The sequence below is a fragment of the Acidipropionibacterium thoenii DSM 20276 genome, assembly GCF_000423445.1.
GTDB classification, from domain to species: Bacteria; Actinomycetota; Actinomycetes; order Propionibacteriales; family Propionibacteriaceae; genus Acidipropionibacterium; species Acidipropionibacterium thoenii.
Genome location: NZ_AUHZ01000017.1, coordinates 1 through 57,208, shown reverse-complemented (window position 1 = coordinate 57,208; position 57,208 = coordinate 1). Strand labels below are relative to the sequence as shown.

46 protein-coding genes and 3 pseudogenes are annotated in these 57,208 nt (G+C 68.2%); 29 read left to right on the top strand and 20 right to left on the bottom strand.

The window, feature by feature from the left end:
• Positions 1-362 (top strand): annotated as a pseudogene (locus G554_RS17810) (hypothetical protein); the annotation flags it as partial.
• Positions 363-430: 68 nt separating this feature from the next.
• Here G554_RS17810 and G554_RS0107365 read toward each other — a convergent pair.
• From G554_RS0107365 to G554_RS0107335, 7 genes are all read right to left on the bottom strand, one after another.
• Positions 431-2,401 carry a hypothetical protein gene (locus G554_RS0107365; protein ID WP_127843621.1) on the bottom strand — a complete coding sequence of 657 codons (1,971 nt, stop codon included), beginning with the start codon at positions 2,399-2,401 and terminating at the stop codon, positions 431-433.
• Positions 2,402-2,844: 443 nt separating this feature from the next.
• A complete protein-coding gene (locus G554_RS0107360) occupies positions 2,845-3,534 on the bottom strand; it encodes an ABC transporter ATP-binding protein (RefSeq protein ID WP_211220423.1) in 690 nt (229 codons plus the stop codon).
• A 536-nt stretch (positions 3,535-4,070) separates the two neighbouring features.
• Complete coding sequence (locus tag G554_RS0107355) at positions 4,071-5,324, bottom strand: anaerobic glycerol-3-phosphate dehydrogenase subunit C (protein ID WP_027587401.1); 1,254 nt, start codon at positions 5,322-5,324, stop codon at positions 4,071-4,073.
• Between the two features lies 1 nt (position 5,325).
• Complete coding sequence (glpB, locus tag G554_RS0107350; RefSeq protein ID WP_027587400.1) at positions 5,326-6,696, bottom strand: glycerol-3-phosphate dehydrogenase subunit GlpB; 1,371 nt, start codon at positions 6,694-6,696, stop codon at positions 5,326-5,328.
• On the bottom strand, positions 6,693-8,351 hold the full coding sequence (gene glpA, locus G554_RS0107345) for an anaerobic glycerol-3-phosphate dehydrogenase subunit GlpA (RefSeq protein ID WP_027587399.1): 1,659 nt from the start codon (positions 8,349-8,351) through the stop codon (positions 6,693-6,695). The genes glpB and glpA overlap by 4 nt, the downstream gene beginning before the upstream one ends.
• A 317-nt stretch (positions 8,352-8,668) precedes the next feature.
• Positions 8,669-9,571 (bottom strand): hypothetical protein, encoded by a 903-nt coding sequence (locus G554_RS0107340; RefSeq protein ID WP_027587398.1) that lies wholly within the window; start codon positions 9,569-9,571, stop codon positions 8,669-8,671.
• A gap of 22 nt (positions 9,572-9,593) precedes the next feature.
• Complete coding sequence (locus tag G554_RS0107335; RefSeq protein WP_027587397.1) at positions 9,594-10,556, bottom strand: 2-hydroxyacid dehydrogenase; 963 nt, start codon at positions 10,554-10,556, stop codon at positions 9,594-9,596.
• 198 nt (positions 10,557-10,754) lie between these two features.
• On the opposite strand from G554_RS0107335, the gene G554_RS0107330 reads away from it, so the two are divergent.
• The 3 genes and pseudogenes from G554_RS0107330 to G554_RS0107320 all read left to right on the top strand — a co-directional run bounded on the left by G554_RS0107330 (position 10,755) and on the right by G554_RS0107320 (position 13,985).
• The gene (locus G554_RS0107330; RefSeq protein WP_154654212.1) at positions 10,755-11,195 is read left to right on the top strand and encodes a MarR family winged helix-turn-helix transcriptional regulator; all 441 of its coding nucleotides are present in this window, start codon (positions 10,755-10,757) and stop codon (positions 11,193-11,195) included.
• Positions 11,192-12,657 (top strand): annotated as a pseudogene (locus tag G554_RS15285) (chloride channel protein). Before G554_RS0107330 ends, G554_RS15285 begins: the two are co-directional and overlap by 4 nt.
• A 92-nt stretch (positions 12,658-12,749) precedes the next feature.
• Positions 12,750-13,985, top strand: coding sequence for an ATP-binding protein (locus tag G554_RS0107320; RefSeq protein WP_027587395.1), 1,236 nt, complete (start codon positions 12,750-12,752; stop codon positions 13,983-13,985).
• A 49-nt stretch (positions 13,986-14,034) separates the two neighbouring features.
• Here G554_RS0107320 and G554_RS15280 read toward each other — a convergent pair whose 3' ends face one another.
• Both G554_RS15280 and G554_RS0107310 read right to left on the bottom strand, forming a co-directional pair.
• Positions 14,035-15,432: an amino acid permease gene (locus G554_RS15280; RefSeq protein ID WP_084648394.1), complete on the bottom strand. Its 1,398-nt coding sequence runs from the start codon at positions 15,430-15,432 to the stop codon at positions 14,035-14,037.
• A gap of 159 nt (positions 15,433-15,591) precedes the next feature.
• Positions 15,592-16,071: a MarR family winged helix-turn-helix transcriptional regulator gene (locus G554_RS0107310; RefSeq protein ID WP_036925004.1), complete on the bottom strand. Its 480-nt coding sequence runs from the start codon at positions 16,069-16,071 to the stop codon at positions 15,592-15,594.
• Between the two features lie 170 nt (positions 16,072-16,241).
• Between G554_RS0107310 and G554_RS0107305 the strand changes: the two genes are divergently transcribed.
• The 3 genes from G554_RS0107305 (at position 16,242) to G554_RS15270 (ending at position 20,905) form a co-directional block, all read left to right on the top strand.
• A complete protein-coding gene (locus G554_RS0107305) occupies positions 16,242-16,784 on the top strand; it encodes a YceI family protein (protein ID WP_027587393.1) in 543 nt (180 codons plus the stop codon).
• A 66-nt stretch (positions 16,785-16,850) separates the two neighbouring features.
• Entirely contained in the window at positions 16,851-18,149 is a 1,299-nt protein-coding gene (locus G554_RS15275; RefSeq protein WP_036925003.1) for a metallophosphoesterase family protein, read from the top strand.
• Entirely contained in the window at positions 18,146-20,905 is a 2,760-nt protein-coding gene (locus tag G554_RS15270; protein ID WP_036925002.1) for an AAA family ATPase, read from the top strand. The genes G554_RS15275 and G554_RS15270 overlap by 4 nt, the downstream gene beginning before the upstream one ends.
• Positions 20,906-21,233: 328 nt before the next feature.
• Here the strand turns inward: G554_RS15270 and G554_RS15265 are convergent, their stop codons facing one another.
• From G554_RS15265 to G554_RS0107280, 3 genes are all read right to left on the bottom strand, one after another.
• Positions 21,234-21,815 carry a GNAT family N-acetyltransferase gene (locus tag G554_RS15265; RefSeq protein ID WP_245569991.1) on the bottom strand — a complete coding sequence of 194 codons (582 nt, stop codon included), beginning with the start codon at positions 21,813-21,815 and terminating at the stop codon, positions 21,234-21,236.
• A 143-nt stretch (positions 21,816-21,958) separates the two neighbouring features.
• The gene (locus G554_RS0107285; protein ID WP_027587392.1) at positions 21,959-23,275 is read right to left on the bottom strand and encodes an MATE family efflux transporter; all 1,317 of its coding nucleotides are present in this window, start codon (positions 23,273-23,275) and stop codon (positions 21,959-21,961) included.
• Complete coding sequence (locus G554_RS0107280; protein WP_027587391.1) at positions 23,272-24,006, bottom strand: TetR/AcrR family transcriptional regulator; 735 nt, start codon at positions 24,004-24,006, stop codon at positions 23,272-23,274. Before G554_RS0107280 ends, G554_RS0107285 begins: the two co-directional genes overlap by 4 nt.
• A gap of 146 nt (positions 24,007-24,152) precedes the next feature.
• Here G554_RS0107280 and ybaK point away from each other — a divergent pair, with 146 nt between their 5' ends.
• From ybaK to G554_RS0107255, 5 genes are all read left to right on the top strand, one after another.
• Entirely contained in the window at positions 24,153-24,650 is a 498-nt protein-coding gene (gene ybaK / locus G554_RS0107275; protein ID WP_027587390.1) for a Cys-tRNA(Pro) deacylase, read from the top strand.
• A gap of 200 nt (positions 24,651-24,850) precedes the next feature.
• Positions 24,851-26,230 carry an extracellular solute-binding protein gene (locus G554_RS0107270; RefSeq protein ID WP_027587389.1) on the top strand — a complete coding sequence of 460 codons (1,380 nt, stop codon included), beginning with the start codon at positions 24,851-24,853 and terminating at the stop codon, positions 26,228-26,230.
• 5 nt (positions 26,231-26,235) lie between these two features.
• Entirely contained in the window at positions 26,236-27,192 is a 957-nt protein-coding gene (locus G554_RS0107265) for a carbohydrate ABC transporter permease (RefSeq protein ID WP_084648391.1), read from the top strand.
• Positions 27,193-27,200: 8 nt separating this feature from the next.
• Positions 27,201-28,040 (top strand): carbohydrate ABC transporter permease, encoded by an 840-nt coding sequence (locus G554_RS0107260; RefSeq protein ID WP_051232669.1) that lies wholly within the window; start codon positions 27,201-27,203, stop codon positions 28,038-28,040.
• On the top strand, positions 28,037-29,275 hold the full coding sequence (locus G554_RS0107255; protein ID WP_027587386.1) for a glycoside hydrolase family 32 protein: 1,239 nt from the start codon (positions 28,037-28,039) through the stop codon (positions 29,273-29,275). Before G554_RS0107260 ends, G554_RS0107255 begins: the two co-directional genes overlap by 4 nt.
• Before the next feature lie 9 nt (positions 29,276-29,284).
• Here the strand turns inward: G554_RS0107255 and G554_RS0107250 are convergent, their stop codons facing one another.
• From G554_RS0107250 to G554_RS0107230, 5 genes are all read right to left on the bottom strand, one after another.
• On the bottom strand, positions 29,285-30,292 hold the full coding sequence (locus G554_RS0107250; RefSeq protein ID WP_027587385.1) for a LacI family DNA-binding transcriptional regulator: 1,008 nt from the start codon (positions 30,290-30,292) through the stop codon (positions 29,285-29,287).
• A gap of 65 nt (positions 30,293-30,357) precedes the next feature.
• Positions 30,358-30,783, bottom strand: coding sequence for a hypothetical protein (locus tag G554_RS0107245; protein ID WP_051232667.1), 426 nt, complete (start codon positions 30,781-30,783; stop codon positions 30,358-30,360).
• Positions 30,784-30,858: 75 nt separating this feature from the next.
• The gene (locus G554_RS15260) at positions 30,859-31,335 is read right to left on the bottom strand and encodes a hypothetical protein (protein ID WP_051232664.1); all 477 of its coding nucleotides are present in this window, start codon (positions 31,333-31,335) and stop codon (positions 30,859-30,861) included.
• Positions 31,332-32,264: a PIG-L deacetylase family protein gene (locus G554_RS15255; protein WP_084648389.1), complete on the bottom strand. Its 933-nt coding sequence runs from the start codon at positions 32,262-32,264 to the stop codon at positions 31,332-31,334. The genes G554_RS15260 and G554_RS15255 overlap by 4 nt, the downstream gene beginning before the upstream one ends.
• 107 nt (positions 32,265-32,371) lie before the next feature.
• Positions 32,372-33,880 (bottom strand): glycoside hydrolase family 32 protein, encoded by a 1,509-nt coding sequence (locus G554_RS0107230; protein ID WP_051232663.1) that lies wholly within the window; start codon positions 33,878-33,880, stop codon positions 32,372-32,374.
• A 161-nt stretch (positions 33,881-34,041) separates the two neighbouring features.
• On the opposite strand from G554_RS0107230, the gene G554_RS0107225 reads away from it, so the two are divergent.
• The 16 genes from G554_RS0107225 to G554_RS0107150 all read left to right on the top strand — a co-directional run bounded on the left by G554_RS0107225 (position 34,042) and on the right by G554_RS0107150 (position 55,172).
• Positions 34,042-34,977 carry a carbohydrate kinase family protein gene (locus tag G554_RS0107225; protein WP_027587382.1) on the top strand — a complete coding sequence of 312 codons (936 nt, stop codon included), beginning with the start codon at positions 34,042-34,044 and terminating at the stop codon, positions 34,975-34,977.
• A 13-nt stretch (positions 34,978-34,990) separates the two neighbouring features.
• Positions 34,991-37,624: a sensor histidine kinase gene (locus G554_RS0107220; RefSeq protein WP_154654210.1), complete on the top strand. Its 2,634-nt coding sequence runs from the start codon at positions 34,991-34,993 to the stop codon at positions 37,622-37,624.
• 50 nt (positions 37,625-37,674) lie between these two features.
• Entirely contained in the window at positions 37,675-39,747 is a 2,073-nt protein-coding gene (locus tag G554_RS0107215; protein WP_027587380.1) for an NAD(+) synthase, read from the top strand.
• A 121-nt stretch (positions 39,748-39,868) separates the two neighbouring features.
• Entirely contained in the window at positions 39,869-40,687 is an 819-nt protein-coding gene (locus G554_RS0107210; protein ID WP_027587379.1) for a hypothetical protein, read from the top strand.
• A 169-nt stretch (positions 40,688-40,856) separates the two neighbouring features.
• Positions 40,857-41,381, top strand: a complete 525-nt coding sequence (locus G554_RS0107205; protein ID WP_027587378.1) for a hypothetical protein — start codon at positions 40,857-40,859, stop codon at positions 41,379-41,381.
• Between the two features lie 604 nt (positions 41,382-41,985).
• Positions 41,986-43,071, top strand: a complete 1,086-nt coding sequence (locus G554_RS15250) for a YeeE/YedE family protein (protein ID WP_071162168.1) — start codon at positions 41,986-41,988, stop codon at positions 43,069-43,071.
• Positions 43,072-43,179: 108 nt separating this feature from the next.
• Positions 43,180-43,410 (top strand): sulfurtransferase TusA family protein, encoded by a 231-nt coding sequence (locus tag G554_RS18060; protein WP_027587377.1) that lies wholly within the window; start codon positions 43,180-43,182, stop codon positions 43,408-43,410.
• Between the two features lie 180 nt (positions 43,411-43,590).
• Entirely contained in the window at positions 43,591-45,828 is a 2,238-nt protein-coding gene (locus G554_RS0107190; protein ID WP_027587376.1) for a 6-phosphofructokinase, read from the top strand.
• Positions 45,829-46,128: 300 nt separating this feature from the next.
• Complete coding sequence (locus tag G554_RS0107185; RefSeq protein WP_027587375.1) at positions 46,129-47,067, top strand: alpha/beta fold hydrolase; 939 nt, start codon at positions 46,129-46,131, stop codon at positions 47,065-47,067.
• Between the two features lie 36 nt (positions 47,068-47,103).
• The gene (locus G554_RS0107180; protein ID WP_027587374.1) at positions 47,104-47,934 is read left to right on the top strand and encodes a sensor histidine kinase; all 831 of its coding nucleotides are present in this window, start codon (positions 47,104-47,106) and stop codon (positions 47,932-47,934) included.
• Positions 47,931-48,632 (top strand): response regulator, encoded by a 702-nt coding sequence (locus G554_RS0107175; protein ID WP_027587373.1) that lies wholly within the window; start codon positions 47,931-47,933, stop codon positions 48,630-48,632. Before G554_RS0107180 ends, G554_RS0107175 begins: the two co-directional genes overlap by 4 nt.
• A 149-nt stretch (positions 48,633-48,781) precedes the next feature.
• The gene (locus G554_RS15245; RefSeq protein WP_051232659.1) at positions 48,782-49,795 is read left to right on the top strand and encodes an ABC transporter substrate-binding protein; all 1,014 of its coding nucleotides are present in this window, start codon (positions 48,782-48,784) and stop codon (positions 49,793-49,795) included.
• Complete coding sequence (locus G554_RS0107165; protein ID WP_084648387.1) at positions 49,792-51,480, top strand: ABC transporter permease; 1,689 nt, start codon at positions 49,792-49,794, stop codon at positions 51,478-51,480. Before G554_RS15245 ends, G554_RS0107165 begins: the two co-directional genes overlap by 4 nt.
• Positions 51,473-52,690 carry an ABC transporter ATP-binding protein gene (locus tag G554_RS0107160; protein WP_051232657.1) on the top strand — a complete coding sequence of 406 codons (1,218 nt, stop codon included), beginning with the start codon at positions 51,473-51,475 and terminating at the stop codon, positions 52,688-52,690. Before G554_RS0107165 ends, G554_RS0107160 begins: the two co-directional genes overlap by 8 nt.
• 185 nt (positions 52,691-52,875) lie before the next feature.
• Positions 52,876-54,279 carry an MFS transporter gene (locus G554_RS0107155; RefSeq protein ID WP_036925000.1) on the top strand — a complete coding sequence of 468 codons (1,404 nt, stop codon included), beginning with the start codon at positions 52,876-52,878 and terminating at the stop codon, positions 54,277-54,279.
• Positions 54,280-54,428: 149 nt separating this feature from the next.
• Positions 54,429-55,172, top strand: a complete 744-nt coding sequence (locus tag G554_RS0107150; RefSeq protein ID WP_027587369.1) for an SOS response-associated peptidase — start codon at positions 54,429-54,431, stop codon at positions 55,170-55,172.
• Between the two features lie 33 nt (positions 55,173-55,205).
• Here the strand turns inward: G554_RS0107150 and G554_RS17605 are convergent, their stop codons facing one another.
• From G554_RS17605 to G554_RS18055, 3 genes are all read right to left on the bottom strand, one after another.
• A complete protein-coding gene (locus G554_RS17605) occupies positions 55,206-55,373 on the bottom strand; it encodes a hypothetical protein (RefSeq protein WP_154654209.1) in 168 nt (55 codons plus the stop codon).
• A 55-nt stretch (positions 55,374-55,428) separates the two neighbouring features.
• Entirely contained in the window at positions 55,429-55,575 is a 147-nt protein-coding gene (locus G554_RS17600; RefSeq protein ID WP_154654208.1) for a hypothetical protein, read from the bottom strand.
• A gap of 108 nt (positions 55,576-55,683) precedes the next feature.
• Positions 55,684-56,190 carry a hypothetical protein gene (locus G554_RS18055; protein WP_211220421.1) on the bottom strand — a complete coding sequence of 169 codons (507 nt, stop codon included), beginning with the start codon at positions 56,188-56,190 and terminating at the stop codon, positions 55,684-55,686.
• A 273-nt stretch (positions 56,191-56,463) separates the two neighbouring features.
• Between G554_RS18055 and G554_RS0107125 the strand changes: the two are divergent.
• Positions 56,464-57,208 (top strand): annotated as a pseudogene (locus tag G554_RS0107125) (ISL3-like element ISPfr1 family transposase); the annotation flags it as partial.

Sequence of the window (57,208 nt, the reverse complement as noted above, 5' to 3'; positions counted from 1 at the left end):
CCGCACCCGACAAGGGATACCTGCCGGCTGCCGTCACCACCGTCTCGCAGATCTACGACCAGTCCGCCCACCCCGAGGCACTACCCCGGCTGATACACCTGACCACCACAGGCACCATGGGCGGCGGCATGCACCCCATGGGCCTGGAGCACCCGCCGGACCTCGGGGCCGCTCCGGGACGCGGTCTCACCCCGCCCACAGCTCTGGGGTCGGCGGCAGGCGACTCGCTCACCTACTCCACCCAGGCCTGGTGCGCCGGCACCGACCTGCTGGACCTGCAGAAACTCTTCGGGGTCTACCAGTACGTCCAGACGCCGACCATGGGCAAGACCCTGGCAGCGCTGCAGAAGTGCCGCGGCTGAGCCTCCCCCGTCATCACCACTCGATGGCGCGGATCGGGCATCGGCCACCCTGTCGATCAACGGCTCCCTCACACCAGCGCGTCCACCGTCCTCTCCTTGGCCGTCACCCCAACCATCGCGCCAGCTCCTGAGATCGCAACCGCACCGACGAGCACACCAGCAGCCAGCGCCATGACACCGGTCGGCACGCTCAACTCCAAACCCTTGTTCACCGCCGCCACCAACGCCGTGGGAAGAATCCCGACAGCGATCGTCAGCGGAACAACAGTGAAGGTGAGCACCCCGAGCTGACTGGCGAGCACCCACCGACCGGTGGCAGGAGGAAGCCCGATGGCGAGGAACTGCGCAGAATGCTGGCGCAGGTCGGCCCCCAGGGCGCGGGTGGAGACGAAGGTCGCGAGCAGGGCGATGACCGACAGTGCCCCGACTGCGAGCCACCACTCCCACGGGATCGGCGGCGGCTCGGGGTCGACGTGATAGTTCACGACGCGTGGATCACCCCCGGCCGAGAACACCGCGCTCTTGGTGAGGGTGATCTGGCGATCCGTGACACCGGTGTAGACGTAGGCATCCTTGGCAGCAGTCACGTTCATGGCCTCAGCGGTGGACCTCAGCATGACTGCGGCATACTTCTGCGCCCATGCCGGTTGGAACTCTGTGTGAGCCGTCGGAAGTGTTCTCGACCTGCCGTTGTCGGGGACAAACGTGAGATCCGTCCTCGCACCACTGATGTCCAGAAGACCGCCCGCATCAAGCGTCTTCACGACGGCCGCATCCAAGGGGGCGTCATTCAGGCGTGCCAGGTCGTCAGTGCTGGAGACCACCATGACGCCGAAGCAGTTGCTCGCGGATCCCTCCACCGCGCCGGCAGCGCTCCCCACCGCCACAGGGTCGCGCACACCTGACGTGCGCTCAACAGCTCGCACAATGGCAGGAGAAGGAGCCTCACCCATCGGATCCTGAAGGACGAGCTGGCCTCTCGGCACCAGCGCCTGGGCGGCGTTCGACACCTGGATCGAGGTCACCAGCACCGTCAGCGAACACGGCAGGGCCAAGCATCCGCACAGCAGGACGGCAACGGTCGTCACCCTCCCGGCCTGCGTCTGGGCGAGGCGGTGCGCGATTCTCCCATTCACGCTGGGTGGAAGGGGCATCCGCACAGCCAGATGCACCGCATCGGGGAGGATCAGCAGCGCAGCGACTGTCATGACAATGCCCAGGACAAGCGCATCCTCGATCGAGCGCACCACCGCCAGCTGGTACAGGCACCAGGCCACCGCACCGGCAGCCACCCCACGCCTCGCAACCCTCGTCCACCTCCTGATACGGCCCGATGTGCGATATCCACGCCGGGGAATGGAGACGACAACCGCGGATACCAGCGCCGACGTGAGCGAGACCACGCTCAGGCGCACCAACAACCCTCCCAACGGCGGGAACGGGGACATGGGTTGAGTCAGCAACCGCGGTATCACCCACAGGCGAGCCAGCCACCCCAGCAGCACGCCTGCCAGGGAACCAACCACTGCTGCCGATATCACAAGCGAGGCAATCGCCAGAAGAACCCCGGTGATGACGGGCCGCCCAGGCACGCCGAGTCTCGTGATCGCATCCGCCTCATCCCGGAGCCTGGGCATGAGCATGCCCACCATGACGATTCCTGCCAGAGCCATCAACCCCAAGGACGGGAAGGTGAACAGACCTGGAGTTCTCTGGGTGAGCGAGCGCTGCGACGACGTCAGATAGAACGACCTGCTGTTCGAGCCATTCATCAGAGAGTCCACGGGAATACCCGAGATCCTCGAGAGGACAGCTGCACCCTCGGAAATCGGCAACGAGTCCCAGGACACGACAAGACTGGACGAGCTCTGAGGAAATGATCCTCTTATCGACGCGGGCAGAGACTGCCACAGGTTCGAACCGCCATACACCTCCAAGATATCGGTCGCATATGGATCCACGAACACTCCGACAACAGCAATCTGCTTCACCCCGGAGAATACTGATATCTGGCCCGGATGCCCCAGCTTCTCATCCAAGGAGCGTGACAGTGCCACTTCTGAACTACTCTTGGGCATGCGACCAGATCGCAACACTATGCGCCTGTCCGATCCTCCATTCGAAACCTCACTGAACTCGACAACTGTTTGCAATCCCGTAGCAAGCCCCGTTGTTCGAGCCCCATCAACAGTCAGATCTGACGATTGTACCTGTGTCGCCACATGATGAGCACCCGCCGTTTCAAGGTCATGTCTAACCCGAGACTCGACGGTTGACGCCACCCCCGGGGCCGTGCTCGGAATCCCGATCTGATAATCATGGCTCGACATCACTTTGTCTGCGATCTGAGCTCCACTCAGGGCAAACGAGTTAAGGACGATGTAAAGCATCACAAGACACGCCATCGAAGCGGCAATGAGTATGGAGCTGACCCTGCGCCTCTTGTTCCCGATCCATAGGATCGCCAATCGAATGGGGACCCTCATTCCAGGATCCTGCCATCATTCACATTCACGATCCTGTCGGCGTACTCGGTGCACAGCAGGTCATGGGTAGCGACGAGAACGCACACCCCATGATCATGAGCAAGTCCTCCCAACCGCTCGAACAGCGCACGGGACGCCTTGCTGTCCAACGCCCCGGTAGGCTCATCGGCGAGCAGAACGGACTGTTCGCCGGCCAAGGCCCGTGCGATCCCGACTCGCTGGCGCTGTCCACCGGACATGTCCGCCGGAGGACGGTCACCGAGGTCACCGATTCCCAGCTCCTGGAGAGCGTCATCCGCGCGTTGATCCGCCTCGCGGAAGGTCATCCCCCTGGCCAAGAGCGGAATTGCGATGTTCTCCCGCGCAGTGAACTCCGCGATGAGATTGTCGTCCTGGAATACGACGGCGACATTCTCCAGGCGAATCCGGGCACGTTCCTTCTCCGAGAGTCCATTGAGGGCGACACCTCGCACCATCACTGATCCAGAGTCAGGAACATCCAATCCTGCGATGATATTGAGCAGGGTGGTTTTTCCGGACCCGCTCGCCCCGAGCATCGCGCACATCTCGCCGGCCATGAGTGAGACACTGGCGCAATCAACAGCGCACACCCGCCCGGCCTGGCTGACGTATGTCCGGGTCACTGATTCCACCCGTACCACTTCTGGACGCGAACTTTCGACCATCCCGGTGGACCGTCCCTGTGGGGACGGTCCACCGGGGGCGGTCAGCATGAACCGTTCGTGGCCCATGAGGTGAGCGTGTTGTCGTCGATGGTGTTGATGTCGGAGTAGACACACACTCTGCTTACTGGGCAGAGCGAGCTACCCGCATGCGCACTTGGTATCGCGAGCCCCCCAAGGAGCAGGGCTGCTGCTCCGACTCCAATAAACGCCTTCTTGATTCTCATAACGAGCCTCCCTGATCGATTGGTGGAGCTCGCATCCGCGAACATGGTTGTCACATTAGACCCGTCGAATCCTCTCGTACAGAGAAGGACCAGAAGTCTGCCCGATCGGGCAATTGTCGACAGACCGATCAGCACCCTGACATCCACCGCCCCAGACCACGGATGCAGGGAAATGGCACGGATGCAGTGGAGCTCCACTACATCCGTGCCATTTCCCTGCATCCGTGCCGAAAGGCTGGCCGGACCCTGGCCGGACCCCGCCCGGCCAGAGCCGATCTCAGCCCAGCCAGCCGAACCAGCCGACCCGCGGACTCACTTCAGCAGATTGTCCGACAGTCCCAGGGCATGGTGCAGCAGCCACACCGGGTGCACGATCTTGACCCCCGAGGACTTGGCGATCTGCCAGCGGCAGGTCTCGGTGTCGCAGACACCGACGCCCTCGTTGTAGTTCTGCATGTGCTCGAAGACGCCCTTGCCGATCTTCTGGGCGGTGTCGTAGCGCTCGGCCTTCAGGCCGTAGGTGCCGGCGATTCCGCAGCACGGCTCGTTGGACTCGATCACCTTGACCCCGGGGATCAGCTCCATCAGCTGAACGGCCGGGAAGCCCATTCCCTGGCTCTTCACCTGGCAGGGCTGGTGGTACGGCACCGTGAGATCGATCTCCTTGAACTCCGAGGCGTCCAGGCGACCGGCCCGGTACTCCTCCATGAGGAACTCGCAGAAGTCGCGCGAGCGCACCGACACATTGGCCAGCCGCGGGTCGTCGACCCCGATGACCTCGTGGGCCTCGTGCTTGACCATCCCGATGCACGAACCCGAGGAGGACACCACCGGGAGCTCGTTGCCGAACTTCAGGAGGTTGTCGCACAGGTTGAGGATGTCCTTGGTGGCTCCCTTGAACAGCCCGTTGGACTGCTTGGCCAGTCCGCAGCAGGACTGCTTGGGGACGAAGACCTCGTAGCCCAGGTGCTCCAGCACCTCGATGGACTTCTTGGAGGTCTCGGTCTCGAAGTAGCCGCCGGCGCAGCCCTGGAAGAAGACCACCGGCCCCTTGGTCGGCTTGATGTCGGTCTTGGTGCGGTGCTTGAGCCACTTGGCCAGGGTCTCGGTGTGAGCAGTCGGCATCGGCGCGTCGCGATGGATCTTGATGACCTTCTCGATCACCACGCGCAGCGGCCGCAGCCCCAGTGCCCAGTTGGCCACCGGTGCCACCGGGGACAGGAACATGCCCTCGAGATTGGTCTCGGGGATGATCCGGTCCCGCAGCGGGAAGCCGTTCTGCTCCTTCATCCTGGTCGCCGCCTGCTCGTTGAGCTCGGCGATCTTGACCCCCTGCGGGCAGTTCAGCGTGCAGATGCCGCAGAAATCGCACCACTGCAGGGAGTGATCCACCGAGGCCCCGTCGCGGAAGCGCTCGGCCTGGGGGCCGTTGTACTTCGGCCCGGTGAACAGCGGATTGGCCTTGGCGACCGGGCACACCGTCTCGCAGATGGTGCACTTGACGCAGTTGTCGAGGGAGGCGCGGGCCACCTCGTGACCGGCGAAGGTCTCCTCAATGACTCCCATTTCAGTTCCTTTCCGCGCTTGCTGCGAGGGGGGAGGACGCCGCAAGACCAGTGGCCGCAACCACCGGCAGCGAGGCCAGGATGGCGTCGGCCGCCTTGACAGCCGATCCGAGAGCGATCCCCTCACCGCTCTTCTCCTGCCACCGGGTGGCTCCGGCGATGACGCCACCAGCGGCATAGACGTTGTCGTAGACCGGCGATCCGCCGTCCACCACCTTCATCGACTCGTCGACGTCGACCCCCACCTTGAACAGCGGCTGAGCGACACCCCAGTACTTGTCGGTGACCAGGTGCTCCTCGTCGACCCCGTCGGGCAGCTTCACCGGAAGCCCGAGCACGGTGTCCAGCGGATGGCCGTGGGAGTCCAGCTTGAGGGCCCCGGACTCGAAACCACCGGCGGCCAGCAGGAAGGCATCGGCGGCGATCTCACGCTTGTGACCGGCGGTGGACGCCGTCACCGAGACCAGGTGCCCATCGGCAGCGGTGAACCCGGTGACCTTGGTACCCAGGATGAACTCGACCCGGGCATCCTTGACAGCCTTGACCAGGGCCTCATTGAGGCGCATCCCCGGCACGCACGGCGGCAGCGAGGGGATCTCGAAGACCGGGGCGCCGATGATCTGGCAGATCTCGGCGAATGCGGCCTTGTGGTCCTCCCCGCCGAGGACCGCCGGCAGACCGACGGTCTCGCCCTCGTTGACCAGGGCCTTGATCCCCTCGGCGAAGGTCCGCCGGGTCTTCGGGTCATCCAGCGCCCGGGCGAAGGTGAGCCCGGTGGCGTCGAACTCGTTGGGACGCGGCTCGAAGTCGGTCATCACCGCGCGGGCGGTGACGTGGCCACCGTCCGGCAGGGTGGTGCGCGACAGGTTCTGGGCGACCAGCATCGGGTGGAAGTCCTTGAGCTGGGCGATCCCGATGATGACGAGCTTGAGCCCGTCGTGGAGCTCCCCGGCGACCATCGTCGGGGGCACCAGGGCGGTGGGCCGAATCGCGCCGACGGCGGTCGGCAGGTTGACGTTGTGCTCGGCATCGCCGACCAGAAGATCCGGTCCGGCGACCTGCTGGAGGTACTCGACGCCGGTCCGAACGGCGTCCACCCCGATTCGGGAGTAGGGATGGGCGGGATGGGCGGCGGCGAAGGCGGCCACCGCCTCGAGCGGCGCGGAGACCCGATCAGGGGTGTAGCCGAGGATGTCGATCGATCCCTGGCCGAGCTGGATGCCGCCCAGACCCTTGGTGATCTGGGTGACTCTGGCACCGGCGGCGCGCAGCCGAAGGGATGCGATCAGACCGGCGATCCCGGCGCCGATGACGACGACGTGGGGGGTGGCACCGGCCCAGGTGGGGGTGGTGGGAATAGCTGTAGCGGTCACAGTTCGACCTCGCTCTCAGGAACAGGAAGATGCTCGACGTCGAAGGTGCCCTGGAAGATCCAGTCGTCGAGGGCGGTTTGGCGGACCTGCTCCCCGTAGAGGATGGGCCACAGGCCGATCCAGCGGTTCTTGAGGAACAGCCGCAGCAGGCCGGTGGCCCGCTCGATGTCGATCCCGCCGTCCTCGAGGGCGACGCCGGTGGCGCGCATCGAGCAGAACCCGCCCTGACAGGGGCCCATCCCCAGCCGCAGCTGGCGACGAAGGTCGTCGAGGGTGGCGTCGGGCTGCTCGGCGAGCAGGTCGGTGAGCATCTTGCGGCTCATCAGCTCGCACTCGCAGATGATCTGGTCATCGATCGCGGCGTGCGACGGCGTCCTGCCCGCCTTGGCCGCGACCGCCACATCGGTGGCCTTCGGCTTGACCTCCAGGTGCGTGGCCCGGGCCTTCTCGTTCTCACGCAGGCGGTGGGTGATGACGTAGGTGTGGCCGTCCGCGGAGCCGGGAACCGCCTCGTCGGCGGTGGTGCAGGGGCGGCTCTCGCCGAGCTGGTCACACATCACGTCGACGACGTTCTTGGCCATCAGGCGGTAGGTGGTGAGCTTGCCGCCGATGATCGAGACGATCCCCTGGACGCCGTCGCGGGTGCCGTGGTCGAGGATGCTCATGCCGCGCGACATGTGACGGGTGTCGGTGGCGGCGACCCGCTTGTCCTTGAACAGCGGCCGGGCGCCGGCCCAGGCGTGCACCGCACGGGCCTCGCGGAAGCCCGGGATGAGGGCCTCGCCGGAGTCGAACATCTGCTGGACCTCGTTGCGAGGAATGGCCAGACGCTGCGGATCATCGGCCTTGACGTCGGTGGTGCCGATGATAGACACCGTGTGCACCGGCACCAGGATGTCGCCGTCCGCGGGATAGATGCAGCGGTTGACGACGGTGTTCACCAGCCGGTGATTCATGGCGATCATGATGCCGCGGCCGGGGACCACCTCGACGTCGTGGCAACCGACCAGGTCGGCGATCCGTCCTGCCCAGGGGCCGGCGGTGTTGATGACGAAGCGGGTGGTGATGGTGACCTGCTCATCGTTCTTGAGGTCGTGAGCGATCACCGCGGTGACCTGATCACCCTCCCGGATGATCTCGGTGACGGCGGTGTAGGTGAGCACCTTGGCGCCGTGATCCTCGGCGGAGTGGGCGGCTCCCCAGACCATCTGCCAGCCGTCGACGGTGCCGTCGTGGACGGCGAAGGCCCGCTTGATACCAGGGTTGAGACGGGGCTCGCGGCGCAGCGCCTCGGCGGTGCTGATCTCGGTCCACGGCACCTTCGACTTGGTGGCACCCTCGGTCCACTGGTCGGAGAACTCCATCGGGTCGTCGGGGGTGACGACGAACAGGCCCCCGGTCTTCTCGACGGCGTCCGCGTGGATCCGGGTGACGATCTCGTTCTCCTCGGCGCACTCGGTGGCCGACTCGGGATCGGAGACGACGTAACGTCCGCCGGAGTGCAGCAGGCCGTGATAGCGGCCGGTGGTGCCCTGGCCGAGGTCGGCCTTGTCCAGCAGGACGGCGGAGAATCCGCGCATCGCAACGTCCCGCACGACGCCTGCACCGGTGGCACCGCCACCGATGACGACGACGTCTGCGTCCATGGTCCTCATGTGTGAAGCTCCTTCCGGGGCGCCGGTCCGGCTGATCGGTACCTGCCTGTGCGCCATTGCCAAGTCCACTACAGACAGTAGTTAAACATGTGGGAGTCGCCTATTGCGTACTTCCGATGTGCACATATCCGGGTGCGATGAGCACGGACGTGCACCTCGTCGCCACAGTTGTGCAGGACCGGCATCCTCGTAGCCCGGAGTCTGCTTTACGTGAGCATTTCGTTTCGTAAATGGAGTCCCCGACGATTACTCTCGCGAGGCGCGTTTTCGCGCGGATCTGCCCGGAAATGGGCCTAGAGGGGGTGATCGTCGGCAGGTCAACTCCGCGGAACGACCCACCCGACCGCTTCAGCGAGTTCAGCGGCAAGGACCTCCGGGGCCGTGGCCCAGATCAGGGCGTCCCACGGCTTGGCGGCCAAGGGCCGCCCGGGTGCCCGCCGCCGCAGTGCGGAGACCAGCGGATGGTGCTCGACCGGAAGCCACACCGTGATGTCGAGATCCGCCTCCTGCCAGGCGTGCATCCAGTCGACCGCCTCGACGACGTCGGGCTCGGGTTGCAGCGGCAGCGTCTCGTCGTTGGGCTGGCGAGGCCGGTCGGCCCGGCTCCAGATGGAGGCCACACGGCTCCACAGCGCCGGATCACCGGTCAGGCGCGCCCCGTACCACTGTGCGACGAAGTCGGTGTAGAACTCCATCGGGTAAGGCCCGGCGGTGCCGTGAGCGCCGATGAGTTCCCCGATGTCGCGCACCGAATCTGGCAGATCCCAGGCCCCCGAGCACTCCTTGCGGATCCTCCTGACCTCCCGGGCCAGGAACTCCGGCGGCTCGATGACCGCCGAAGGCTCGAGTTCGAGACCAAAGCCGATCAGCTCCTCGATGCAGGGAGCCTCGGCGGGCGGTTCCCCGTGGGTCGCCATCTCCAGCCAGGCGAGGCCGAAGTCGTTGTGGGCGAACATGGGCGGCGGGTCGATGAGCACCGCCCGCCCCACGGCCCCGTCGCGCACCAGTGCCGCGGCCGGACCGCACCCGTACCCCAGGCCGACCACCGCGTCCCAGCTCCGCCCGTCGGCCCTCACGTCCGCAAGCACCTGGGCCGCCTCCATGACGGCCACGATCGTCGGCACAGTGCTCGCCGGCCAGGCCACGGCATCGCCCATCCGCCGGGCGACCTCGCCCAGGGACCCCGGCCCCAGTTGGATGTCGATGAGCAGCGTCGTCATGGCGGGGCTCCGTCCACCGATCTCAGTTCACCGGGGTCTCGGCGGGCCTCCCGTCGAGCACCGCGAGGATGTTGCGGGCCGACAGGGCGCTCATCACCGCGCGGGTCGGGCGGGCCGCCGATCCGATGTGCGGCAGCAGGACGACGTTCTCCATCTCGAGCAGCCCGGGGGTGATCGAGGGCTCGTGCTCGTAGACGTCGAGCCCGGCCCCGGCGATCGTCCCGGCCCGCAGGGCTGCGACCAGGGCGTTCTCGTCGATGCAGGCGCCGCGCGCGGTGTTGACGACGAAGGCGGTCGGCTTCATCTTCTCCAGGGCCGCCGAGTCGATGATGTGGGTGGTCTCGGGGGTCAGCGGGCAGTGCAGGGAGACGACGTCGGAGACCCTCAGCAGTTCGTCGAGATCGACCCGGCGGGTTGCGGCGGTGGCCGGGTTGGTGGCGTCGACGGCGGAGGTGTCGTGGTCGTGGTGGGCGGTGTAGACGACGTCCATGCCGAAGGCTGCGCCGCGGCGGGCCATCGCCTCGCCGATCTGCCCCAGGCCGATGATGCCCAGGGTGGCGCCCTGGAGGCCGGCGCCCAGCATGAAGGTGTGGTCGTAGCGCCACGGTGTGCCGGCGCTCACCAGCCGCTCGGCCTCGCCGAGGCGGCGGGTGGCCATCAGCATGAGCCCGAAGGCCAGGTCCGCGGTCGCCTCGTGGAGCACCCCGGGGGTGGTGGTGACGACGATCCCCTGCTTGGTGGCGGCCTCGATGTCGACGTTGTTGAACCCGGCGGCGCACTGGCCGACGACCTTGAGCCTCGGGGCGCGGGCGAGCATCGCGGCGTCCAGGGGGTCGGAGAGGGAGCTGAGGACGGCGTCGGCGTCGACGATGGCCTCCTCCAGTTCCTCGCGGGTCATGAAGTGGTCCCCTCCCACGACGTCGTGGTCGCAGAGGAGTTCGAGCGCATCGGGCATCTGGGGGGCTGTGACGATGATCCTGGCCATGGGGCCACGCTATCGCCGACGCCGGGGCCGCGGCGGCACGGTCTTCTTCACCCTGGGCGAGACCCAATTACTGCCTGGTGCAACAATTGCGCCATGCAGATACCCGAGCGAGACATCGTCGCGACGTCGACGGGCGGTACCGCCCCGGCGAACCGGCCCGCCCCGGCGATCGATGCCGATGCCGTCGTCGACCAGGCCATGGACGTCTCGCGCGCCCTGGTGGACATCGCCGCGCGGTCGCTCATCGGCATCGGCGACGACATCACGCTTCCCCAGTACCGCGTCCTGGTTCTGGTCGACGGCGGGACGTCGCGCGGCGTCGACCTCGCACGGCTCCTGGGGGTGCACAGCTCCACCAGCAGCCGGCTCATCGACAAGCTCGTCGCCAAAGGGCTCCTCGACAGGCGCCCCGACCCTCAGGACCGTCGGTCCAACGCCCTGTCCATCACGCCCGAGGGTCATCGCCTGGTCACCCGGGTCAATGCCCGCAGGCGCGCCGAGATGCAGGATCTGTTCGAGCACCTGAAGCCCGATGAGGTTCCTCTGGTCCTCGAGGGCCTTCAACTGTTCAACGTCGCGGCCGCAGCATCGGGCCACGGCACCCCCACCGCACCGACCTCCACGGGTGATGCGCGATGACGCCCGGATCCACCACTGACCCCACGAAGGGACCCACCGCGTCCACCCTCAGGGAGCGCTGGAAGAACCTGCTGCGCCGGTTCCGCTCGGCGCTGGTGCCCCACCGCCCCATGGCGTTCCGGGACTCGCTCAACCGCTGGCTGCTGATGGGTGTGGTGATCGGGATCGTCTCGGGCCTGGGCGCGATCCTGTTCTACTTCTGCCTGCACACGGGCACCCGCTGGCTGCTGGGATATCTGGGCGGCTACACCCCGCCGAGCACCGCCGGGGAGGGGGACGGCGGCGCCGGCTCGGGGTTCACCCGGCCCTGGGCGATCCCCCTGGTGGTGACCGGCGGTGCGCTGGTCTCCGGGCTCCTGGTGTATTTCGTCGCCCCCGCGGCCAAGGGCCACGGCACCGACAACGCCATCCGCGCCGCCCATCACGATCCGACGTCGCTGCGCGGCAAGGTGGCGGCGGTGAAGATCCTCGCCTCCTCGATCCTCATCGGTTCCGGTGGCTCGGGCGGACGCGAGGGCCCGACCGCCCAGATCAGCGCCACCGTCATCTCCAGCCTGTGCCGGCGTCTGCGGATCAAGACCCCGGACGCCCGGATCGCGGTGATCGCCGCCACCGCATCGGGCATCGGGGCGATCTTCCGGGCGCCCCTGGGAGGCGCCCTGCTGGGGGCCGAGCTGCTCTACAAGGACGATCTGGAGGCCGACGCGATGATGCCCTCGCTCATCTCCTCGATCGTGGCCTATGTGGTCTTCGGATCGGTCTACGGCTTCGACCCGATCTTCGGGACGCTGAGCGGCGAGCAGTTCAACCAGCCGCTGCAGATTCTCTGGTTCGTCCTCATCGGCCTGGCCGCCGGTGCGATGGGCCGGCTGTACTGCGTCGTGTTCTACCGCGGCTCCGACTTCTTCGACGGGCTGGGCCTGCCCGGCTGGTTGACGCCGGCCATCGGCGGGCTGTGCGTCGGCCTGCTGGGCCTGGTGGTGCCCGCCGCCCTGGGTACCGGCTACGGCACGATCGCCCAGCAGATGATCCCCGAGACGCTGAGCGCGATGCCTCTCCTCATGGTCCTGGCGATCCCCTTCGCCAAGATCGCCGCGACGACGCTGTCCATCGGATCGGGCGGATCGGGCGGGGTCTTCGGCCCCGGCATGGTGATCGGCGGGGCCACCGGGGCCGCCGTGTGGCGTCTGCTGGAGGGACTGCCCGGGATTCCGGCCTCGCCGACGTCGTTCATCGTGGTGGGGATGATCGCCTGCTTCGGGGCGGCCGCCCACGCCCCGGTCGGCATGATGCTGATGGTCGGCGAGATGACCGGGAACCTGTCCCCCTGCTGGCCCCGGGCATGATCGCGGTGGCGGTCGCCTCCCGGGTGGTGGGGCCGGTCTCGATCTACCGGTCCCAGCTCACCGACCGCCTCGAGGGACGGAAGGTGCACTCACAGATCCCCGCCCACACCCGGTAGCCCTCAGACCTCCTGGCCCAGCTCGAGTTCCCGGACGTTCGGTTGCTTGATAACTTTTCCAGAAGGCCTGCGACTTTGATAAAATTATCAGAATGAGGACCGCCCTTGACTGCCCCTTCAGCCCCGGCGCCGACACGATTCCTCAGGTGTGGGCCGGACGGACTGCCCAGTTGAGCGACTGGCGCGACGTGGTTCGCCCCCGTCGTGTCGCTGGCCTGCCCGAACGAGGACGAACGATCCTCGGCGAGGCAGGTCTGGGAAAGTCCGCACTTGTCCGCCGCATCGCCCGCGATGCGGCAGCGTCCGGAGACTGGGTGACGCCTCAGCTGCGCGTGCCGTCGGGGTCGGATCCACTGATGATCTTGGCGAGGGCGCTCCTGAGTCTCGCCGATCAGGCAGGACTGCCCAGCTCCCGCGAGAAGCGCATCGGAGATCAGCTGAGACGCGTCGAGACAGTTGCGGCAGGAGGGATCTCTGTAACCTTGCACGGCCAGCCGGGGCCCGAGCCTTTCACCGCGATGGCCGATCTGCTGGTGCAGATCGGCCAGGCAGCTCTCCGACAAGGGGACACAGCCGTGCTCATCCATCTCGACGAGGTGCAGAACATCAATGACGCAGATGCCTTGTCCCAGCTGCTCATTGTGTTCGGCGACGCCCTGGCCCACGAGATCGCAGCCACTGCACCGGGCGGGATGGAGTTCATCCGGTCGCTGCCGATCGCGGTGTATCTGACGGGCCTTCCAGACTTCGCCGAGGCAGCAGGAGCGGACAAGGGCGCCACATTCACCCGCCGGTTCAGGACGACGATCCTCGCTCCGCTTGACGATGAGGATCTGGCCTCGGCCCTTCAACCATTTGTGACCGACGGCTGGCCCGTCCCCGACGACGAGGGCGGAATCGGGCGGGTGCGCATGACCCCTGACGCCCGCGACGCGATCCTGCGGGCATGCTGCGGTGAGCCATTCCTTTTCCAGCTGGCCGGGGAACAGGCCTGGTACGCCGACGGGTCTGACGTGATCACCCGGGATCACGTCCTCGCCGGCTGGCAGATCGCACGCCCGGAGGCCGCGGCGCATGTCGAGCGCATCCTCCAGCGCCTCCCGGGTCGTGAGCGAGAGTTCCTGGAGGCAATGTCAGGGCTGGCGCCCGAGGACCGCACTCTCACGCGCATCGCAGCGGAGATGGGTTACCCGAGGGCGTCGAACGCGGGGCCCACCTCACAACGTCTGGACAGCATGCGCGGAATCATCGCAAGGGGAAAGCCATACGCGTTCAGGCACCGGGCGGTCGAGGCCTATCTCACCACCGGCTGGCCGGACCTGACCTGACGCCCCGCCCCGCGTCGCTCAACACGAGGAAGGGCTCGTCACTCGAATCTCAGACCTCCCCGGCGGGCTCGGCGGCCGGGTCGGCGTCGACGAGCCGGTCTCCGGGGGTGACGACGGGCTTGAACGGGTCCTGGCCGAGCTGCCGCGTGCGGACGATGCCGATGACGAAGAGCACGACGGTCAGCCCGAAGGTGGCCAGGATCTGGCTGCGGACCCCGGCGTCGGTCATGCCCAGCCCGATGATCCCGATGAGCACCACGAGCGTGAGCCACGACAGGTAGGGGTAGCCCCACATCCTGAAGGGCAGCGTCTCCCCGTGCTTCTCGGCGCGGCGTCTCAGGATGATCTGCGAGGAGATGGTGAACAGATAGGTGACGATGATCGTGGAGCCCACGATGTTGAGCAGCACGTCCAGCACCTTGGCGCCCCAGATGTAGGTGAGGACGACGCACACATAGCCGAAGGCGACGCTCGACAGCACGGCGGCCACCGGGACATTGCGGCGCCCCTTGCGCATCACGACCTTCGACGCCATACCGCGTTGGGCCAGGGAGCAGAGCATCCGGGAGTCGCCGTACAGGTTGGCATTGAGGGAGCTGAGGATGGCCAGCACGATGATGAGGGTGAGCACGGCGTCGGCACCGGGGATCCGGGCCAGCGAGAGCACCGCCACGAATGGGGAACTGGCCAGCTTGGGATCGTCCCAGGGCAGCGCGAAGACCATGATGGCCACCGACCCCATGTAGAAGACCAGGATCCGCCAGATGATGGTGTTGATGGCCTTGCCGATGTGCTGGCGTGGATTCTCGGTGTCCGCAGCGGCGACCGCGACGATCTCGATACCGCCGAAGGCGAAGATCACGATGAGCAGACCGGTGGCCACCCCCGGCCAGCCGTTGGGCACAAACCCGCCATGGTGCAGGAAATTGGTCAGGCCAGGAGCCGGGGTGGGCAGCGCCCCGCACAGCAGCAGGACGCCGACAATCAGGAAGCCGACCACGGCGGCCACCTTGATGAGGGCGAACCAGAACTCGAACTCGCCGAACTTGTCGACCCCCAGCAGGTTGATGACGGTGAGCACCACCATGAACACGAGGGTGAGCAGCCAGTCGGGGGCGATCGGCCAGGCGGCCAGGAAGATCTGGGCGGCGGCGGTGCCCTCGGCCGCCACCACCACGGCCAGCTCCACCCACCAGACCCACCCCATCGCGAATCCGGCAGCCGGGCCCATGGCGCGGGAGGTGTAGACGGAGAAGGCTCCGGAGTCGGGGTGGGCTGCGACCATCTCGCCGAGCATCCGCATGATGGCGATGACCACCAGCCCGGCCACCACATAGGCCACCAGCACAGAGGGTCCGGCGGCGGCGATGCCCTTGCCGGAGCCCAGGAAGAGGCCGGTGCCGATCGCGCTGCCGAGGCTCATCATCACCAGATGGCGGCCCTTCATCCTCGGTGCGGGGGCTGCCTCTCGTTGGTCGACGGATGCCTGCGAGTGGCGGGACCTGCTGGACACGTGAGCTCCTCTGACACGACGGAATACCAACGACTGAGGCTATTGCCCCGTATCCCGTCCCGTCGCGGCGCCCCAGACCCTGGGACGCCGCCCTCAGCCCTCAAGGGCCTCGCGCTCGGCGGCCATCGTGGCGCTGATGTGGCCGAGGATCTGTTCCAGCTCCTCGAGGTGATCCATGTTCAGACCACCGAAGACCACCCGGCGCACCAGTCCGGCGTGGCCCGGCGCGGCGGCCACCACGGCCTCCCACCCGCTGTCCGACAGCCGCACCAGCTGGCCGCGGCCGTCGGTGCAGCAGGACTCACGGAAGAGCAGGCCACGCTTCTCCATCCGGGTGAGCTGATGGGACAGCCGGGAGCGCTCCCAGTGCATGGCGTCGGCCAGGGCGACCACCCTCATCGAGTGGTCCTCGGTCTCGGAGAGGAAGACCAGCACCTCGAAGTCCTGGAGGGACAGCTCCGAGTCGGTGGCCAGTTCCCGGTTGAGCAGCACCGGAAGGCCATTGGTGACCTCGAGCCACAGTCTCCAGACGCGCTGTTGATGGTCGTCGAGCCACGGGGTGTCCTCACTCATGTCGCTCATCCTCCCCCGCGGAGCCGAGCTGGAATAATTCGTGGGCTCCATAGTTGACATGTCACCAAGTGTGCGCCATGATGAGTGACGCGTCAACCACTTGACCCTTCCCAGCACCTCGGTCCGCAGCAACTCACCGACCGACTGCTCTCGACCACAAGGAGAACCCCATGACCACTCTCAGCGAACTCAATGGCTCCTACACCCTGGATCCCGCCCACACCCGGCTGGGCTTCGTCACCCGCCACGCGATGGTGACCAAGGTCCGCGGCTCCTTCACCGACTTCGAGGGCACCGCCTCGGGCAACGGCGCCGACCCCTCCTCGGCCGCCGTCTCGGTGACCATCAAGACCGACTCCTTCACCACCGGCGTCGCCGACCGTGACGGCCACATCAAGTCCGGCGACTTCCTGGAGGTCGACAAGTACCCGACCATCACCTTCGTCTCCACCGGTGCCGCGGTCTCCGGCGAGGACCTCGAGCTGACCGGCGACCTCACGATCAAGGGCATCACCAAGTCGGTCACCATCCCCTTCGAGTTCGACGGCGAGGCCAAGGACCCCTTCGGCAACACCCGGATCGGCTTCGAGGGCAAGACCAAGATCTCCCGCAAGGACTTCGGCATCACCTGGAACGCCGCCCTGGAGACCGGTGGCGTGCTGGTCAGCGACGAGATCACCCTGGAGCTGGAGATCAGCGCGATCAAGGCCTGACCCCGGCCGCGAGGAGTTGTCGGTGCCCTTCTCTAGAGTGATCCTCGACCCATCGAGGAGGGCCCGATGACCCTGACATTCCTGCACACCTCGGACTGGCAGCTCGGCATGACGAGGCACTACCTGGCACGCCGTCGCGGCGCCGAGGACGACCCCCAGGCCCGCTTCAGCTCCGATCGGATCGACGCCGTGCGCCGGATGGGTGAGCTGGCGAGGGACCGTCACTGTGCCTTCGTGCTGGTCGCCGGCGACGTCTTCGAGACCCAGAACGTGTCCCGTCAGGTGATCTCGAGGGCCTGCAGTGCGATGGCCTCGATCGGCCTGCCGGTCCTCCTGCTGCCCGGCAACCACGACTCTCTGGAGCCCGGCTGCATCTGGGACCGGGCCGACTTCGTGCAGGCCTGCCCCGACAATGTCACGGTGTTGCGCGACTCGGCCCCGATCCGGATCGACTGCTCGGCGTCAGCCGATGGCGCCGGCAGCAGCGGCTCCGGCGGCGCTGTCGAGATCATCGGCGTCCCGTTGAGATCCCGGCACCCCTCGGCCGATCCGGTGGCCCCGGCGCTCGACGAGCTCGCCGAACGCTCCGAGAGAGGCGAACTGGACGCGGACGTCATGCGGATCCTGGTCGCCCACGGCCAGCTCCCCGGCCTGTCGGGCCAGGACGCCGGGGAGGTCGTCATCGACAAGGCGGCCCTGGATGCCGCGGTGGCCGACGGGTTGCTGAGCTACGTCGCTCTGGGCGACCGGCACATCCGCTGGCCCGAGGACCCGTCCTCGCCGATCCGTTACTGCGGCACCCAGGAGACCACCCGGTTCACCGATCCGGGTCGCGGCAGCGTCGATCTCGTCGAGATCGACGAGGACAGGGTGCGCGCCACCGCCCTGCCGGTGGGGCGCTGGCTGCACGCCAGGGTGAGTCGTCAGATGTCGACCGAGGAGGATGTCGACGCTCTGGCGGCCGAGCTCGCGAGCTTCGACGACCCGGCCCGGACCATCATCCGCTACGACCTGCACGGTGGTCTGACGGTCTCCCAGAACGCCCGGCTGGAGTCGGTTCTCGACTCCCAGGCGGAGAACTTCGCCAGTCTGGAACCCAGCGAGGACCGCCACGATCTGGTGGTGCTGCCCGACACCGAGGATCTGGCCGGGCTGGATCTTCCCAGCTGGGCGGCCTCGGCGGCACAGGAGCTCACCGAGTGGGCGAGCCCGGCTGGCTCGGGGCCCGGCCTCACCAGCACCGGCTCAGCGGCATCTGGCCCCACCACCTCCAGCCCGCCGCCCACGGCATCGACCGCCGCCGACGCCCTGGGCCTGCTGCGTCGCCTCACCGACCAGATCAGCGTCACGGGGGCCGGCCGATGAGACTCCACCGGCTCCACGTCGAGAACTTCAAGTCCATCTCGTCGCGCACCCTCACCCTTCCCGACTCCGGCCTGGTCATCGCCGAGGGGCTCAATGAGGTCGGCAAGACCTCCATGGTCGAGGCTCTGGACCTCCTGCTGGACTCCCGTCTCAAGGCCGGTTCGAAGGCCACCCGGGTGCGTCAGGCCCAGCCCTACGGCACCGATCTGCCCGTGGTGGTGGAGGCCGAGATGACCGTCGGCGGAGTGCGGCTGCGCCACTCCAAGCAGTTCCTCTGCCAACCCCAGGCCCGCCTGGAGTTCCTGTCGGGGCCGCGGAGCGGGCAGATCCTCACCGGCGAGGAGGCCACTGATGCGATGGCCACGATCTGGAAGGGGACCGACGACACGCTGTGGCGTGCGCTGCGATTGATGCAGGCCGGCAGCCTGGAGGCCTTCTCGCTGCGATCCTCCACAGCCCTCACCACCGCCCTGGACCGGGCGGTCTGCCACCAGTCCACCGACGACGTCGCCACCCCCGACCCCGGATCTGCGACCGGTGCTGATCGTGACGGGGAGAGTCTGCTGGCCGCCGTCCAGCACGAGTACGAGCAGTACTGGACGCCCACCGGAAAGCCGGGCAAGGCCCTCAAGGCCGCCACTGAGGAACTCGACGCCCTGCAGACGGAGTACCTCGGGGCCCAGCAGAAGGTGGCCGAGGTCGACTCCGTCGTCGCAGACCTGGAGGCCACCCGGGAGGACCTCGAGGCCCAGCAGAAGGTGGTCGGCGGGTTGCGGGTGCAGGCGGATCGGGACGCCGCCGATCTCACCGCCCTGGAGGCTGTGGAGCGCGCCGCCACTGAGGCCGCCCGGGCCGAGAAGGACGCCCGGCGCGACCTTGACGGTGTCGTGCGGGCTCGTGACGACAGGAGCGCGGCGGTCCGGGAGCTGGCCGAGGCGCGCCAGCAGGAGCAGACCGCCGGCGCGGCGGCCTCCGAGGCGCTCGCCGCGGTCGACCAGGTGGAGGCCGAGTACGCCGAGGCCGACCGGGCCTGGCGGGCAGCCGACGACCAGGTCCGGCGAGACCGAACAGCCTGGGAGGAGGCCAGACGTCGGGCGGCCGCGCTGCGCGATCGTGCCCGGTTGGACCGTCTCGACCAGCTGATCTCCCGGCTCAGCACCCTGCAGAGCGAGCTTCGGAAGGCCGAGGGCGAGGTGGCCTCCAATCCGGCCAGCAGCGCCGCCATCACGTCGGCGGACACGGCCGAGAAGACCCTCACCGAGGCCCGGATCCGGCTGGACAGCGCCAGCCCGCGGATGACGCTGACCCGGCTGAGCGATCAGGCACCGCAACTGACTGTCGACGGGGTGCTGCTGGCGGCTCCCGAAGCCGGGAGCGGATCAGAGACCACCGGCGCGGAGGACCATCGAGCAGCTCAGGATCAGCGGATCGACCGGCCGATCGACCGATCGACCACCGTCGAGATCGACCGGGCCTGGCGGATCACGGTGACGCCGGCCTCCGATGTCGACGATCTTGCCCGGCAGGTCCAGGATGCCGAGGCTGCCCTGGCCAAGGCTCTGGAACCGATCGGGGCCGCCTCGGTCGAGCAGGCGCGGGACCTGCTGGACAAGCGTCGCCGCGACCAGGCCGCTGTCAAGGATCTGCGCAAGCGGCTGTCCCGCGAGCTTGCCGAGGCCGGCACGGAGGTGGGTTCGGATCTCGGTGAGGAGGTCACCCTGGCCCACATCATGGAGCTGCGCGACCAGATCGTCGCCGCCTCGGTGCCGGTCGACACCGAGGATCTGCCCCAGTCGCTGTCCCGGGCCGATGAGCAGGTCGCCGCCACCGAGTCCGAACTGGAGGCCTCGGAGCTGGAGGAGAAGACCGCCCGCTCGGCCCGCGACACCGTCTCGGAGCGTCGTGGCCAGGCCAAGGCGAGCGCCTCCGGGGCGGAGTCCACCCTGAGGGCCGTTCACGAGCTGGTCGATCGGCTGGAATCCAGACTGGCCGAGTCCCGCCGTCAGATCAGCGATGAGGATCTCGCCGAGAACGCCCGAGCCGCGACACAGGCTCATCACGACGCTGCCGATCACCTCGAACGCGCCACCCAGGAGCTGGCAGATCATGCCCCCGAGGAGGTGCGAGAGGCTGCCGAGGGGTCCGCCCGGAGGTTTTCCCGCGCCACCGAGAGGCTCGCCCTGGCCAAGTCCCACCGGGCGGAGCTCACCGGCCAGTTGCGGGGGCTGGACCGGGAGGGGCGCCAGGACACCTGCGACGAGCTGGCAGGCAGGCTGCACCGGGCCGGGATCGAGACCACGGCGCTCACTCGCCGAGCGGAGGCCGCCAGGTTGCTCCACGACACCCTGATCCGGCACCGCGATGAGGAGCACCGGCGGTATCGAGAACCGTTCACCCGCGAGATCGAGAGACTGGGGCGCGCCGTCTTCGGAGGCGACCTGGCCGTCCATGTCGACGACTCCCTCACGGTCACCCAGCGACTGCTCAACGGGGCGTGGCTGGACTGGGACCAGCTGTCCACCGGCGCCAAGGAGCAGCTCGGCCTGGTGGTCCGGCTGGCGACCGCCCAGTTGGTGGATCCCGCCGACGGTGTCCCGGTGATCCTGGACGACGCGCTGGTCTACTCCGACCGGGTGCGCACCGCCCGGGTGCTCAAGGAGGTGGCCACCGGCTCGCGCAGCAATCAGGTCATCGTCCTCACCAGTGCCCCGGAGCGCTACGACGGGCTGGATGCCGTCCACGTCCCCTTCCGGTGAGTGGCCCGGTCGCCGCGACCACGTGCGCAGATCCCTCCCCAGACAGGGATTCCTGCAGTCCTGGGTGCGCAGATCACTCCGCAGACAGGGGTTCCTGCAGTTGTGGGTGCGCAGATCACTCCGCAGACAGGGGTCCCTGCAGCTGTGAGCGCACAGATCACTCCGCAGACAGGGGTCCCTGCAGCTGTGAGTGCACAGATCACTCCGCACGCAGGGGTTCCTGCAGCTGTGAGTGCACAGACCCCCGTCTGCGGAGTAATTTGCGCATCACCCTCCCCCGCACGTCGCCGACCCCCTCGGCGCGACGGCCGCGCCTACCTGGCAGGGATCAGGCTGAGAGGTTGTACCGGATGAAGCCCAGACCCTGGGTCTCGGCCAGCGTCGACAGGCCGCAGGCCCGGTAGAAATCCCTGGTGGCGGGTTCGTCATCGGTGATGAGCACGACCTGGCGCAGATCGGCGAACCGCGTCATCGCCGCATCCAGCAGCCGACGGCCGATTCCGCAACGCTGGAAGGCCGGAGCCACCAGGAGATCCTGGACCAGGGCCACCGAACAGCCGTCGGAGACCACTCTCACCAGCCCGACGAGCCGGCCGGGGTGGTGCGGGGCTCCCGACCGCGTCGCGACGGGCAGCGGGGCTCCCGACCGCGTCGCGACGGACAGCGAGGCGCCCGACTGCGTCGGCACGGATGGCGGGGCTCCGGAAGCTCTCCGACGGATCGCCGCATCGTCGGCCAGCAGGTGCCGGCAACGGGCCGTCATGAACCAGCTCGACCCGGGCAGAATCGCGGCCAACTTCTCCGGGTGGTCGGTGTACCCGCTCCACCCAACGGCCGCGTACAGCGCCATCAGCTCCTCGATCGCGGGAGCGGCACCGACCTGGTAGTCGAATCTCGGGGTGGCGTCCACCACTCAATCCTCTCCCACGCACCGGGTCGCCGCGAATGCGTGCGCGAATTACTCCGCAGACGGGGGTCTGTGCACCCACGACTGCAGGAACCGCCGTCTGCGGAGTAATTCGCGCATCACCATCCCCCTCGCGCCGCCGACTCTCACACCCCGACCCGCATCCAGGCGTCTCCCCGCTCCCGCCAGCCCAGCAACAGCCCTCGCACCACCATGAATCCGGTGAAGGCGACCCACAGCCACACCACTGCGGCGGCCCCGCTCGGCCCGGCCCACCACACCGCCAGGATCATCGGAAGATAGGCCACCAGCATCACCACCTGGGCACCGGCCAGCCAGCGGCCGTCCCCGGCCCCGATCAGCACCCCGTCCAGCAGGAAGACCACCCCGCACCACGGCTGGCTCACCGCGATGACGATCAGCCCGGCGGCGATCGCCGCCCGGACATCGGGATCGGGGCTGAAGGCCATCGGCAGCACCCGGTGCACCGCCACCACCAGCACTCCCAGGCCCACCCCCACCCAGGCCCCCCAGCGCACCATCAGCCGGGTGATCTGGCGGGTCTGCTCCTTCCGACCGGCTCCCAGTGCGGCTCCGGTGAGCGCCTGCCCGGCGATGCCCAGGGCGTCCAGAGCCATCGTGAGGAAGCCCCACACCGTCATCGTCACCTGGAATGACGCCAGTGCCACCACTCCCAGCCCGGCCGCCACCCAGGTGGTCAGCAGCAGCGCCGCCCGCAACGCGATGGTGCGGACCAGCAGCGGAAGGCCGTCGCGCATCGAGGCGAACACCCCCATGGTCTGGAACCGCATCGAGACCCCGGTCCCCCGGGTCCTCACCACGAAGACGATCACCAGGGCCAGGGCCATCCCGATTTGGCAGACCAGCGTCCCCCAGGCCGAGCCCGCGATCCCCCACCCCAGCCCGATCACGAACCAGATGTTGAGGGCCATGTTCGCCGTGAAGGCGATCACGGTGGCCACCAGCGGCGTACGGGTGTCCTGGAACCCGCGCAACACACCGGTGACGGCCATCGTCGCCAGCATCGCAGGCACCCCGCATCCGGCGATCCGCAGGTAGCTCACCGCCGAGGACGCCGGGCCGGGCGCCACACCGAACCAGGAGACGATCGCCGGGGCGCCCAGGGTCAGCGTCAGTGCGGCCACCACCCCGAGCACCACCGACAGCCAGACGCCGTCGATCCCGGCCTGGGCGGCCCCCTCGAGGTCTCCGGCGCCCATCCGCCGGGCGCTGGTCGCGGTGGTGGCATATGCCAGGAAGATGAACAATCCGGTGACGGTCGACAGCACCGTGGAGGCCACCCCCATGCCGGCCAGCTGGTCGGTTCCGACGTGGCCGATCACCGCCGAGTCGCCCATCAGGAACAGCGGCTCGGCCACCAGCGACAGGAAGGCGGGCACCGCCAGGTTGAGTACCTGGCGGTGGGAGGTGTCGAGGCTCACCGCCGGATCGCGCCGGAGACCATGGCGCGAATCACACTGATCATCCGGCCGGCCTGCTGGTCATGGTCGCCCAGTCGCATGGTCCCGGTGGTGGCGAGCAGGCAGAATCCGTAGAGGGTCGATCGCAGTGCCAGCTCGATACCCTCGGGCTTGGTCTCAGGTGACCAGGTCAGCCCCTCGGGCAGCGCGATCACCGATCTCAGGACCTCCGGAACGGTGGCCGGATGCGCCGGCCATGCGGCGGAGTCGGACACCCCGCCGGGGCCGGCCTGGCCCAGCGGCCAACCGCCCAGATCGCGGGGGCCGGCGTCCCCGAAATAGGCCCGCACGCTGTCGTCGGAGCGGGCGCAGCACACCTCGTACCAGCCGGGCTCGTCGAGGGCGAAGCGGATGCAGGCCCGACAGGCGGCCACGATCACCTCGGTGGCACGCCTGACGGGCTCGTCGTCGGAGAACTCCGCACGGGCCCGCAGCACGGCCTCATTCATCGCCCCGGCCAACCGCCGGGTGGCCGCCACCGCGACCTCGTCGAGCAGCTCCTCGCGATTGGCGAAGTGCCGGTAAGCGGCATTGGGGGAGACGCCGGTGAGCCGGGTCGCCTGCCTGAGCACGACCGCATCGGAGCCGCCGGAGCGAGCCAGCTCCATACCGGCCTCGACCAGCGCCTCGCGCAGGCAGCCGTGGTGGTAGCGGCTCCGGCATCCGTCGATGGGTTGCTCGGTCTGCGTCATGTGGTGGCCCCCAGGTAGTTGTCGCGATCATCTCCGGGCCTGCGGCCACGGAGGGCCGAATCAGCCTATTGCACCGACTCGGCCGAACAGCGCCCGGGTCCGCCCGGTGGACACCGTCCACCAACTGACCCGAATACCCTTGTGACATGCCCCATTCCGACGCCGCCTCCCCGGCCACCAAGGCCCTCGCCCGGGCCAAGGTCGCTCATGTCCTGCACGCCTACCAGCATGATCCGGGAAATCGGCACTACGGCGAGGAAGGGGTCGCCCAACTGGGCTTCCCGGCCGAGGTGATGTTCAAGACCCTGGTGGTCCACCTGGAGGGGTCGGGGGTGCGGTCGCCGTTGGCGGTGGCCGTGGTGCCGGTCTCGGGAATGCTGGATCTCAAGGCCTTCGCCTCGGCGATGGGGGCCAAGAAGGCGACGATGGCCGATCCGGAGGTGGCCCAGCGGGCCACCGGCTACATCGTCGGAGGCATCTCCCCGCTCGGTCAGAAGAAGAGACTGCCGACCTGCGTGGACTCCTCGGCCCTGGACCACGACGTGATGCTGGTCTCCGGCGGGCGACGGGGCCTGTCGGTGGAGCTGGCCCCCGCCGACCTCATCAGGGTCATCGGGGCACGGACCGCAGCCATCGCCGACTGACGAGCCGGCCGGGACACCATGCCCCACACAACGCCCGTCACGGCCCCCGAAACGACCCCCGCCACCGCCCCAGAAGGGGCCGGCGCGAGGGGTCGATCCGATCGCCACGACATCTCCGAGAAGTCTCCGAGAAGTATTGACACCGGGTTTCGCACGCCTTAGCCTCACACGTGTTAGGTACTCAATGAGGAGACTTTCAGATGCCAACGCTTTCTCGACGAGCGTTCATCGGGCTGGGTGGTGCCGCCGCTGTCGGCACCGGACTGTCCTGGCGACGCCTCTCCGGTCTGGACATCCCGGGCCGGAACACCAATGCCCTGTCCATCGCCATCAACGGCACGGCCCAGGACGCGGCCGCGAACCAGGGCCTGATCGACGCGTTCAACAAGGTGCACCCGGACATCCCGGTGCGCATCACGCCCATCCAGGGCGCCGACTGGAGCGACTTCTTCGCCAAGATCCTCACCCTGGTGGCCGCCGGGACCGCCCCTGACGTGGTGATGGTCGCCACCGAGGGCACCCAGCTGTTCGCCGACCGGCTCGCCTACCCGCTCGACGAGTACGTGATGCGCGACAAGGCGGACATGCAGGAGTTCTTCGACGACGTCCACCCCTCGCTCATCGAATCGTTCATGTACAAGGGCAACCTGTTCCAGCTCCCGCTGAGCTGGAACGCGGCGAATATCTACATGTCCTCCAAGGCCATGCAGCGAGCCGAGCTGGACTACCCCGCGACCGACTGGACCTGGGACGACTTCCGCAGCTACATCGCCAGCATGAGGAAGTCGGCGACCGGCTCCTTCCGCCCCTTCTTCTGGACCAACCGGTTGTTCGGCGGAGTCGTGCCGTGGCTCTACACGAACAACACGAACTTCATCAAGCCCGAACGGTTCTCCGGCGGCGAGTGGCTGTGGAAGCAGTTCTACCCCCGTCAGACCGGCCGCTCCGGCGGGTTCCGCTGGGAGCAGCCGAACGCCGAGGACCCCAAGGTCGTCGACACCTTCGAGTACATCCAGGATCTCATCGCCGAGAATCTCGCCTCCTCCCCGGTGCAGGGCGGTGGCAACGAGCTGGTCGGCCGGTTCTCCCAAGGCGTCATCGGGATGACCCCGGCCGGCGGCTACTGGGTCTACGGACTCCAGCAGGCCGGCATGCGCAGGACCGACTACGACGTCGCCTACTTCCCCCGCAGGACCACCCAGCAGCAGTCCTTCGGCGCTGCGGGCTACGCCATCATGAGGTCGTCGAAGATGAAGGACGCCGGCTGGGAGTGGCTGAAGTTCTGCGTCTCCAAGGACGGCATGAGGATCGCCCAGAAGCACCCCGACTCCAGCAGCGCCCGGCGCTCCTACAACACCGAGCTGTACCAGGACGCCGGCCCCACCCACTGGCAGGCCTTCTACGACACCCTCGACAAGTTCCCCACCACCGCCCCCATCCCCGCACCGCCGCAGGAGGCCGCCGTGGAGACCGCCCTCATCAAGAACGTCGTCAATGCCGTGACCGGCTCCCGCAAGAACGTCAAGGTCGCACTGGGTACTCTCCAGCGCGATCTCGAACTGGCCCTGGCAGGAGAGTGAGCCCCATGTCAGCAACCGCCTCCACCCTCACCCCTGGCCGCCCGGTCACAGTGCACCCCGAGCGGGCGACCACCTTCAAGGATCAGAACCGACGAGCCCAGGGACGGATGGCCGCCTGGTTCCTGGCCCCCACCGTGATCGGCATCACGCTGTTCACACTGATTCCGATGGCCGCCTCGATCGTGCTCGCCTTCTTCTCCTGGGACATCATCTCGGCGCCGAGATTCGTCGGCCTCCGGAACTTCCAGACGATCGCCACCAATCCGACCATCCGGGTCTCCTTCCTCAACACCTTCGGATTCGTCGTCGTCGCGGTGATCCTGCAGCTGGTGGTCGCCCTCGGGCTGGCCGTCCTCCTCCAGACCAAGATGCCCGGCTGGCTGCGCGGCTTCCTCCGGTCGGCATTCTTCTTCCCGCTCATCCTCTCGGCGGCATCGGTGTCGCTCATCATGAGCTACCTGTTCAACGAGGACTTCGGCACCGTCAACAAGATGCTGGCCCTGGTCGGGCTGGGACCGGTGAAATGGCTCACCACCGCCGCCGGGGCCATGGTGGTCATCGTCCTGGTCTACGTCTGGCAGAACTTCGGCTTCACCTTCCTGCTGTTCATCGGGGGGCTGTCCTCCATCCCCACCGATGTCTACGAGGCGTCCTCGATCGATGGGGCCTCGGGGTGGAGCCAGTTCGTCCGGATCACCCTGCCGCTGGTGAGCCCGACGATGCTGGTCGCCTCGGTGATGGCGATCATCTCGGCCCTGCAGATCTTCGATCAGCCCTACGTGCTGACCCGAGGGGGCCCCGGCGACGCCACCCGCACGGCGGTGATGGTGATCTACCAGTCGGCCTTCACCGAACTCCACTTCGGTCTGGCGGCGGCCATCGGCCTGGTCCTGATGGTGATCATCATGTTGGCCACCTGGGCCCAGTTCAAGCTCTCCCGCAAGTTCGTCTTCTACATGTGAGGCCAGTGATGTCTTCCAATGTCGACAAGCCCGTGGCGGCCGTGCATCATCGCATCTCGGCCTCCCTGGTGGGACGCGTCGTCGTCCTGCTGATCGCCCTGTTCCTCACCCTCGGTCCGGTGATCTGGACCCTGGTGGTCTCCCTCACCCCGACCGACTCGCTGGGTCAGCGCACACTGAGTCTGACGGCCTTCCGCGACGTCTTCAGCCAGGTCGACGTGATCCGGCTGTTCTGGAACTCCACCCTGGTCACCGGGCTGTGTGCCATCGGCCAGATGTTCACCGCCGCACTGGCCGGTTACGCCTTCGCCAGGCTCAGGTTCCGCGGCTCCAGCCTGCTGTTCGGCATCGTCCTCGCCACGATGATGATCCCGATGCAGGTGACCATCGTCCCGGTCTTCATGATCATCCGCAGCATGGGCCTGTCGGACACCCTGTGGGCGCTCATCCTGCCGGCCATCCCGACTGCCTTCGGCACCTTCCTGATGCGCCAGAACTTCATGGGCATCCCGGAGAGTCTCACCGAGGCCGCCCAGGTGGACGGAGCGTCACCGTGGCGCACCTTCCGCTCCATCTACCTGCCGCTGTCGGTGCCAGGTCTGGCGGTGGTCGGCATCCTCGCCTTCAACGGCATCTGGAACGAGTTCTTCCGGCCTCTCATCATGACCATCAGCGAGCAGAACTTCACCCTGCCACTGGGTCTGGTGAGCCTGCAGGGCAGGCTGGGCACCGGCTCGATGTCCACGGTCCTGGCCGGCGTGGTGCTGTCCATGATTCCGGCCCTCATCGTCTTCATCTTCGGGCAGCGTCCGCTGCGTGAGGGCCTCACCGCCGGAGCCGTCAAGTGATCGATCCCGCCTTCCCGCGGCTGCACGTCCGCGCGCAGCAGGGCTGGGTCAACGACCCCAACGGGCTCTGCCACGTCGACGGCCGCTGGCACGTGTTCTACCAGTACAACCCGTCGGCGCCCCGTCACGGCCAGATCCACTGGGGCCACTCGTCCTCGACGGACCTGGTGCACTGGCGTCACGAGCCCGTCGCGCTGGCACCGCGGCCCGGCCAGCCGGACGCCGCGGGCTGCTGGAGCGGTTCCTGCACGATCGACGGCGGCGTCCCCACGCTGTGCTACACCGCCCTGGCCGACGATCCGCGCGACGCCGTCGCGCTGACCGCCACCGGGGACCCCACGCTGACCCGCTGGACGCCGGCCAGTGAGCCCAGCGCGGGCAGGCAGGGGCCGGCCGATGCCGAGACCCGTGACCCGTACGTGGTGTGGATCGAGGGACACCGCTACATCCTGCAGGGATTCGGGGGTCCGTCCTCGACGCCCCGGGTGCTGGTCCACGACGCCACCGACCTGCGGCACTGGAAGCTGCTCGGACCGCTCATCAGCGCCGACGACCCGGTGGCCGCCAGGGTCGCCGATGCCGCCATCTGGGAGTGCCCCAACCTGGTCCGGATCGGCGACCGATGGTTGCTGGTCATCTCGCTGCTGAACGAACGGCCCACGGCAGTGAGCTGGATGACCGGAGATCTGGTCGTCACCGCCCAGGGGCCACGTTTCACCGCGGTCGACGGCGGGGTGCTGGACAGTGGTCCGGCCTTCTACGCCCCCCAGCTGCTCGACGACGACGGCCGGATCCTGATGTGGGCCTGGTCCGATGAGCTGGGCCGGTCCACGCAATGGTTGGACGCCCACGGCTGGGCCGGCACCCTGACCACCCCGCGCGAACTGACACTGCGAGGCGGCAAGCTGGCGAGCCGCCCAGCCCCCGAGTACCTGACACAGCGCTCGGGGCTCCTGGTGGGCAGTTGGCGGGCCGTCGAGCAGCCCTCCTTCGAGGTGGCGGTCGGCTCCGGGGCACGGCTGTCCTGCTCGGCGACCGACCCCACCGGCCGGCCCGGGACCGGTTCGGAAACGGGCCCGCACCTCGATCTGCCGGCGGGCACCCGGCTGCTGGTGGACGGTTCCCTGGTGGAGATCTTCGACCCCGACGGGGACACCTTCACCACCCGCATCTATCCCTCTGAGGCCTCCGTGTGGACCATCGAGGGAGACGCCGAGGTGCACTGCCTCGGCTGATCCGTGGGCTCAGCGGCTCGGGGTACCCACCGAGGACCGCAACACCGCAGGGGTGTCCACCAGGACCTCGCCGCGGGGCAGGTCGACGCCGCGCAGGGAGCCGATCAGCAGATCCATCGCCGTCTCCCCCATCTGGCGATGCGGCAGCCTGATGGTGCTCAGCCCCAACTGGGGAGCGACGTTCTGGTCATCGTCATAGCCGACGATCGAGACATCCTCGGGTACACCGAGCCCGAGCCGTGCGGCCGCCAGCACCACTCCGGCCGCCGCCCGGTCATTGGCGCAGATGATGCCGGTCGGCCGGTCCTCGGCCGACAGCACCCGGGTCCCCACCGCCAGGCCGACGTCGATCTCCCAACCGCAGGTCACCTGGCGGCTGGTCAACCCGGCCTCCCCCATCGCCCTTCGGCACCCGGCCAGCCGCCGACCAGTTGCCTCGACATCGGGAGTACCGGCCAGCACCGTGATGTCGCGGTGACCGGCGTCCAGCAGCATCCGGGCCGCCCGGTAGCCTCCCGCCACCTCGTCGGGAACCACCCCGGTGGCCCCGCCATCGGTGGCGAAGGCGTCCAGCAGGATGTTGTGCTCAGCCAGGAAGAGCTCGGGCGGCGTCCACCCGTGCAGTCCCTCGGCGGCGTAGACCAGGGCATCGACCTGGCGGCCGAGCAGCGTCTCCATGGCCTCGGCCTCGGCTCGCGGCACCCGTTCGGCGTTGACGACCAGCAGGATGTAGCCGTCTCGTGCGGCCCGGGTCGTCGCGCCCGCGATCATCGCGCCGCCGAAGGAGCCGGTGACGATGGAGTCGGTGACCACGCCGATGCTGTGGGTGGTCTGGTCGCGCAGGCTGCGGGCCACCTGGTTGGGTCGGTATCCGAGCCTCTCGGCGGCGCGCCGGACGGCCCTCTGGTTGGCGGCCGAGATCGCCCCCTCCGCTCGACCGTTGAGCACCAGGGAGACGGCGCTGCGAGACACCCCGGCAGCCTTCGCGACATCCTGGGAGGTCACCCTCCTGTCCACGTCCCACCTCCTGTCGGGGAGGGGTCGAACTCCACTCCCAGTGTCTGTGCCGGCCCGGCCGGATCCTACGGCCTGCGGGATCGGGAGCGCAGGCTCATCGGCAGCCCTATCAGGCCGATCAGGATGAGAGAGCCCAGTACCACGTGGACCCATCTGACCCCGGCCTCGCCCAGCCCGATCTGGATGATCATCAGGATCGGGATCGAGACGGCGTGGAGCATCAGACCGTTGGCACCGCCGGCCCGCCGCCACACGATCGCGGAGATCGCCGCCAGGACGGCCGCCAGGGTGGCGGCATAGCCCAGCCCGGCGTGCAGGTTGATGAGACTCCAGGAGCCGTTGAGCATCAGGATCCCGAGCACCAACTGCACGGCGACCAGCACCAGTGCGACCCGGGTGCCCCAGAACAGCACCGGCGGAATGGTCGGCCCGGAACCGGGAGCGAGGCGCGGTCCGGATGCTCCGCCGGTGGATGGATCGGTTGCACTCATGGCGCCAAGATTAGCGACGTCCCGGGGCGGCAGCCGGCAATTCCGCTGCCGGCCGGTGCCCCCGGACCACCCCTGTCAGCCCCGCACCCGACCGAACCGACCCTCGACGGCGAAGGGGCCCCCGATCACCCCCAGAAGCACCGCCAGCACGGCCGCCGGCCAGCTGATCTGAAGGATCACCGACCAGGTCTCGACGATCCAGTACTGGCCGATGAGAGCCACCGCCAGGCCGACCAGGGCGACCACCAGGCCGGCCAGCTGAGCGCGCCGGTGGCGCCCCACCAACCGGGAGCCACCCAGGCCGGCGCACAACAGCACCGGCAGCAGGCAGACCACCGCCACCCCGCAGCCGCACAGCAGTCCGATCAGCAGACCGTTGAACCAGCCCCGCACCGGCAGGCCGGAACCCGACCCCGAGATGTCGGACCCGGTCGCCGTCCAGATCCCCAGGCAGATCCCCCACAGGATGCCGCACAGCGCCGCCGACAGCACCAGCGCGGCGGCGGCCCGGCCCACCCGGGCCGACTCCCCGCCGACCGGATCGACCCTCACGAGAGCTGCCCCGCCGATGCCCCGTCCACTCTCCCGGCTGGCAGCACGTCGGAGGTCCCGTCGGGCTCGTCGCCGGGCAGTGGACGCCCGGCGTCCGCGCAGGTGCACCGCGAGGGGGCGCCGGGCCACGGTGCGCCCTCGAAGGGCCAGGCGACCTGGAGCAGGCCGTCGACGCCCGGCTCGCGGTAGAACTCCCAGCCGAAGACGTCGGCGAACAGATCATCGGGCAGGGAGGTGAAGGCGGTGATGTCGGTGGCCTGACTGGCGTGGCAGAGCAGGGCGGCACGCTTGAGCTGGGCCAGATCGCGGACATCGACGGCCCAGCGCAGGTCCACCTCCGGGGTGCCGATGAGGTTGCCGTCATCGCCGGGCATGATCGGGTCGGGCATCTTCTGGGTGAGGCCCCGCGAGCGCGCCAGCCTGGCCGCCCTGGCCTGGTGGTCGCGGTTGATCGAGACCTCCAGCACCCGGGGACGCCGGGCCGCCGCCTCCACCGCGGCCCATGTCACGTGGTGCACCATCACATGGTCGGGATGTCCGTAGTTGCCGTGCCAGTCGTAGCCGATCAGGGCGTCGGCGTCCTCCTCATCGAGGATGTCGGCGAGTCGGCGTCCCGCCTGATGGGGGTCGGCATCCATGAAGGAGCCCGGAGCGTGGTTCTGCGGCCAGCCGGTCATCCCGGAGTCGTGGTAGCCGAGCCATTCCACCCGTGCCACCCCGAGGGTGCGCGCAGAGGCCTCCAGTTCCCGGCAACGACGCGCTGCGACCGACTCCCCGGCGACCGCATCGGCGGCCGTCTCACCGCACGCCCCGTCGGTGGCCACCACCAGGACGACGCGGTCACCTCTCGATGTGGCGCGCGCCATCGTGCCGGCAGTGGATGAGGACTCGTCGTCGGGGTGGGCGTGGAGGAAGACGAGAGTTGCCATGGACCATAGTTTTCCGCGCCCGGCCCACGACACCAACAATCCATCGCCGGTCCACAGCACATCGGACCCGCCGGGCACGGCGTGGTGCGGCCGAGCCCGCGGCAGGCTCAGAAGATGGCGTCCAGATGGTGGATCCGCAGCGCGGTGATCCGGGCATCACCACACTCTGCGCAGATCGCGGCTGCCCTCGGCCCCTCGGGCGGATAGACCATCGATGAGATGACCTGGTCGCCATCGCCGACGAAGACCTCCACCGAGCCCCGGTCCAGGACGATCCGCAGCCTCAGCAGGCCGTCGGCATCGGGGGCGCACGGGGCGCTGCGGCTGCCGCGGTCGCCGGCTCCGGAACTGCCCCGGTCCAGGTGGACCCTCCCCGACTGGCCGTCCCAGACGACCAGGGTCTGGTGGCCGTCCGGGGTCCGGTGCACGGCCAGCGTGATGCGCTCGGCGTCGCTGTGCGCCAGGTCGAGGCTGAGCTCGATCTCGGCGGCGCCGGGGATGTCTGCGGCCAGCGACCTCTCGGTGTTCGCCGGCACGGTGATCGGGCCGAGGCCGCAGGTGGACCGTCGCAGCGCCGTCAGCTCTCGGACCGGACGGGTCAGCACGGCGTCCCCCGGCCCCAGGTCCAGTTCTCGGGGCACGGTGAGCTGACCGCACCAGCCGTCGCTCTGCGAGACCGGTTCCGGCCTGCCGAAGGAGCCCATCCACCCCCACACCAGCCGACGTCCGTCAGGAGACTGCATGGTCTGCGGGGCGTAGTAGCTGTGCCCCCAGTCGCACGGGAACTCGCCGGTGACCGGTGTGAAGGCCCGGCCGGGGGCCCATTCGCCCACCACATAGCGGGCGTTGTTGACGTTCCTGTCGAGATAGCCGTGGGGGTGAGTGCCCATCGCGCAGTAGGACAGCACCCAGCGGTCCCCGAGCGGGAAGAAGTCTGGACACTCGGCCATGAAGACCTCATCGATGGGGCTGCGGTACAGCACCCCTTCGAAGCGCCAGCGCCGCAGCGCTCCGGGGCCCTGCAGGTCGCTGCTGTACAGCCACACCTCGGCGTGGCGACGCCCGTCGGCGGGGTCGAGCGGGGATGCGCCCAGCACCAGGTACCAGCGGTTCCCGGTCCGCCACACCTTCGGATCCCGGAAGTCGGTCATCTGCTCGGGAGGCTCGATGACCACCCCGTGCCTGACGAAGGTCGTCGCGTCGGTGGAGGTGGCCAGGCACTGGACCTGCCGTGCCAGGCCCGGGGCCAGCCAGCGGTGTCCGGTGTAGAGCACGGCGATCCCATGCCGGTCGGGCAGCGCGACCGCCGAACCGGAGAAGACGCCGTCGCTCTCGGCCTCCAGCTCGGGGGCCAGCGCGATCGGCTCGTGGCGCCAGTGCACGAGATCGGCGCTGGAGACGTGCCCCCAGTGCATCAGTCCCCACTGCGAGCCGAAGGGGTTGTGCTGGAAGTACACGTGATAGCGACCTGACAGGTGGACCAGCCCGTTGGGGTCGTTGATCCACCCCGCCCGCGCGGCGATGTGGACCAGCGGGTACCAGCGGTCGTTGCGCGTGACTCGCATCCGCACCACCCCACGGTCTGCGGCCGAGAGCGGATCGGCGGTCTGCTGCATGGGTCCTCCGGGATCGTGAGCGCCAGGTGCCTGACACGTGTCAGACGCCAGTCTGACACACCCCTGAGAGGACAACCCAAAGGGCGCTGGAGCAGACTTGGGCCGTGGCGGAGGCCCACCACCTCACACGATCCATGTCTGACACGACACCAGGAGGACCCATGACAGAGCAGCAGGTATCCCCCGGCCCGACGGCTCTGGTCATCGGCGAGTCCCTCATCGACATCGTCACCGGCCCGGGCCAGCCGGCCTCCGAGCACCCCGGCGGCTCGCCGATGAATGTGGCCATCGGGTTGGCCCGGCTGGGACGCACCGTGGAGCTGGCGACCTGGTTCGGCTCCGACGAGCGCGGCGAGGTCATCGACGCCCACCTGGCCGCCGACGGGGTCGAGGTCGCCCGCCCCTCGCGGGGCGCGGCCAGGACCTCCACGGCCACGGCCACGGTGGCCGCCGACGGGCAGGCCCAGTACGTCTTCGATCTGGACTGGTCGCTGCCCACCGTGACCCTGCCGCCGAACTGTCCGGTGGTGCACACCGGATCGCTGGGCGCCGCGATCACCCCCGGCGTTGACGTGGTCCGCGAGGTGGTCCGGGAGGCCCGCACCGTCTCCACGATCAGCTACGACCCGAACATCCGCCCCGATCTGCAGCCCGACCCGGCCGCAGCCCGCCGGACCGTGGAGGGGTTCGTGCGGCTGGCGGATGTCGTCAAGGCGTCCGATGAGGACCTCGCCTACATCGGGGAGGGGGCTGATCCCGAGGAGGTGCTGGCCGGCTGGCTGGACCTCGGCCCGAAGCTGGTCGTGATGACCTGCGGTGGCGACGGCGTGGTGGCTCTCACCGCTTCGGGGCTGGGGGTACGGCTGAGCGCCAAGCGAGTGACGGTGGTGGACACCGTCGGCGCCGGTGACTCCTTCATGGCGGGCCTGATCGACGGGCTGTGGTCCGCTGGGCTGCTGGGAGCAGACCACCGTGACGCGCTGCGCCGGATCGATCCGAGAACCCTCGAGACGATCCTGGACCGGTGTGCCACGATCGCGGGAATCACGGTCTCGCGGACTGGCGCCAACCCTCCCCGGATCGACGAGCTGGACTGAGGGACGCCTGGACGTGGGACTTCCAGATCGCTCAGAGCTGAGCACCGGCACGCCTGGTGGCGCCGAGTGGCGGTGGCCCTCGGTGACCATCGACCGGCCCGGCGTCCAGCCCCACCCTGGCAGCCGGGCCGCCCGGGTGGCGGCGGCGCTGACCGAACGGGTGCGCAGATTCTGGGCCCCTCAGCCGCTACCGAAGGGTCTTGAACGCACCGCCTCGGTGATCAGCGCCTGGGCCATCGCGCTGGGCGTCGTGCTCTCCGTGGTGAGTTCGGTGGCCGACTGGCAGGCCGGGCGTCTCACCCCTCGTGACCAGCGGATGATCGCCGTCCACGTACCCCTGCTGGTCGTCACCGGGGGCTGGTTCTGCGCGGCGGTGCTGCGGCGTCGACCATCTCTTCGCGCCCAGCAGGTCCACACCCTCTACTGCGCGGCGCTGGCGGTGATGGCGATGCTGCGATGGCAGAACACTCCCGACATGGTGTTCTCCCCCGGATCCCACGCGGTGCTCACCGCGATGGTGGTCTCGTGGGCCTGCTTCTCCTGGCGCGGGGCAGCCGCCATCACCACGCTGATCTGCATCTGCGCCACCGGCTCCCAGGAGCACGGTCTGCCGGCCAGCTGGGACGTCTGGGCCAATGCCGCCTACAACCCGGTGATGTGCATGGTGATCATCGCGGGGTGGACGTCGGTGATCACCATGGTGCGGATCGCCGGCTACGCCGACCGCGCCCAGCAGAAGTCGGCGGCGCGGCTGGCAACCGTCCAGGAGGAGCTCGCCGAGTCCAACCGCTGGGACGCCATCATCCACGACTACGTGCTGGGTGCCCTGGGCAGTGCCGCCCGTGAGGGGGTCCCGGACGCCGATCGGATCACCCGCATCCTGGCCCGCAAGGCCGTGAAGGCCTGGCCCAGCGCCGGTTCAGAGGTGGTCGAGGGGCCGCGAGAGGAATCTGGGAGTCTTGCTGGAATCCTGGCCGGAGCAGCGAAGAACCTCGGCCTGGCGGCGCGGATCCAGATACACGGCGAGCCCGGGCCGCGGCAGGCCGAGGCCTTCGCGACCGCGGGGGTCCAGGCACTGACCAATGTCGCCGAGCATGCCGGGGTCCAGCAGGTCACCATCACCGGGCGGTTCGACCCTGATCTCGGCGAACTGCGAATCCGTGACACCGGCGCCGGCTTCGACCCGGCCGCCGTGCCGCGGTCGCGCCGTGGCCTGCGCACCTCGATCCGCTCCACCATGGAGCTGGCCGGAGGATGGGCCGAGATCAGGTCGCGGCCGGGCCGCGGCACCGCCGTCGAGCTGTCGTGGCGGCCTCAGGTCCACAACCCGGTGCGACTGAACAGCCTGCCGGCCTTCCGAGCGGCGATGGTGATGCTGTCAATCGGCCTGCTGATCTCGGTGGCACTGGGTCTGCGCGCCCTCGGCCCGGTCATCTCACTGCCGGTCCAGGCCGGCGGCGCGGTGGGCACCCTCGTGATGGTGGCCGCTGCGCTGTGGTGGCCGCCACCCGGCCTGGCCCGGTCCCGTCAGCTCAGACCCCGCCCCAGCCGCGCCGCGGCGCTCACCATCGTCATCCTCACCGTCGCGCTCCAGACCATGATGCTGGCCAACCTGCGGCCCACTGCCGAGCTCGGCTGGCAGGAGTGGTTCATCGGTTTCGGGCTGGCGGTGTTCACCCCGCTCGCCTGGCGCACCAGATCCCGCTGGATCCCGGTGCTGGTGGTCGCCAGCTGGCCGGTGATGACCATCGGCGCCGCCCTGCTGTCAGGCCAGAACCCGGTCGTCCTGGCCACCAGTCGGGCCCCCTCCTTCGCCTTTCCACTGATGTTCAGCGGGGCTGCCGCCTGGGCCTCGGCCAATATGAATCGCGCCCTGAGGTCCATTCATGCCAGCCACTCCGAGCTGCTGCGCAGCACCCGCAGCCGGACCCGTGCGAGGGCCGTCCATCGGGAGGCCGCACGGCGTCTCGAGGCTGTCAACGGAGCACCCCTGGAGATGCTGGAGAAGCTGGCCGGGGATGCTCCGATCACCGATGCGATGCGCCGCGAGTGCGCCGTCCTGGAGGCCTCCGCCCGGGACCTGCTGGTCGCCCCCGGCGTGCTGAGCACGAGGATGTCCGACTCCTTCGGGGCGGCCCGTCGCCGCGGCGCGAGGATCCTCATCACTGGCAGCGTGGCGCCGGCTGAGGTCGCAGGGACGCCGTCCGAGCTGGATCCCTCCTGGGATGACGAGAGGCCGGCGGAGGGCGGCCCCGGATCCCAGCCCCCAGATCCCCATTCCCACCATCGCGGCCTCGAGGAGAGACGTCTGGAGGCCTTCCGCCGCAGCTGCCTGGAGCTGGCCGCTCTGGCCGGGCCCCGATGGCAACTCACCTGCCGGTGGAAGGGTGCTGCCGACGGGGCCCCGGCCACCGTGGTGCTCGCCCGCCTCCGCACCTCCCCCCTGGCCTCTGCCGGTTCCGCAGCGGCGGATCCTGTGACGCTGCCCTCCGACTGGCCCCAGCTGGAGGCGATCGCAGCCGATACCGGCGTCGATCTGGAGATCATCGGGTCGGCGGAGGAGGTGGCGGTCGTCATCGGCGGGGATGCCGGTGCCACCGGTCCGGCCGGCGCCGCGCAGCCCGCCAGTGCCGACAGCCGCACCTGACCCGCGGTGGCGTCCGCCCCTGCCGGTGGCGGGGATGCCAGACTGGGGGCGTGAACTTCCACTCCGCCTATGACCAGGGTTTCGCCCGGGTGGCCGCCTGCACGACCCAGGTGCACCTGGCCGACCCGGCCGCCAATGTCACCGGCATCATCGCCACGGCCCGCGAGCTGGACTCCCGGGGGGTCGCGGTGGCGGTCTTCCCCGAGCTGTGCCTGACCGGCTACAACATCGACGACCTGCTCCTCCAGGACGTCGTGCTGGAGGCCACCCTGACGGCGATCGAGAAGCTTCGGGCGGCCTCTGCAGATCTGCTGCCGATGATCATCGTCGGCGCCCCGCTGCGACAGGGAAACCGGCTCTACAACTGCGCGGTGGTGATCCACCGGGGTCGGATCCTCGGCGTCGTGCCGAAGAGCTACCTGCCGAACTACCGGGAGTTCTACGAGAAGCGGCACTTCGCGACCGCCGCCGACCGCACCGAGGACTGGGGCTCTCTCACCGCCCTGGAGGACTGGTCGGACCCGGAGAACCCGACCGAGGTGCCGTTCGGGACCGATCTGTTGTTCCGCGCCCTCGACGTCCCCGGACTGGTGCTGCACGTGGAGATCTGCGAGGACCTGTGGGTGCCGATCCCGCCCAGCGCCGAGGCCGCCCTGGCCGGAGCCACCGTCGATGTGAACCTGTCGGGGTCCCCGATCACGGTGGGCAGATCCCGCGAGCGGCACCTGCTGTGCCGAACGGCGTCGGCCAAGCAGCTGCAGGCCTATGTGTACGCCGCCGCCGGACCGGGCGAGTCCTCGACCGATCTGTCCTGGGACGGCCAGACCATGATCTACGAGTGCGGGCAGCTGCTGGCGCGCACCCCGCGGTTCGACCCGGAGCCCGGCTACTGCCTGGCCGATGTCGATCTGGACGTGATCCGTCAGGAGCGGATGCGCCAGGGGTCCTTCGACGACAATGCCCAGGCCACCAGCCGGGGCGAGGTCTTCGGCCACCGGTTCGTGAACTTCACCCTCGATCCGCCGCACACCGATATCGGACTGGAACGTGCGATCAGCCGGTTCCCCTTCGTGCCCAACGACGCGGCGCTGCTGGAGCAGGACTGCTACGAGGCCTACAACATCCAGGTCTACGGGTTGCGACGCCGACTGGAGGCGATCGGTGGATCGAAGGTGGTGATCGGCGTCTCGGGTGGTCTGGACTCCACCCATGCGCTGCTGGTCGCCGCCAAGGCGATGGATCAGGCGGGCCGGCCGCGCTCGGACATCCTCGCCTTCACGATGCCGGGATTCGCCACCAGCGACCACACCAGGAACAATGCCCTGGCGCTGTGCGAGGCGCTGGGGGTGCCCTGCGAGATCCTCGACATCCGGCCCGCCGCCACCCAGATGCTCAAGGCGATGGGGCATCCGGCGGGCGACGGGGAGCCGGTCTACGACGTCACCTTCGAGAACGTGCAGGCGGGGCTTCGCTACGACTTCCTGTTCCGGATCGCCAACCAGCGCGGCGGGATCGTGCTGGGCACCGGGGACCTGTCGGAACTGGCACTGGGCTGGTGCACCTTCGGGGTGGGCGACCAGATGAGCCACTACAACGTCAACCCCGGGGTGCCCAAGACGCTGATCCAGCACCTGATCCGCTGGTGCATCTCATCGGATCAGTTCGATGCCGCCACCGACGAGGTGCTGGAGTCGGTGCTGGGCACCGAGATCTCCCCCGAGCTGGTGCCCTCGCGCCCCGGTGAGCAGATCCAGTCCACCCAGGCGCGGATCGGACCCTACGAGTTGCAGGACTTCACCCTGTTCCACCTGCTGCGCCATGGCCTGCGACCCAGCCGGATCGTGTTCATGAGCCATCACGCCTGGGCCGACGCCGCGGCCGGCGAGTGGCCGCCGGGGTTCCGGGCCGAGGACCGCAACCAGTACTCGTTGAGCGATATCAAGGAGTGGACGAGGCTGTTCCTGCGGCGGTTCGTGGCCAATCAGTTCAAGCGCTCGACGTTGCCGAACGGGCCCAAGGTGGTCGCCGGCGGGTCGCTGTCCCCACGAGGTGACTGGCGGATGCCCTCCGACGCGGTGGCCGATGCCTGGCTGGCCGATCTGGAGACCGTTCCCGAGGACTGAGGGCCGCTGCGTTCCGTCTCATCTCGGGCCTGCGGTCGATCCTCAGGCGTGGTCGCCGGCGATCGACCACAGATCACGATGCCGAGGGCCGACACAGTGGGCGCAGTGACGAGAGGACACCATGAGACACGACCAGCGGCGAGTTCGGTTCGTCTACCCGGACCCGGAGGCCGATGCCCGGGAGGCCGACGGCGTCGATCCCACCTTCGAGCAGGCCTTCGACAACGCCACCTCCGAGATCCTGATGGGGCGACGTGAGGGCTGGTGGAACGTGGCACTGGCCTATGACGAGGTCGACTGGCCGGGAGAGTCCTTCTCGGCGTTACGCCAGAGCGCACGGCTGGGCGACATCGACGGCTTGATGCGCTACTCCAACTGGCTGTGGGAGTTCGGCGAACGTGCCCCGGCGATCCAGGTCCGCTCCCGACGGCACACGCGAGAACCGGGCGATGATCCGGTTGCACCAGAGACCCTGCGCCTCAAGGAGCTCACGCTGACCTACTGGATCCAGGTGTGCCATGACGACGTCGTGGAGGAGACCCTCGCGGCCCTCGCTGAGCTGGATGTCACCTACGCCTCCGACTACGCGTACTGGCTGGAGGACCACGATCGCTTCAGAGACGCCGTGCGCCTGCTGCGCACGGTGATTGCCGAGAAGGACTGCGCCGAGATCCTGTCACTGCCACTTGGCAACCTCCTCGAGCGCCACGGCGACCCTGCCGGAGCCACGGGCGCCTACACCGCGGGGATCGCCGCCGGGGACTACTTCAGCGCATTCAACCTCGGGACCCTGAAGAACGATCTCGGAGAGGAACGCGAGGGACACCGGCTGATCCGGCTGGCGGCATCGCACGGAGACCGCAAGGCCATCCGGTGGCTCCGTTCTCAAAGACGCTGGGAACAACGCCACCGGCACTCCCGAATCCGCCACCCAGTTTGATCCGACCCGGACTGACTCCAAGCCCACTCGCCGCGCCCTCGGGTGCTCGAATCTGTCGACGCAACCGAGAACCTTCACTCGTCAGAGTGATCTCACCCAATCTGCGGCCCAGCATGGAAGACTCCCTCGCAGGACACCACCGAGGCGAGCAACGGAGGCGGGAGCGCCCATGATCAGGACCATCAGGCCAACGGCCTACTCCAAGCTCGTAGGTGCCATGTTCGACCTCACCATCGCCGCGCTCCTGTTCGGCTGTTTCGCAGATGCGGACTCTGCACCTCAGCAAGCAGCCTTCATCGCGGGTTCCTTGCTGTTCCTACTGGCTGGGCTGAAGCTAGCCTTCAACGGTCGTGTTCAAGTCGACCGGGAAACCAGAACAGTGAAGGTGACTCGGCGGCTCTGGGGCCATCAGATCATCCGGTTCAGCGACATCGTCGGCATCGGTCTGTGCGACTCGACTTTTGTGATCGGCAGGTGGGGGGAGGGAGCTCTGGCGGTCACACTTGCCGTGAAGGGCCAGGACTCGGGGAAGCTCCGTGCCATCAAGTGCTACGGACTGTGCAGTTTCACCGCCACTGATGCAATCCACGTCAGGATGCTGGAGTTGCGCGACGCCATCGGCGAGTGGGAGCACACACCCCGTCTCGACTGGTTCGCAGGTTCGCCCATCACAGAAGATATGATCGACGACTGACTTGGCAAGGCTTGCACTGCGATCGATCCCGTGATTATATGAACTCTGTTCATCCCGATTCGGGGTGAACATGTTGGATTCACAGCAAGATCCATTCCAGCGATTCGGTGCCCGGCTCATCCCGGCGCCATGAGGAATCGCCAGGCATCGAAGGAACCCGTCATGACGACACTCGGGATCATCCCGTTCCGGACCGGTCGTAGCACCGCTGCCCGGATGTCGTGTCGGTGCTGTCCGGCTCGAATGTCCTGTCCGGCTTGCTGAGCCACCCCTGAGGGCCCGCTGATCCGCTTGTGAGAGCCGATTCGGCCCTCTCCCACCGGCACCCTTCCCCCCTCCCGTCGCTGGTGAGGGGCAACTGCAGCGTCATCTCTGCAGACCCCGGCCCGGCAGGGCGTCCGCCCGAGCAGACTCTGTCAGATCAGACTGCCACGGGGCTCGCGGTCGTGATGGGCGTCACGGAACTCCCAGAACACCATTGCGTCATTGGTGTCATTGTCTCCTCGTTCTGACCATCTCAGCGGTATCGGCACGCCCAATTTCTGCCGCATATTCCACACCTCTATCGACACACCCTCACTCCACGCACAGACAAGGAACAACCATGGCATTGACCGGACTTCTCGTCGGACTGATATTCGGATTCGCCCTGCAACGGGGCCGATTCTGCGTGACGACAGCCTTCCGCGACATGTGGCAGACCAAGCGCAGCAGCTACTTCACCGCCTTCATCGCCATCATCGCGATCCAGGCGGTCGGCGTCGCCGTGCTCGATGCCACCGGCGTCGTGCATCTCACCCACAAAGCACTGCCCTGGCTGGCAGTCGCCGTCGGCTCCCTGATCTTCGGCGTCGCCATGGTGCTGGCCGCCGGCTGCGCCACCGGCACCTGGTACCGGGCCGGTGAAGGCCTCGTCGGAAGCTGGATCGCCCTGGTGCTCTACGGCGCCTCCGCAGCAGCCATGAAGTACGGCCCGCTGGCCCCGCTGAACGACGGACTGCGCAGCGTCACCGCGCCGGCCACCACCATCCCGGCCACCTTCCACATCTCACCGTGGATCGTCGTCGCGGTCCTCGTGATCGTCGCCGGATACCTGGTCTACCGGGAACTCACCCGGCCCCGCCGCACCGTCGCCACCCTGCCGCCCACCCGCACCGGCCTGGCACACCTGCTGTTCGAGAAGCCGTGGCACCCGCTGGCGACCGCCCTCATCATCTCGGCCGTCGCGATCGTCGCCTACCCGCTGAGCTTCGCCAGCGGACGCCAGGCCGGCCTGGGCATCACCACCCCCTCGGCCAACCTGGCCAACTGGTTCGCCACCGGCGACTCCACCCGCATCGACTGGGGGGTCTGGCTGGTGCTGGGCATCCTCTTCGGCTCCTCGATCGCGGCTCTGGCCAGCGGCGAGTTCCGAGTCCGAGTGCCCGACGCCGGGACCGCGATCCGCTCGGCGATCGGCGGCATCGGCCTGGGTATCGGCGCCTCCCTGGCCGGCGGTTGCACCATCGGCAACTCGATGGTCGAGACCGCCCAGCTGGCCTGGCAGGGCTGGCTGGCCTTCGGCTTCACCTTCCTCGGCGTCGGACTGGCGGTGCGCTACCTCCAGCCGCGGGCGGCCCGCAGCGTGCCGCACACCCTGACCAGCGCCCCTGCTGCGCCGGAACCTGCTCGCGTCCCGGTGTCGGCCTGACGCCGGTCAGCCCACCCGACCTGGAGCCCACCCGACCTGGAGCCCACCCGGCACCAGGGCCACCCCACAGCCAACTCGACCACCAACCCACTCACCAAGGAGAACACCATGGCCACCCACATCCTGGAGACCGGCGGCAACGTCTGCCCCTTCCCCCTCATCGAGGCTCGTGAGGCGATCAGCCAGATCCCGGTCGGAGACGATCTGGTGATCAACTTCGACTGCACCCAGGCCACCACCGCCATCCCGGCCTGGGCCGCCGAGGCGGGCCACGACGTCACCGACTTCCGCAAGGTCGGCAAGGCCAGCTGGAGCATCACGGTCCGCAAGTCGGCCTGACAACCCCGGCCTCCCCCGCGGGGAGGCTCCGCGCGGCCCAGCCCGCACCCGGCTGACGCCGAGCGGCCTCCCCGGCCTTGAAGACACCCTCCCCCATGACACCTGCTCGTCACCTCGGCACGGCAGACTGGGAGCGTGCGTAGTGACGACTGGAACGATGACCACCACAGCTTCGAGGACATCAATGCCACCCCAGCTCTGCCCGACGGCCACGGCGTCAAGATCGGCATCCTCACCAGCGGCGGCGATGCCCAGGGGATGAACGCTGCGGTGCGGGCGGTGGTGCGCTCGGCGCTGAGCGTGGGCGCCGAGGTGTACGCCATCTACGAGGGCTACCAGGGGATGATCGACGGCGGCGACGGCATCAAGCTGTTCGACTGGGAGGACGTCGGCTCGATCCTCAACCGCGGCGGCACCGTCATCGGCACCTTCCGGTGCAAGGAGATGCGAGAGCGTTCCGGGCGCCTCAAGGCCGTCAAGCACCTCTTGGAGCGCGGCATCGACCGGTTGGTGGTGATCGGCGGCGACGGCTCGCTCACCGGGCTGAACCTGCTGCGCAACGAGTGGTCAGGGCTGATCGCCGAGCTGGTCGAGGGCGGCGATCTCACCCCTGAGATCGCCCACGAGCACCCCACCTTGATGATCGCGGGAATCGTCGGCTCGATCGACAACGATCTGGTCGGCTCGGACATGACGATCGGCGCCGACACCGCCCTGCATCGCATCGTCGACGCCATCGACGACCTGGCCTCCACCGCCGCCAGCCATCAGCGCTCCTTCGTGGTCGAGGTGATGGGACGCCACTGCGGCTACCTGGCGCTGATGAGCGCGGTGGCCGGCGGGGCCGACTTCGTGCTGGTTCCCGAGCAGCCCCCGGAGCCCGGCTGGGAGGACCGGATGTGCGCCGACCTGCAGGCGGGGCGACGTGCCGGACGCCGCGACTCCATTGTCATCGTCGCCGAGGGGGCCACCGACCGCGAGGGCAACCCGATCAAGGCCGACTACGTCCGCCAGGTGCTCACCGACCGGCTCAACGAGGACGCCCGGGTCACCATCCTGGGCCACGTCCAGCGCGGCGGGACACCGAGCGCCTACGACCGGTGGGCGTCGACCTGGTTGGGCTACAACGCCGTCCACGAGGTCCTCACCGCCACCCCCGACTCCGAGGGTCGGGTGATCGCCACCAGGTCCAACCGGATCGACCGGATCTCCCTGGTCAAGGCAGTGGCCGACACCCAACAGGTGCCTGAGCTCATCAAGGCCGGCGACTACCGCGAGGCGATGCGGATGCGCGGCCGCTCCTTCGTGGAGATGGACGCCATCTTCAGCGAGGTCGCCTCCCCGGTGCGCACCGTGCCGATCGCCTCCGACAAGCGGATCGGGATCATGCTGGCCGGCGGGCCGGCCCCAGGCATGAACACCGCCACCCGGAGCCTCGCCCGGCTCGGGATCTCCCGCGGCCACCACATGATCGGGATCCACAACGGGTTCATCGGGCTGGCTGCCGGTGAGGTCGCCGAGCTCACCTGGGAGGAGACCGAGGGGCTGGCCGGGGAGGGCGGCGCGATGCTCGGCACTCGCCGCGAGGTCCCCCGCACCGAGGATCTCTACGCCATCAGCCGGTCCCTGGAGAAGAACGAGATCGACGCCCTCATCGTCGTGGGCGGCTACTCGGCCTACGACGGCATCCACAAGATGACGACCGAACGGGACCGTTACCCCGCCTTCCGGATCCCGACCGTCTGCATCCCGGCCAGCATCGACAACAATCTGCCTGGATCCGAGCTGTCGATCGGTGCCGATACCGCGCTGAACGTCATCGTCGACGCGATGGACAAGATCAAGGAGTCCGGGATCGCCTCCAAACGTTGCTTCGTGGTGGAGACGATGGGCAAGAACTGCGGCTACCTGGCGTTGATGTCGGGGTTGGCGGCCGGCGCGGAACGGATCTATCTCAACGAGGAGGGCATCAGCCTGGACGACGTGGTCGCCGATATGCACTGGTTGCGGGAGTCCTTCGCCAATGGACGCCGACTGTTCCTGGCGGTGCGCAATGAGAATGCCTCGGCCAACTACACCACCGACTTCCTGGCCCGGGTGATGGAGGAGGAGTCCCACGGGCTCTATGACGTGCGCACCGCGGTGCTGGGGCACATGCAGCAGGGCGGCTCGCCGTCCCCCTTCGACCGGCTGATGGCCACCCGGTTCGCCTACCGCGGCCTCAACCTCATCGACGACGAGCTGGCCGCCGGCACCGACAATGCCTCCTTCATCGGTATCCGGGAGGGCCATCTGCGGGCCGGTTCGATGGACACCATGCCCTCCCTGGTCGACGCCCTCCACCGGCGCCCCCGGGACCAGTGGTGGCTGGATCTGCGCACCGTGGTGAAGACGGTCTCGGATGAGCTGCGCAGCTGAACCGGCTGAGGGCCTCGACCGGGTGAGGAACCGATCCGCGTGAGGGCTGGCGGGCCTGAACCGGGGCGACCACCGCACTCTCCGGCCCGCTCGGGACCCGTCACCGCCGAGGCCACCTCCCGGAGTGCGCAGATCACTCCGCAGACGAGGGTTCCTGCATCGGCACCGACCCCAAAGCCCCGTCTGCGGAGTGATTTGCGCACCCGCGAACGGCACACACCCCGCGGGAGACCCGACTAGGGTGGCGACGTCCACGATGACCGCGGGCATCGACTCGAATCCAGCACTGAGGAAGCATCGATGGCTCTCAATGAAGTGACCTTTGCCTCACACAACGGGCGTGACGAGATCCACGCCTGGATCTACACCCCGGCCACCTCGCCCCGGGCGATCGTCCAGATCGCCCACGGTCTGGGGGAGCACTCCCGGCGCTACATCCACATGATCACCTCCCTGCTGGATGCCGGCTTCGCAGTGGCCGCCGACGACCATGCCGGACATGGCGCGACCGCCGCGGCCTCCGGAGTGTGGCAGGACACCGGGGAGAACGGGGTGGAGACCGTACTGGCCGACGAGAAGACCCTGCACGACCTGGCCGTCGAGCTCCACCCGACCCTGCCCTATGTCTTCTTCGGCCACTCCTGGGGCTCGATGATCGCCCGCGGATATGCCGCCCGCTTCGGCGAGGACCTGTCGGGACTGGCGCTGTGCGGGATCGCGGCGCAGATCCACGGCATCGAGGAGACCCTGGACCGGGCCGGCCTGGCCGCCGCCATCGCCGCCGGGGACCCCACCGCCTCGGGCGAGGAGTTCGCCGACCAGATGTTCGACGGCTTCACCGACCGCTTCGGGGTGGACGCCGGTCCGACCGACTGGGTGGCCTCCGATCCCGGGGTGGTCGCCGACCATGCCGTCGACCCGCTGAACAACTTCGGCGCGCCGATGTCGCTGCGATTCGTCTCCGACTTCGCCGGGATCTACGACCAGGTCAACGACCCCGCCTGGTATGCCGCGATCCCGGCCGGCCTTCCGGTGCTCATCCTGGCCGGCGACCAGGACCCCGTCGCCAACTACGGCGAGGGGGCTCTTCACGTGGCCAACCAGCTGTGGGACGCCGGTCACACCGATGTCGAGACCCACGTGTACCCGGGGGTCCGCCACGAGGTGCACAACGAGCCGGCCACCCGGGCCGAGGTCGAGGCCACCCTGATCGACTTCGTCAACAGGGCGATCGTCTGAACCACTGCCCGTTCACCCGGATGGGATACTGACGCGGTGCCCGCGTTTCTGTGGATCCTCCTCATCGTGATCGCGGCCGGGCTCGTGATGACCGATCTGTGGATCCGGGCACGGCGCAGCCTGATTCTCATCCGGCGCGACAACCAGCAGTTGCGGGCTCTGGTCGCGCACCGGATGGAGCGTCCCAACGTCTTCTCCCATGAGGTGCGCACCCCGTTGGCTCTCATCCAGGGCTCGGCCGAGCTGCTCAACGAGGAGACGCCGGGACCGCTCACCGAGCGCCAGCGCGAGTTCGTCGAGACCATCCTCGACAACACCGCGCAGATGTCGGCGCTGGCCGAGAACATGCTCGCCGAGGCCCGGGTCGACGCCCAGCTGGTGGAACTGCATCGCAGCCAGGTGGAGATCCGCGGGCTGGTCCGGGACGCCGTCAACGAGCTGCGTCGGCTCACCCACACCCCATTGGAGATGCAGAACTCCGGGCGACGGATCATGCTCGCCGCAGACGCCAATCTGCTGCGCCAGGCACTGTGGAACCTGGTCAACAATGCGGTGCGCCATGCCGGCGAGGGGGCGGTGGTCACGGTTCAGGTGACCGAGTCCGAGGGTTACGTCATCATCTGTGTCTCCGACGACGGCACCGGGATGAGCCAGGCGGAACGAGAGCAACTGTTCCGACCATTCACCGGCGATCTCACCGCGCTGGAGAGCCACGGCACCGGTTTGGGAATGATGGTGACACAGCGGGTCATCGAGGCCCACGGCGGCCGGGTTCTGGTGGACACCCTGGCCGGGCGGGGTACCTCGATCTTCTGCACCATTCCCATCCACCCCTGCCCGGCCGTCCCGAAGGAGGATCAGGCATGACTCCTTCGCCAGAGCCACTGGCGCTGGTGGTTGACGACCAGGCCCAGATGCTGTCGATCGTCAGTTTCGCATTGGAGACCCAGGGATTCCGGTGCCTGACGGCTCGCAACGCCGAACGCGCCTGGGAACTGTTCAACCAGCAACGCATCGACATCATCGTGCTCGACATCATGCTTCCCGGCGCCTCGGGAATCAGCCTGTGCGAACGGGTCCGATCGGTCTCGGCGACGCCGGTGATCCTGCTCACCGCCAAGAACACCACCGATGATCGGATCAAAGGGCTGTTGGCCGGGGCCGACGACTATCTCACCAAACCTTTCAGTCCCCGGGAGTTGGCGCTGCGTGCCCAGGCGATCTTCCGTCGCACTGTGCCGGCCAGCGATGAGACGACCCTGGCCAACGGCGAGCTGACGGTGGACACCGCCCTTCGCGCCGCTTTCTGGCGCGGCCGAAACCTTCATCTGTCGGACCTCGAGCTGCGGCTGCTCACCACCCTGATGCGCCACAAGGGAGAGGTCGTCACCTGGGCCGTCCTCCTCAACGACGTCTGGTTCACCGCCTCCGGGGTGGGCTCCAAGGAGATGATCAAGACCACCGTCTACCGGTTGCGTCATCGCCTCGATGGCGAGGGAGCCGCACTCATCCTCACCGTGCGCGGCGAGGGGTACCTGATGCCGGACGCCGGGAGGCCCCAGTGAGCGCCGACAGGAACCCTCCCGGTCCCAGCAGGGACGCACTCCCGACGATCCCAAACGGCAGGAGGCCTGTCGGCAGGACCCCCGCCAGGGCTGGGGGCCGATCGATGCACGGGCGCAGGCCGGGCGCAGCCGGCCGTTGGTGGCCCAGGGTGGCCGGTGTCCTGATCCTGGTCACGGTTGTCGGATGGGCACTGGGTGGAGTCGTCAGCCATGCCCGAGGTTCCCGGCTGTCGGTGCTGTGCTCCTCGATCGATGACATCTGCCAGGAGTGGGGCGCCGCCTTCACCGCCGAGACCGGAATCCGGGTCACCATGACCCGCCGCCCGGCCGGGGAGGCTCTCACCCTCATCAGCCAGCCCGGCCACCACTTCGATGTATGGCACGGCGGACCCTCGGAGGCCTATGTGACAGGCACCGCCCGAGGACTGTTCGTGGCCTACCGCCCCCACGGCTGGTCGCAGGTGCCCGCCTTCGCCCGCGACAAGGACGGGTACTGGACCGGCAGCTACCAGGGCATCATGGGATTCTGCTCGGACCGCTCGGTGCTGGCTCGCAACGGTCTTGCGATACCCACCTCGTGGCAGGACCTGTTGAATCCCCGCTATCGGGGCCTCATCTCTGCCCCGAACCCGATGTTCTCGGGCACCGGTTACACGATGGTCGAGACCCAGGTGGCCCGCTTGGGTGGCGAACAGGCGGGAATGGACTGGCTGCGGCGTCTCAACCGCAACGTTCTGCAGTACACCTCCTCGGGACTGGCGCCATCCGGTGTGGTGGCCCGCGGGGAGGTGGCGACCGCGATCACCTTCACCCAGCACTGCGTCAAGCAGATCGGCCAGGGACACCGCGATCTGGTGGTGAGCTACCCCAGTGAGGGCACCGGCCGGGAGGTCGGCGCGGTGGCGATCCTGCGCGGCACCGACCACCGCAACGCCTGGCAACTCTCGGCAGCCAGGCGCTACGAGGACTTCATCCTGTCGGCCAAGGGCCAGGAGCTGGGGCAGCATTCCCACTCCCGGCAGCTTCCGGTCCGCTCCGACCTGCCCTCCGACCAGCGTCTCCGGCTGCCGGCCGACCATCGGATCGTCGCACTGTCGCTGCAGGAAGGGGCCCGGCGCCGCCAACATCTCACTGAACAGTTCCGCACCCAGGTGCTGGGATGAGCGCAGATTCGCTCACCGATGCCAGCACCGCACATCGCTGGCTGCGTCGACCGCCGCGTCGAACACCACCCGGGTTGCCGCGCCGCCCCCGGCGTCCAGTTCTGACCCCCGCCCTTCGGGCAGTGACCTGGCTGGGGCTGGCCATCCCCATCGTGATCCTGCTGCACCCCACTATGGCAACGCCTTTCACCTCTGCCGGCAGAACCGCACTGGCAGGAGTGGTGACCCATCAGATGCCGGTGATCGGAAGAACGCTCGGCTTGGCGACGGCGGTCGGGGTGGTGGGAACCGCGGTCGGAGCGATGATGGCGGCGGTGCACCACAGCTACTGGTTCGCCGGGCGCGGCGCCCTGCATGGCATGACTCTGGCCCCGGTGCTACTGCCGCCGGTGACAGCCTCCACCACCCTGTTGCAGATCTGGGGGAACAACGGTGTCATCGCCCAGCTCACCGGCGAATCCTGGCTATCGGTCTACGGGTTCACCGGCCTGGTGCTGGCCGACACCCTGGCGATGATGCCATTGGCCTACCTGGCGGTCCTGTCTGGCCTGCGCACCCTCGATGAGGGACTGATCGACCAGGCCCGCGACCTCGGCCTGCCGACCTCGAAGATCCTGCACGCCATCGTCCTTCCGCACCTGTGGCCCCAGCTGGCCACCGTGTTCCTGCTGCTGGTGGCCAACACCGCCGTCGACGTGGCCAACCCGCTGGCATTGGGCGGCTCCTACCAGGTGCTGGCGACCCGCCTTCGAGAGGCAGCGATCGGTGAGGGAGACATGGTGGGGGCCGCCGCCACCTCCGCGGTGATGCTGGCCATCTGCATCCTCGCCTGGCTGGCGATATCAGCGATCTCATCGAACTCCGGGAGCCTGACCTACCAGGATTCCGCGATCCGGACCCGACGGCGTCGCCCCGCCACTGCCTGGCAGCGCGCGATGGTGGCAATGACCTGGGTGGTGGCCGGGATCAACGCCCTCAGCCTGCCGGTAGTGATGCTGGGCTCGGTGATCGACGCCACGGGTGGCCTGAGCTGGACGGCGTCGAGCTATCGCGGGCTGCTGACGGGCCTCAACGGGCTGGCGCTGGCCGACTCGGTGATCGTCGCGGCCGGCGCCACCACAATCGCGCTCCTCGCCGGGTGCGCCATTGTGGCCACCGGCGGGCTCCACCGGGGCAGTTCGATCTCAGCAATCCTGCTGGCCTCCTCGGCCCCCGCACTGCCATTGGCACTGGGCGCCCTGACGATCTGGCAGGCGCCGGGGGTGAGCGGGGAGTCGACCTCGACGATCCTGGTCCTCGTGATGACCGTTCAGGGGCTGGTCCTCGTGCCTGTCGTGGTGGCCTTCCTGAGAGCTCGCACCGATGCGATGGTGCTGCCGGTCAGGCAGTCCGCGGCCGGCCTGGGGATGGCCCCCCGGCGGATGCTGAGGCCGTTGATCATCCCCCAGCTGCGCCCTGCGCTGGCCGCGGCTACGGCGCTGGGGTTTGCGATGGGGATGACGTCGGTCCCCTCGGTGATCCTGCTCACTGGTGCTGACACGCCATTCATCGCCGCCCAGATCGTCACCGAGGTAGAGGCAGGTCGACTCACTGAGGCATGCACCCTGTCCACCGTGACGGCGATCACCGTTGCCCTGGTGGCCTCCGGTATCTGGCTGAGCATCGGAGGAGGACGCCGTGCGTGAGGATGACCGGCACGGCCTTGATCGCGTGGAGAGCCGCGCTCATGAATCGAGACCGGATCGCGAGGGCCGGATCGAGGTGCGCGGGCTGTCCAAGACCTTCCCCGGGATGTCGCGACCGGCTCTTGACGGAGTCGACCTGATCGCCGAGCCCGGACAGCTGATCGACGTGATGGGGCCATCGGGCTCAGGGAAGTCGACCCTGGTGATGATTCTGAATGGTCTGGAGGCCGCAGACCAAGGTCAAGTGCTCATCGCGGGTCGCGACATGAGCGATGTGCCACCGGCGGGGCGCCCCACGGCCACCGTGTTCCAGCAGGACAACCTCTTCCCCGATCTGACCGTCTTCGACAACGTCGCCTACCCGCTGCGGGCCGCACGCCTCAGTCCTCTCCAGGTGGCCGACCAGGCGGAGGTGATGCTGCTGAGGCTGGGTTTGGCAGGCCTGGAGCGGGCCTACAGCCACGAGCTGTCCAGGGGTCAGCGGCGCCGGGTGGCGTTGGCCAGGGCGCTGGTGTCCCAGCCGCGGGTGCTGCTGCTCGATGAGCCGTTGTCCGGCTTGGACCAAGCTCTCAAGGCTGTCCTGCTGGACCTCATCGATGGGTTGAGGCGCCGGCTGGGCACCACTGTGGTGCATGTCACCCACGAACCGGGGCTGGCACTGGCCACTGCCGACCGGATCGTCGTGCTCGATCATGGCCGCGTCGCCGGCGCCGGGACGCCACGCCAGATGTATCAGCATCCAGCCAACTCCTTCGTCGCCGAGTTCCTGGGCCGGTCATCCTTCCTGGATGCCGAGACCCTGGGCCCAGTGCCCCCTTGCGGCCCAGGTGATGACCGGCGAGCGAGGATCCGCGTGCTGGGCAACGAACTGGTGGTGCCGGTGGCCCCCGGCGTCACTGTGGAACCGGGACACACCGCCACCCTGCTGGTGCGCCCGCACTGTCTCCAGATCCACCCGCTCGGACCGACCGGTCAGCGCGACGAGGTCGGCTGCGCCGCGCGAGAGCCCCGCCAGGAGCGTGGGAGCGCACCCCACGGCCTGGTCGGCATCGTTCAGGAGGTGCGTTACCGCGGAGAGACGATGGAGTATCTCATCGAGACCGAACAGGGCAGCCTGCTGGGTACCGGGGACCTGTGGTCCGAGCCGCTGGCGCGCCATCAGATGGTGTCACTCAAGCTGGCAGCCGACCACCTGTGGCTGCTGGCCTGACCACCGGCGCTCGACCGCCGACTGCACCGAACGCCGCCGACGAGATGAGCCACCGGCCCAGATGGTCACAGCGCTGTGACCATCTGTCACCACAGACCATCGCTTCGGCCGACCCGAGCCGCAAACATAAGGAGTCGAACAGTGCCGTCCACACCGGACGACCATGAATTCCGGAGTTGCCATTCATGTCCACCACTGAGAAACCGGCTTCGCGAAAGCGCTCCTGGCTGTCAGCACCCCCGCCCGCCCCTCGGCTGGACGACGCCGAGGTCACGCGGCGGTACCCCCGGCTGCGCCTCCAGGTCTTCCTGGGAATCTTCCTCGGCTATGCCGGCTTCTATCTGATCCGAAACAACATCTCCCTGGTCTCGGCGATCCTGCTCGACGAGGGTCGCATCGACAAGGTGGGGATCGGCATCATCTCGAATGCCGTCCTGATCGCCTATGGCTTCTCGAAGTTCTTCATGGCGATGATCTCCGACCGCTCCAATGCGCGGTACTTCCTGCCCTTGGGCCTGTTCCTGTCGGCCCTGGCGAACCTGGCGGTGGCCTTCGTGCCCGCCGTCTCGGCATCGATCGCTGTCTTCGCGATCGTGATGTTCATCAACGGCTGGTTCCAGGGCATGGGGTGGCCTCCCTCGGGCCGTGTCCTGGTGCACTGGTTCTCCACCAATGAGCGGGGCTGGAAGACCTCGATCTGGAACTGCGCCCACAACGTCGGAGGGATGGGCGTCGGCGCCGTCTCGGCCTGGGGCCTGGCCATCACCGCCAATGACTGGCACGCCGCCTTCTGGCTGCCGGCCCTGGTGGCCATCGTGGTCGCCATCGTCGCCTTCCTGTTGATCCGCGACACCCCGGCATCGGTCGGGCTCCCCCCGATCGAGGAGTTCCGCGACGACCCGGCGAAGGTCGAGACCGACACCTCCGAGCTGGAGACGCGCAGTTACTGGCAGGTCGTCGTCCAGCACGTCTTCAAGAACAAGGTGATGCTGCTACTGGCCTTCGCCAATGTCTTCGTCTACACCTTGCGCTATGGGGTCCTGAACTGGGTCCCGACCTATCTGTCCGAGGTCCACGGGGCCTCTGTCTCGGGCGGTATCGCCGGGTTCTCGCTGTTCGAGCTGGCCGGGCTGGTCGGCACCTTGGCATGCGGCTGGATCTCCGATCACATCTTCGGTGGCAACCGCACCCGCACCGGCGTCACCTTCCTGATTGGCGTCGGGGTCTTCCTGGCCGCCTACTGGCTCGCCCCGGTGGGAACCCCGTACTGGCTGCTGATGGTCTTCCTGTTCTTCATCGGCGCCTTCATCTATGGCCCGGTGATGCTCATCGGCCTGCAGGCGATCGACATGTCCGCGGCCAACGTGGCCGGCACCTCTGCCGGCTTCACCGGACTGTTCGGATACGTCCTGGGAGCGACGATGGCCTCCTCCGGTGTGGGCTTCCTGGCCCAGCACTTCGGCTGGGGGGTCACCTACGGCTCGATGGTCGGGGTCGTTGTGGTGGCCATCGTGCTGCTGGCCATGATCGGTCCCGAGGAGAAGCGGCTGATGACCGAGCACGCTGGAAAGTCTCAGCGAAACCACTGAGTCGGAGCAGCGCAGCCACCCTGTGGTGAAGCGCAGTGAGAAATGGATGCCGCCGGCGCGGCCCGGGTTCCTCCCGGGCCGCGCCGGCGTTGCGTCACACTGGATGGCAAGCACGCAGTGGATCAAGCCGCGGACCCGAGGAGGCGCCGATGTGCGGACGGTATGGCTTGAATGTCGGGGCGACCGATCTGATGAGGGTCTACCAGGCGATCGGCAGGGACATCGAGGGGTGGACGCCGACCTACTCGGTCGCCCCCTCGACCACCATCCCGATCCTCATCGCGGTGCCCGAGGAGGCACCCCACGAGATCGAACCAGAGACCCGGGAGCCGGCGGCAGCCCGGACCCTGGAGCCGGCCACCTGGGGTTTCCGGCCGTTCTGGGCCAAGGCGGGCGGACCGCGTCCCATCAATGCCCGGCTGGAAACCGTGGCGACCAACGGGATGTTCCGGACGTCCTTTCGGTCCCATCGCGCGATCGTCCCGATGACCGGCTACTTCGAGTGGACACCGGGGAAGGCGAAGACCAAGATCCCGCACTGGATCCACGCCGACGGGCAGCTGCTCAACGCCGCCGCGATCACCTCGACGCCCAGCACCGAGGGCGTCTCCACCACGACGACGGCCATCATCACCACCACCGGGACCGACCGGGCCGGCGAGATCCACGACCGGATGCCGGTCTTCCTCGCCGAGGACGCCTTGGACGAGTGGCTCGACCCGAAAAAGCTGGATCTGGACCAGGCTGAGGGGCTGGTGCAGCTGGCCGGCGCCCAGGCCGAGCAGATCGCGACCACCCTGGACAGCTATCGGGTGGATCCGCGGGTCAACAACGTCCGCCGGATCGATCCGAGTGATCCCACTCTCATCGAGCCGGCCGAGACGCTGTTCTGAGCTCGCCGTGCCGTGAGCGCTGCTGTGGGCGAATCAGTTGAGGAAGAGCAGCATGCCCGCCCAGACGATGAGGATGATCGCGCAGATGATCCCCATCCCCCACACGAGAACCCACATCAGTTTCTCGTGAGGCGGCGGCAGCGGCTCCTCGGCGGACTCGCCGTCGGCTGTCCCCTGGATCTGATCGGGGGTATCACTCATCGCATCTCCTGGCTCAGCACACAGCCGGAGTCTACGAACGCCGTCCAACACTTGGCTATCCGACCTTCGGGGTGGATGCCGGCTCGTTGAGTCTGGAGAGCACGGTCGTGGTGGTCGTCATGTCATCGCCTCTGGTGACCATCACGGACCTGGTGGCGACGAAGGCGTCGTTGGTCCACAGGTCATATCGCAGCGAGACCATGCCGACGAAGGCGGAGACGTCTTCCTCCTCGCCATACAGGCGGAGATATCTCTTCAGTTCGCCCGGCTTCAGGTCGACAGAGAAGTGATGCCCGAATCGATCCGATCCCTAGTAGGCGGTGTCCGCGAAGACAGCGATATCGAGATACCGCGAGAAGGGATTGGCCAGCGTTCCAAGATCCACGTCATTCTTCTCGTTCGAGGCGGACCAGCCCTGTCCGTCGCGGACCCAGACCTTCGCTCCGACGGTGACCACGTCCGTCTTCTCGCCAGAACCATCCACTCGGACATGGGTCCTTCTGACGGTACCGGACTGATCGACGTCGACAACCACCGTCGCGGACTGTGTGATGGATGCCGAGGTGCCCCTGATGACGGAGTCCATGTGGAAGCTCCTGAGCGCAGACTGTGCGGCAGTCGTGCGGTCGATCACTCCCGGGATATCCGTGGACCCGCTGCTGATCGCGTATGGAAACACGCGTCCTCCGGAGTCAACCTCCACGGTGCCATCGCGGGTCGACGCGGGCAGTGGCGTGAGGCTCGCGGATGGGGTGCTGGAGGCCGTGGTGGACGGAGCGCCTCCGGCCGACCGTGAGGAGCCTGCGTCGTCGGTCACGCCACAGGCCGTGACTGCCACCAGCGTCGCGAGAAGCAGGCAGGCCCGGGCGCTGTACCTGGGACAGGGCCGATGCCGCGACACCGCAAGCACCTGACGAGGTGCCCGAGTGGCGTCCACATGCTCCCGGTGATCTTCGGATGCGGTGGTCATCATTGATGGCTCTTCACGAACGAGGGTGTAGCGGGTTGAGCGTGTCGGTGGCCGGGTAGGGGTCGAGGTCTCCCTGAGGATGGAAGTTCTCACACTCGCCATCTGCCGGAAGACCTCGACGTGTCACACCCTACTTTCACTACACCTTGCCTGACCACGTTCTGCGGTCTCGACGAGCTCGGCCTGGAGGCTGTCGGGCAGCGTCTGGACCCGGATCGGGCGGTGATCGAGTGCCGTGTCGTGGAGCCGGACCGGTGGTGCCGCGAGTGTGGATGCGAGGGCGCCCCGCGCGACACGGTGATCCGTCGGCTCGCGCATGAGCCGTTCGGGCATCGGCCCACGACCCTGCTGATCCGGGTCCGGCGCTACAAATGCTGCGGGTGTGGGCGGGTCTGGCGGCAGGACACCACGGCCGCCGCGCCGGTACGGGCGAAGATCTCCCGCGGTGGGTTGGCGTGGGGGCTGGCGGGCTTGGTCCTCGATCATCTCTCGGTCACGCGTGTCGCGGCAGGGCTGGGGGTGTCCTGGTCCGCCGCGAACGACGCGATCCTCGCCGAGGGCCGCCGGCGGCTGATCGATGACCCGGCGCGGTTCGAGGGCGTGACCACGATCGGCGTCGACGAGCACGTGTGGCGACACACCCGCCACGGCGACACGTCCGTGACCGTGATCATCGACCTGACCCCGGTGCGCGACAAGACCGGCCCGGCACGGCTGCTGGACATGGTCGCCGGACGCTCGAAAGCCGTGTTCAAGACCTGGCTCGCCGCCAGACCGAAGCCCTGGCGAGAGGGGATCGAGGTCGTCGCCATGGACGGATTCACCGGGTTCAAGACCGCCGCCGCCGAAGAACTGCCCGACGCGG

Coding starts and splice junctions, on each gene's coding strand:
- G554_RS0107360 (WP_211220423.1), bottom strand. CDS start 3,534: ATGGTCGAAAGTTCGCGTCCAGAAGTGGTACGGGTGGAATCAGTGACC.
- G554_RS0107355 (WP_027587401.1), bottom strand. CDS start 5,324: ATGGGAGTCATTGAGGAGACCTTCGCCGGTCACGAGGTGGCCCGCGCC.
- glpA (WP_027587399.1), bottom strand. CDS start 8,351: ATGAGGACCATGGACGCAGACGTCGTCGTCATCGGTGGCGGTGCCACC.
- G554_RS0107340 (WP_027587398.1), bottom strand. CDS start 9,571: ATGACGACGCTGCTCATCGACATCCAACTGGGGCCGGGGTCCCTGGGC.
- G554_RS0107335 (WP_027587397.1), bottom strand. CDS start 10,556: ATGGCCAGGATCATCGTCACAGCCCCCCAGATGCCCGATGCGCTCGAA.
- G554_RS0107330 (WP_154654212.1), top strand. CDS start 10,755: ATGGACGTCTCGCGCGCCCTGGTGGACATCGCCGCGCGGTCGCTCATC.
- G554_RS0107320 (WP_027587395.1), top strand. CDS start 12,750: ATGAGGACCGCCCTTGACTGCCCCTTCAGCCCCGGCGCCGACACGATT.
- G554_RS15280 (WP_084648394.1), bottom strand. CDS start 15,432: ATGAAGGGCCGCCATCTGGTGATGATGAGCCTCGGCAGCGCGATCGGC.
- G554_RS0107310 (WP_036925004.1), bottom strand. CDS start 16,071: ATGAGTGAGGACACCCCGTGGCTCGACGACCATCAACAGCGCGTCTGG.
- G554_RS0107305 (WP_027587393.1), top strand. CDS start 16,242: ATGACCACTCTCAGCGAACTCAATGGCTCCTACACCCTGGATCCCGCC.
- G554_RS15275 (WP_036925003.1), top strand. CDS start 16,851: ATGACCCTGACATTCCTGCACACCTCGGACTGGCAGCTCGGCATGACG.
- G554_RS15270 (WP_036925002.1), top strand. CDS start 18,146: ATGAGACTCCACCGGCTCCACGTCGAGAACTTCAAGTCCATCTCGTCG.
- G554_RS0107280 (WP_027587391.1), bottom strand. CDS start 24,006: ATGACGCAGACCGAGCAACCCATCGACGGATGCCGGAGCCGCTACCAC.
- ybaK (WP_027587390.1), top strand. CDS start 24,153: ATGCCCCATTCCGACGCCGCCTCCCCGGCCACCAAGGCCCTCGCCCGG.
- G554_RS0107270 (WP_027587389.1), top strand. CDS start 24,851: ATGCCAACGCTTTCTCGACGAGCGTTCATCGGGCTGGGTGGTGCCGCC.
- G554_RS0107265 (WP_084648391.1), top strand. CDS start 26,236: ATGTCAGCAACCGCCTCCACCCTCACCCCTGGCCGCCCGGTCACAGTG.
- G554_RS0107260 (WP_051232669.1), top strand. CDS start 27,201: ATGTCTTCCAATGTCGACAAGCCCGTGGCGGCCGTGCATCATCGCATC.
- G554_RS0107245 (WP_051232667.1), bottom strand. CDS start 30,783: ATGAGTGCAACCGATCCATCCACCGGCGGAGCATCCGGACCGCGCCTC.
- G554_RS15255 (WP_084648389.1), bottom strand. CDS start 32,264: ATGGCAACTCTCGTCTTCCTCCACGCCCACCCCGACGACGAGTCCTCA.
- G554_RS0107230 (WP_051232663.1), bottom strand. CDS start 33,880: ATGCAGCAGACCGCCGATCCGCTCTCGGCCGCAGACCGTGGGGTGGTG.
- G554_RS0107225 (WP_027587382.1), top strand. CDS start 34,042: ATGACAGAGCAGCAGGTATCCCCCGGCCCGACGGCTCTGGTCATCGGC.
- G554_RS0107210 (WP_027587379.1), top strand. CDS start 39,869: ATGAGACACGACCAGCGGCGAGTTCGGTTCGTCTACCCGGACCCGGAG.
- G554_RS0107205 (WP_027587378.1), top strand. CDS start 40,857: ATGATCAGGACCATCAGGCCAACGGCCTACTCCAAGCTCGTAGGTGCC.
- G554_RS15250 (WP_071162168.1), top strand. CDS start 41,986: ATGGCATTGACCGGACTTCTCGTCGGACTGATATTCGGATTCGCCCTG.
- G554_RS18060 (WP_027587377.1), top strand. CDS start 43,180: ATGGCCACCCACATCCTGGAGACCGGCGGCAACGTCTGCCCCTTCCCC.
- G554_RS0107185 (WP_027587375.1), top strand. CDS start 46,129: ATGGCTCTCAATGAAGTGACCTTTGCCTCACACAACGGGCGTGACGAG.
- G554_RS0107175 (WP_027587373.1), top strand. CDS start 47,931: ATGACTCCTTCGCCAGAGCCACTGGCGCTGGTGGTTGACGACCAGGCC.
- G554_RS0107165 (WP_084648387.1), top strand. CDS start 49,792: ATGAGCGCAGATTCGCTCACCGATGCCAGCACCGCACATCGCTGGCTG.
- G554_RS0107155 (WP_036925000.1), top strand. CDS start 52,876: ATGTCCACCACTGAGAAACCGGCTTCGCGAAAGCGCTCCTGGCTGTCA.
- G554_RS0107150 (WP_027587369.1), top strand. CDS start 54,429: ATGTGCGGACGGTATGGCTTGAATGTCGGGGCGACCGATCTGATGAGG.
- G554_RS17605 (WP_154654209.1), bottom strand. CDS start 55,373: ATGAGTGATACCCCCGATCAGATCCAGGGGACAGCCGACGGCGAGTCC.
- G554_RS17600 (WP_154654208.1), bottom strand. CDS start 55,575: ATGGTCTCGCTGCGATATGACCTGTGGACCAACGACGCCTTCGTCGCC.